59 protein-coding genes, 1 other RNA gene and 1 pseudogene (2 of these 61 cut by a window edge) are annotated in these 54045 nt (G+C 60.8%); 29 read left to right on the top strand and 32 right to left on the bottom strand.

The genetic code is table 11. The features are described 5' to 3' along the window. Together FHT71_RS16360 and FHT71_RS16355 are read left to right on the top strand one after the other, a co-directional pair. Positions 1–1618: the 3' portion of an aconitase X gene (locus FHT71_RS16360; protein ID WP_183720913.1), read on the top strand. 74 nt of this gene lie to the left of the window's left edge; only the last 1618 of its 1692 coding nucleotides appear in the window; the start codon falls outside the window, past its left edge; the stop codon is at positions 1616–1618. Positions 1619–1627: 9 nt separating this feature from the next. Further along, complete coding sequence (locus FHT71_RS16355; RefSeq protein ID WP_132589240.1) at positions 1628–2656, top strand: trans-3-hydroxy-L-proline dehydratase; 1029 nt, start codon at positions 1628–1630, stop codon at positions 2654–2656. Between the two features lie 51 nt (positions 2657–2707). Here the strand turns inward: FHT71_RS16355 and FHT71_RS16350 are convergent, their stop codons facing one another. The 11 genes from FHT71_RS16350 to FHT71_RS16300 form a co-directional block, all read right to left on the bottom strand. Further along, positions 2708–3691 carry an oligopeptide/dipeptide ABC transporter ATP-binding protein gene (locus FHT71_RS16350; RefSeq protein WP_132589241.1) on the bottom strand — a complete coding sequence of 328 codons (984 nt, stop codon included), beginning with the start codon at positions 3689–3691 and terminating at the stop codon, positions 2708–2710. Next, positions 3684–4691 carry an ABC transporter ATP-binding protein gene (locus FHT71_RS16345; RefSeq protein WP_007799081.1) on the bottom strand — a complete coding sequence of 336 codons (1008 nt, stop codon included), beginning with the start codon at positions 4689–4691 and terminating at the stop codon, positions 3684–3686. Before FHT71_RS16345 ends, FHT71_RS16350 begins: the two co-directional genes overlap by 8 nt. Before the next feature lies 1 nt (position 4692). Continuing rightward, positions 4693–5610, bottom strand: a complete 918-nt coding sequence (locus tag FHT71_RS16340) for an ABC transporter permease subunit (protein ID WP_007799080.1) — start codon at positions 5608–5610, stop codon at positions 4693–4695. After that, complete coding sequence (locus FHT71_RS16335; protein WP_007799079.1) at positions 5607–6530, bottom strand: ABC transporter permease subunit; 924 nt, start codon at positions 6528–6530, stop codon at positions 5607–5609. Before FHT71_RS16335 ends, FHT71_RS16340 begins: the two co-directional genes overlap by 4 nt. 48 nt (positions 6531–6578) lie before the next feature. Then, on the bottom strand, positions 6579–8159 hold the full coding sequence (locus FHT71_RS16330; RefSeq protein WP_132589242.1) for a peptide ABC transporter substrate-binding protein: 1581 nt from the start codon (positions 8157–8159) through the stop codon (positions 6579–6581). A gap of 611 nt (positions 8160–8770) precedes the next feature. After that, complete coding sequence (locus FHT71_RS16325; RefSeq protein ID WP_132589243.1) at positions 8771–10000, bottom strand: class I SAM-dependent methyltransferase; 1230 nt, start codon at positions 9998–10000, stop codon at positions 8771–8773. 4 nt (positions 10001–10004) lie between these two features. After that, on the bottom strand, positions 10005–11075 hold the full coding sequence (gene rfbG / locus FHT71_RS16320; RefSeq protein WP_132589244.1) for a CDP-glucose 4,6-dehydratase: 1071 nt from the start codon (positions 11073–11075) through the stop codon (positions 10005–10007). Beyond that, on the bottom strand, positions 11072–11839 hold the full coding sequence (gene rfbF / locus FHT71_RS16315; RefSeq protein WP_007799070.1) for a glucose-1-phosphate cytidylyltransferase: 768 nt from the start codon (positions 11837–11839) through the stop codon (positions 11072–11074). The genes rfbG and rfbF overlap by 4 nt, the downstream gene beginning before the upstream one ends. Before the next feature lie 11 nt (positions 11840–11850). Next, on the bottom strand, positions 11851–12630 hold the full coding sequence (locus FHT71_RS16310; RefSeq protein WP_132589245.1) for a cephalosporin hydroxylase family protein: 780 nt from the start codon (positions 12628–12630) through the stop codon (positions 11851–11853). Between the two features lie 38 nt (positions 12631–12668). Further along, complete coding sequence (locus FHT71_RS16305) at positions 12669–13478, bottom strand: SDR family oxidoreductase (RefSeq protein WP_183720910.1); 810 nt, start codon at positions 13476–13478, stop codon at positions 12669–12671. Continuing rightward, positions 13475–13927, bottom strand: a complete 453-nt coding sequence (locus FHT71_RS16300) for an acyltransferase (RefSeq protein ID WP_244423797.1) — start codon at positions 13925–13927, stop codon at positions 13475–13477. Before FHT71_RS16300 ends, FHT71_RS16305 begins: the two co-directional genes overlap by 4 nt. 192 nt (positions 13928–14119) lie before the next feature. On the opposite strand from FHT71_RS16300, the gene rfbC reads away from it, so the two are divergent. Both rfbC and FHT71_RS16290 read left to right on the top strand, forming a co-directional pair. Continuing rightward, positions 14120–14650, top strand: coding sequence for a dTDP-4-dehydrorhamnose 3,5-epimerase (gene rfbC / locus FHT71_RS16295; protein WP_132589248.1), 531 nt, complete (start codon positions 14120–14122; stop codon positions 14648–14650). A 97-nt stretch (positions 14651–14747) separates the two neighbouring features. Further along, on the top strand, positions 14748–15203 hold the full coding sequence (locus tag FHT71_RS16290; protein WP_132589249.1) for a GFA family protein: 456 nt from the start codon (positions 14748–14750) through the stop codon (positions 15201–15203). A gap of 63 nt (positions 15204–15266) precedes the next feature. On the opposite strand, the gene lepA is transcribed toward FHT71_RS16290, so the two are convergent. Next, on the bottom strand, positions 15267–17099 hold the full coding sequence (gene lepA / locus FHT71_RS16285) for a translation elongation factor 4 (protein ID WP_132589250.1): 1833 nt from the start codon (positions 17097–17099) through the stop codon (positions 15267–15269). A 141-nt stretch (positions 17100–17240) separates the two neighbouring features. Here lepA and FHT71_RS16280 point away from each other — a divergent pair, with 141 nt between their 5' ends. Both FHT71_RS16280 and FHT71_RS16275 read left to right on the top strand, forming a co-directional pair. Then, positions 17241–17807 (top strand): XRE family transcriptional regulator, encoded by a 567-nt coding sequence (locus FHT71_RS16280; protein WP_183720907.1) that lies wholly within the window; start codon positions 17241–17243, stop codon positions 17805–17807. A gap of 21 nt (positions 17808–17828) precedes the next feature. Next, positions 17829–18350, top strand: coding sequence for a GNAT family N-acetyltransferase (locus FHT71_RS16275; RefSeq protein WP_132589489.1), 522 nt, complete (start codon positions 17829–17831; stop codon positions 18348–18350). Positions 18351–18356: 6 nt separating this feature from the next. On the opposite strand, the gene FHT71_RS16270 is transcribed toward FHT71_RS16275, so the two are convergent. The 4 genes and pseudogenes from FHT71_RS16270 to FHT71_RS16260 form a co-directional block, all read right to left on the bottom strand. Next, complete coding sequence (locus FHT71_RS16270; RefSeq protein ID WP_183720904.1) at positions 18357–18824, bottom strand: truncated hemoglobin; 468 nt, start codon at positions 18822–18824, stop codon at positions 18357–18359. A gap of 93 nt (positions 18825–18917) precedes the next feature. Then, a complete protein-coding gene (locus FHT71_RS31700) occupies positions 18918–19103 on the bottom strand; it encodes a hypothetical protein (RefSeq protein WP_245505429.1) in 186 nt (61 codons plus the stop codon). Between the two features lie 128 nt (positions 19104–19231). Beyond that, positions 19232–19402: pseudogene (locus FHT71_RS31695) on the bottom strand (carbon-nitrogen hydrolase family protein); the annotation flags it as partial. Between the two features lie 412 nt (positions 19403–19814). After that, on the bottom strand, positions 19815–20528 hold the full coding sequence (locus FHT71_RS16260; RefSeq protein ID WP_007799045.1) for an LssY C-terminal domain-containing protein: 714 nt from the start codon (positions 20526–20528) through the stop codon (positions 19815–19817). A gap of 167 nt (positions 20529–20695) precedes the next feature. On the opposite strand from FHT71_RS16260, the gene recF reads away from it, so the two are divergent. Genes recF through FHT71_RS16245 form a run of 3 tightly spaced genes read left to right on the top strand, consistent with a single transcriptional unit; the run spans position 20696 to position 23111 of the window. Beyond that, entirely contained in the window at positions 20696–21820 is a 1125-nt protein-coding gene (gene recF, locus FHT71_RS16255; protein ID WP_183720901.1) for a DNA replication/repair protein RecF, read from the top strand. Beyond that, positions 21817–22641 carry a molybdopterin-synthase adenylyltransferase MoeB gene (locus FHT71_RS16250; protein ID WP_132589253.1) on the top strand — a complete coding sequence of 275 codons (825 nt, stop codon included), beginning with the start codon at positions 21817–21819 and terminating at the stop codon, positions 22639–22641. Before recF ends, FHT71_RS16250 begins: the two co-directional genes overlap by 4 nt. Then, positions 22638–23111 carry a GNAT family N-acetyltransferase gene (locus FHT71_RS16245; RefSeq protein WP_183720898.1) on the top strand — a complete coding sequence of 158 codons (474 nt, stop codon included), beginning with the start codon at positions 22638–22640 and terminating at the stop codon, positions 23109–23111. Before FHT71_RS16250 ends, FHT71_RS16245 begins: the two co-directional genes overlap by 4 nt. Before the next feature lie 96 nt (positions 23112–23207). Here the strand turns inward: FHT71_RS16245 and FHT71_RS16240 are convergent, their stop codons facing one another. Next, the gene (locus FHT71_RS16240; RefSeq protein ID WP_132589255.1) at positions 23208–24209 is read right to left on the bottom strand and encodes a D-glycerate dehydrogenase; all 1002 of its coding nucleotides are present in this window, start codon (positions 24207–24209) and stop codon (positions 23208–23210) included. A 181-nt stretch (positions 24210–24390) separates the two neighbouring features. Here FHT71_RS16240 and FHT71_RS16235 point away from each other — a divergent pair, with 181 nt between their 5' ends. Continuing rightward, the gene (locus FHT71_RS16235) at positions 24391–24930 is read left to right on the top strand and encodes an SH3 domain-containing protein (protein ID WP_007799031.1); all 540 of its coding nucleotides are present in this window, start codon (positions 24391–24393) and stop codon (positions 24928–24930) included. On the opposite strand, the gene FHT71_RS16230 is transcribed toward FHT71_RS16235, so the two are convergent. From FHT71_RS16230 to FHT71_RS16215, 4 genes are all read right to left on the bottom strand, one after another. Further along, a complete protein-coding gene (locus tag FHT71_RS16230; protein ID WP_007799030.1) occupies positions 24923–25915 on the bottom strand; it encodes an adenosine kinase in 993 nt (330 codons plus the stop codon). The genes FHT71_RS16235 and FHT71_RS16230 overlap by 8 nt on opposite strands. Before the next feature lie 166 nt (positions 25916–26081). Further along, positions 26082–26321, bottom strand: coding sequence for a hypothetical protein (locus tag FHT71_RS16225; RefSeq protein WP_007799029.1), 240 nt, complete (start codon positions 26319–26321; stop codon positions 26082–26084). Between the two features lie 353 nt (positions 26322–26674). Next, positions 26675–27214 (bottom strand): hypothetical protein, encoded by a 540-nt coding sequence (locus FHT71_RS16220; protein WP_132589257.1) that lies wholly within the window; start codon positions 27212–27214, stop codon positions 26675–26677. A 51-nt stretch (positions 27215–27265) separates the two neighbouring features. Further along, positions 27266–27475, bottom strand: a complete 210-nt coding sequence (locus FHT71_RS16215) for a cold-shock protein (RefSeq protein WP_037083657.1) — start codon at positions 27473–27475, stop codon at positions 27266–27268. A 474-nt stretch (positions 27476–27949) separates the two neighbouring features. Here FHT71_RS16215 and FHT71_RS16210 point away from each other — a divergent pair, with 474 nt between their 5' ends. Continuing rightward, a complete protein-coding gene (locus FHT71_RS16210) occupies positions 27950–28897 on the top strand; it encodes an AEC family transporter (protein WP_132589258.1) in 948 nt (315 codons plus the stop codon). Positions 28898–28958: 61 nt separating this feature from the next. Here FHT71_RS16210 and FHT71_RS16205 read toward each other — a convergent pair whose 3' ends face one another. Further along, positions 28959–29534: a cytochrome c family protein gene (locus FHT71_RS16205; protein ID WP_132589259.1), complete on the bottom strand. Its 576-nt coding sequence runs from the start codon at positions 29532–29534 to the stop codon at positions 28959–28961. 154 nt (positions 29535–29688) lie between these two features. On the opposite strand from FHT71_RS16205, the gene FHT71_RS16200 reads away from it, so the two are divergent. Next, on the top strand, positions 29689–30444 hold the full coding sequence (locus FHT71_RS16200) for a 3-deoxy-manno-octulosonate cytidylyltransferase (RefSeq protein WP_183720895.1): 756 nt from the start codon (positions 29689–29691) through the stop codon (positions 30442–30444). A gap of 10 nt (positions 30445–30454) precedes the next feature. After that, positions 30455–31315 (top strand): prephenate dehydratase, encoded by an 861-nt coding sequence (locus tag FHT71_RS16195; protein WP_007799024.1) that lies wholly within the window; start codon positions 30455–30457, stop codon positions 31313–31315. A 28-nt stretch (positions 31316–31343) separates the two neighbouring features. Here the strand turns inward: FHT71_RS16195 and FHT71_RS16190 are convergent, their stop codons facing one another. The 5 genes from FHT71_RS16190 to FHT71_RS16170 form a co-directional block, all read right to left on the bottom strand. Then, positions 31344–31712 (bottom strand): VOC family protein, encoded by a 369-nt coding sequence (locus tag FHT71_RS16190; protein ID WP_007799021.1) that lies wholly within the window; start codon positions 31710–31712, stop codon positions 31344–31346. Positions 31713–31815: 103 nt separating this feature from the next. Beyond that, positions 31816–32040 (bottom strand): hypothetical protein, encoded by a 225-nt coding sequence (locus FHT71_RS16185; RefSeq protein WP_246718014.1) that lies wholly within the window; start codon positions 32038–32040, stop codon positions 31816–31818. Positions 32041–32112: 72 nt separating this feature from the next. Next, positions 32113–32796 (bottom strand): YafY family protein, encoded by a 684-nt coding sequence (locus tag FHT71_RS16180; RefSeq protein WP_132589261.1) that lies wholly within the window; start codon positions 32794–32796, stop codon positions 32113–32115. Between the two features lie 25 nt (positions 32797–32821). After that, positions 32822–33784 (bottom strand): NAD(+) diphosphatase, encoded by a 963-nt coding sequence (gene nudC / locus FHT71_RS16175; RefSeq protein ID WP_132589262.1) that lies wholly within the window; start codon positions 33782–33784, stop codon positions 32822–32824. After that, on the bottom strand, positions 33781–34191 hold the full coding sequence (locus FHT71_RS16170; RefSeq protein ID WP_007799015.1) for an HIT family protein: 411 nt from the start codon (positions 34189–34191) through the stop codon (positions 33781–33783). The genes nudC and FHT71_RS16170 overlap by 4 nt, the downstream gene beginning before the upstream one ends. 88 nt (positions 34192–34279) lie before the next feature. On the opposite strand from FHT71_RS16170, the gene ffs reads away from it, so the two are divergent. The 4 genes from ffs to FHT71_RS16150 all read left to right on the top strand — a co-directional run bounded on the left by ffs (position 34280) and on the right by FHT71_RS16150 (position 37325). After that, positions 34280–34376, top strand: an RNA gene (gene ffs / locus FHT71_RS16165) — signal recognition particle sRNA small type. A gap of 47 nt (positions 34377–34423) precedes the next feature. After that, on the top strand, positions 34424–36292 hold the full coding sequence (locus FHT71_RS16160) for a DNA polymerase III subunit gamma/tau (protein WP_132589263.1): 1869 nt from the start codon (positions 34424–34426) through the stop codon (positions 36290–36292). A gap of 22 nt (positions 36293–36314) precedes the next feature. After that, on the top strand, positions 36315–36638 hold the full coding sequence (locus FHT71_RS16155) for a YbaB/EbfC family nucleoid-associated protein (RefSeq protein WP_132589264.1): 324 nt from the start codon (positions 36315–36317) through the stop codon (positions 36636–36638). Positions 36639–36713: 75 nt separating this feature from the next. Further along, complete coding sequence (locus FHT71_RS16150; protein ID WP_132589265.1) at positions 36714–37325, top strand: LysE family translocator; 612 nt, start codon at positions 36714–36716, stop codon at positions 37323–37325. A gap of 1 nt (position 37326) precedes the next feature. Here FHT71_RS16150 and FHT71_RS16145 read toward each other — a convergent pair whose 3' ends face one another. Beyond that, positions 37327–37854, bottom strand: coding sequence for a DUF992 domain-containing protein (locus FHT71_RS16145; RefSeq protein ID WP_132589266.1), 528 nt, complete (start codon positions 37852–37854; stop codon positions 37327–37329). A gap of 83 nt (positions 37855–37937) precedes the next feature. Then, the gene (locus tag FHT71_RS16140) at positions 37938–38420 is read right to left on the bottom strand and encodes an Lrp/AsnC family transcriptional regulator (RefSeq protein ID WP_132589267.1); all 483 of its coding nucleotides are present in this window, start codon (positions 38418–38420) and stop codon (positions 37938–37940) included. Positions 38421–38529: 109 nt separating this feature from the next. Here FHT71_RS16140 and FHT71_RS16135 point away from each other — a divergent pair, with 109 nt between their 5' ends. Further along, complete coding sequence (locus FHT71_RS16135) at positions 38530–39066, top strand: alpha/beta hydrolase (RefSeq protein WP_132589268.1); 537 nt, start codon at positions 38530–38532, stop codon at positions 39064–39066. Here FHT71_RS16135 and FHT71_RS16130 read toward each other — a convergent pair. Next, entirely contained in the window at positions 39063–39686 is a 624-nt protein-coding gene (locus FHT71_RS16130) for an MOSC domain-containing protein (protein ID WP_132589269.1), read from the bottom strand. The two genes, FHT71_RS16135 and FHT71_RS16130, sit on opposite strands and share 4 nt — an antisense overlap. 56 nt (positions 39687–39742) lie before the next feature. Between FHT71_RS16130 and recR the strand changes: the two genes are divergently transcribed. Next, positions 39743–40348, top strand: a complete 606-nt coding sequence (gene recR / locus FHT71_RS16125) for a recombination mediator RecR (RefSeq protein ID WP_132589270.1) — start codon at positions 39743–39745, stop codon at positions 40346–40348. Between the two features lie 8 nt (positions 40349–40356). Next, positions 40357–41610: a lytic murein transglycosylase gene (locus FHT71_RS16120; RefSeq protein ID WP_132589272.1), complete on the top strand. Its 1254-nt coding sequence runs from the start codon at positions 40357–40359 to the stop codon at positions 41608–41610. Between the two features lie 2 nt (positions 41611–41612). Here the strand turns inward: FHT71_RS16120 and FHT71_RS16115 are convergent, their stop codons facing one another. Both FHT71_RS16115 and FHT71_RS16110 read right to left on the bottom strand, forming a co-directional pair. Continuing rightward, positions 41613–42068, bottom strand: coding sequence for a GNAT family N-acetyltransferase (locus FHT71_RS16115; RefSeq protein ID WP_132589274.1), 456 nt, complete (start codon positions 42066–42068; stop codon positions 41613–41615). A gap of 8 nt (positions 42069–42076) precedes the next feature. Next, on the bottom strand, positions 42077–43708 hold the full coding sequence (locus FHT71_RS16110; RefSeq protein ID WP_132589276.1) for an MFS transporter: 1632 nt from the start codon (positions 43706–43708) through the stop codon (positions 42077–42079). Between the two features lie 226 nt (positions 43709–43934). On the opposite strand from FHT71_RS16110, the gene rimP reads away from it, so the two are divergent. From rimP to pnp, 9 genes are all read left to right on the top strand, one after another. Then, a complete protein-coding gene (rimP, locus tag FHT71_RS16105; protein WP_132589278.1) occupies positions 43935–44540 on the top strand; it encodes a ribosome maturation factor RimP in 606 nt (201 codons plus the stop codon). A gap of 61 nt (positions 44541–44601) precedes the next feature. After that, positions 44602–46206 carry a transcription termination factor NusA gene (gene nusA, locus FHT71_RS16100; protein WP_007798988.1) on the top strand — a complete coding sequence of 535 codons (1605 nt, stop codon included), beginning with the start codon at positions 44602–44604 and terminating at the stop codon, positions 46204–46206. Next, positions 46206–46895 carry an RNA-binding protein gene (locus FHT71_RS16095; protein ID WP_007798986.1) on the top strand — a complete coding sequence of 230 codons (690 nt, stop codon included), beginning with the start codon at positions 46206–46208 and terminating at the stop codon, positions 46893–46895. The genes nusA and FHT71_RS16095 overlap by 1 nt, the downstream gene beginning before the upstream one ends. Before the next feature lie 102 nt (positions 46896–46997). Further along, a complete protein-coding gene (gene infB, locus FHT71_RS16090; protein ID WP_183720889.1) occupies positions 46998–49733 on the top strand; it encodes a translation initiation factor IF-2 in 2736 nt (911 codons plus the stop codon). Between the two features lie 75 nt (positions 49734–49808). After that, positions 49809–50216 (top strand): 30S ribosome-binding factor RbfA, encoded by a 408-nt coding sequence (gene rbfA, locus FHT71_RS16085; protein ID WP_007798984.1) that lies wholly within the window; start codon positions 49809–49811, stop codon positions 50214–50216. 12 nt (positions 50217–50228) lie between these two features. Further along, a complete protein-coding gene (truB, locus tag FHT71_RS16080; RefSeq protein WP_007798982.1) occupies positions 50229–51161 on the top strand; it encodes a tRNA pseudouridine(55) synthase TruB in 933 nt (310 codons plus the stop codon). A 137-nt stretch (positions 51162–51298) separates the two neighbouring features. Further along, positions 51299–52150 (top strand): alpha/beta hydrolase, encoded by an 852-nt coding sequence (locus FHT71_RS16075; RefSeq protein ID WP_183720886.1) that lies wholly within the window; start codon positions 51299–51301, stop codon positions 52148–52150. A gap of 157 nt (positions 52151–52307) precedes the next feature. Beyond that, the gene (gene rpsO / locus FHT71_RS16070; protein WP_007528962.1) at positions 52308–52577 is read left to right on the top strand and encodes a 30S ribosomal protein S15; all 270 of its coding nucleotides are present in this window, start codon (positions 52308–52310) and stop codon (positions 52575–52577) included. A gap of 316 nt (positions 52578–52893) precedes the next feature. Beyond that, positions 52894–54045, top strand: the 5' portion of a protein-coding gene (gene pnp / locus FHT71_RS16065; protein WP_132589284.1) for a polyribonucleotide nucleotidyltransferase. The gene runs 990 nt beyond the window's last position; 1152 of the gene's 2142 nt are visible here — the first part of the coding sequence; the start codon lies at positions 52894–52896; its stop codon lies beyond the right edge, outside the window.

Below are 54045 nucleotides of genomic sequence, written 5' to 3'. Positions count from 1 at the left end.
CTTGAGCTTCTGGGGTGGGGTCGACCCGGCGACCGGCAGCGTGATTGACGTGCACCACCCGCTTCACGGGACCTGCCTGACCGGTGGCATCCTGATGATGCCGTCGAGCCGCGGGTCCTGTACGGGTTCCGGTGTTCTCCTCGATCTTGTACTGACAGGGCGTGCACCGGCGGCTTTGGTTTTCTCCGAGGCCGAAGATGTGCTGACGCTCGGCGCGCTAATCGCGTCGGAAATGTTCGGCAAGCCGCTGCCCGTCCTGCGGCTTGGGCCGGAAGCCTTCGCCGCGCTCGCCCGCGCGAAGACCGCTGTGCTCAGCGATACGGCCGTCGTCGCTGACGGGTTGGAGATTCCGATTGCTCCGCCGGCGACCGCTGCGCTCGACCTCACCGCTTCCGATCGCGCCATGCTTGAAGGACGGCAGGGAATCGCCGTGCAGCAGGCCATGCGCATCATCTGCGCGATGGCGGCGCAGCAAGGTGCGCACGGGCTCGTGGATGTTATGCAGGGCCACATCGACGGCTGCATCTACGCCAGCCCGGCAAATCTGACGTTTGCCGAGAAGATGGCCGATATGGGCGCGCGGGTTCGCATACCGACAACCATGAACGCCATCTCCGTGGATCGTGCCAATTGGCAGACGCAAGGCGTACCGTCGACCTTCGGCGCCCCGGCTGCGCGGCTCGCCGATGCCTATGTCCGGATGGGCTGTCGGCCGACTTTCACGTGCTCGCCCTACCTGCTCGACAGCGCGCCAAGGGCGGGCGAATCCATTGCATGGGCGGAATCCAACGCGGTGATCTTCGCCAACACGGTCCTCGGGGCGAGGACGGCAAAGCACCCCGACTTCCTCGATCTCTGCATCGCGCTGACGGCCCGCGCACCGCTCTCCGGCGTCTATCTTGACGAGCACCGGAAGGCTCGGCGGATCATCGATATCGAACTGCCTGAACAGGTCGATGACGCCTTCTGGCCGCTGATCGGCTATCTCGCGGGTCGCGGGGCGCCGGACCGCATTCCGCTTCTGCGCGGTCTTGGCCCCGCCCAGCCGACGCAGGACGATCTCAAGGCTCTGTGCGCCGCCTTCGGCACCACGTCTGCGGCGCCCATGCTGCATGTCGAAGGTGTTACGCCCGAAGCTGCTGGCGCTGCGCGGGACGATGCCGATCGTGCATCGATCTCCCGCACCGACATGGCTGCGGCCTGGACGGTTCTGAATGGCGGGCCTGAAGAGGTGGAACTCGTCGCTATCGGCAGCCCGCATGCCTCCTTGTCCGAGTGCCGCGCTTTGGCGGAGGTTCTGGCTGGCCGCCGCCGGCATGCCGACGTCGCGGTGATCGTCACAGCCGGTCGTCAGGTCATCAGTGATGCCCGCAACGAAGGCCTGCTCGGCAGGCTGGAGGAAGCGGGCGTGCAGGTTTTGCCTGATCTTTGCTGGTGCTCGATTTCCGAGCCGCTATTCCCGACGCACACGCGTGCCCTGATCACGAATTCGGGCAAATATGCTCATTACGGTCCCGGACTTTCGGGGCGGGCCGTTCGTTTTTCCAATCTTGCCGATTGCGTCACGGCGGCCCTGACGGGCCGCGTCGCCGCCCGGCTCCCCGAGTGGCTTTCCTGAGGAGGTATTATGCGCAGCACCAAGACCATCCATGTGATTTCCGCCCATGCGGAAGGCGAGGTGGGCGATGTCATCGTCGGCGGCGTCACGCCCCCTCCGGGGGAAACGATCTGGGAGCAGAGCCGCTGGATCGCCCGGGACGGGACGTTGCGCAATTTTGCGCTGAACGAACCGCGCGGCGGCGTCTTCCGTCACGTCAACCTGCTGGTGCCCCCAAAGCATCCCGATGCCGATGCCGCCTTCATCATCATGGAGCCGGAAGACACGCCGCCGATGTCCGGATCGAATTCGATCTGCGTGTCCACGGTGTTGCTGGACAGCGGCATCCTGCCAATGCAGGAGCCGGTCACTGAGATCACTCTGGAGGCCCCCGGTGGCCTTGTTCGCGTACGTGCCGAGTGCCACAACGGCAAGGCCGAGCGGATCTTCGTACAGAACCTACCGAGTTTCGCGGAGCGGCTGGATGCGAAGCTGGAGGTCGAGGGCCTGGGCACGTTGACCGTCGACACGGCCTATGGCGGCGATAGTTTCGTCATCGTTGATGCGGCCGCTATGGGCTTCAGCCTGTCGCCTGACGAGGCGCATGATATTGCCAAGCTCGGTGTGCGCATCACCAATGGCGCCAATGCCGCACTCGGATTTCATCACCCTGAGAATCCGGATTGGAAGCACTTTTCCTTCTGCCTTTTCGCCGGTCCCGTAGAGTGCACCGCCGAGGGCCTGCGTGCCGGCGCAGCGGTTGCGATCCAGCCCGGCAAGGTCGACCGCTCGCCGACCGGCACGGCGCTGTCGGCGCGCATGGCCGTGCTGCACGCGCGTGGTCAAATGAAGCTCGAAGATCGTCTGACGGCTGTCTCGTTGATCGGCTCCACCTTCTCCGGCCGCATTGTCGGCACCACGGAAGTGGGCGGCCGCCCGGCCATCCTGCCGGAAATTTCCGGCCGCGCCTGGATCACCGGCACGCATCAGCACATGCTCGACCCATCGGACCCCTGGCCGGAGGGCTACCGCCTCACCGACACCTGGGGCGCCCGCTGAACGTAAAGGAGGCCTGCCCGACGGCGGGCCTTCTTTCCAGAACTCGCTTGCTCAACGATCCATGTGATAGCAGGCAGCAGTCTGCCCTGGCCGAACCTGCTCCGTTGACGGCATTTCCTTGCGGCATATATCCGTCGCCTTCCAGCAGCGCGGAGAAAACACACAGCCCGGGGGCGGATTGAGCGGAGAGGGAGGATCGCCCTGAAGCCGGATGCGCTGACGGTTCCGCGCGAGCTTCGGGTCGGGCACCGGTGCGGCCGAGAAGAGGGCCTGTGTGTAGGGATGCGCTGGCCGGTCGAACACGGTGGCGCAATCACCGGCCTCGACCACCTTGCCGAGATAGAGCACCAGAACGTCGTCGGAGATCAGCCGGACAACCGAAAGATCGTGGCTGATGAAGATCAGCGTCAGCCCGAATTCCTTCCGGAGCTTGCGCAGGAGGGTGATCACCTGCCCCTGGATCGACACGTCGAGCGCCGAAACGGGCTCGTCGCAGATGATGAGCTTCGGTCGCGTCACGACAGCGCGGGCGATGCCAATACGCTGTGCCTGGCCACCCGAGAACTCGTGCGGATAGCGGTTGATCATCTCCGGCACTAGGCCGACGGCACTCATGATTTCCCGTACGCGTGCCAGCCGCTCCGCTTTCGTGAGCTTCGGTTCGAAGACGGTGAGCGGTTCGGCAATAATGTCGCCGACGGTCATACGCGGGTCGAGGGAGGCGATCGGATCCTGAAAGATGATCTGCATGTCGCGGCGAGCGGCACGCATTTCCTCGTTCGACAGGTCGAGTAGGTTGCGCCCCTGCCACAGGATGCGGCCCTTCTGCGACTTCAGGAGACGCAGGATCGAGCGGCCGAGCGTCGACTTGCCGCAACCGGACTCGCCGACGATGCCGAGCGTCCGGCCCTCTCTCAGGTCGAAGCTGACGTTGTTCACGGCGGTCAGCAGCGTCGGCGGTTTGAAAAAGCTCTTTGACGCAATCTCGAACTGGGTGGTGAGGTTCTCGACTCTCAAAAGCGATCGGTCAGCCATGGTTCAGAACCTCCTCACGGCGCGGGAAGGGATGAAAGCAGGCCGCGGAATGGCCTTGCGCCAGCATCTCGAGCTTCGGCGACGTGTCGATGCAATCGTTCTGCACCAGGGGACAGCGCGGCGAGAAGCTGCAACCCTTCGGCAGGTGTTGAAGATTGGGTGGGCGGCCGGGGATGACGGCGAGCTGATCGACGTCCTGGTCGGGCCGGGGGATCGAGGCGTGCAGCGCCGCTGTATACGGATGCGCTGGTACCTCGAAGAGCTCGTCGACCGGCGCTTCCTCGACGATCCGCCCGGCATACATGACGGCCACCCGGTCCGCGAGGCCCGCAACGACGCCCAGATCATGGGTAATCATGACAAGAGCCGTGTTCATTTCCGCCGTCAGATCGTTAAAGAGATCGAGGATCTGCGCCTGGATCGTTACATCAAGCGCCGTCGTCGGTTCGTCGGCGATGAGCAGCTTCGGTTTGGTCAGCAGCGCCATGGCAATTACGATGCGCTGGCGCATGCCACCTGACAGCTCATGTGGGTAGAGGTTGAAGCGCCGCGACGGGTCGGGAATGCCGACACGCTTGAGCATATCCAGCGCCTCGGCAGAGGCGGCCCGCGCCGTAAAGCCGCGGTGGACTTCCAGCTGTTCCGTCAATTGGCGGGAAATCCGCAGCGACGGATTGAGCGCCGTCATGGGGTCCTGGAACACCATGGCCATGTCTTTTCCGCGGAGATGGTCGAGCTCGCGCGGTTTCAGCGCCAACACGTCCTTTCCTTCGAGCAGCGCCTTGCCGCTGGTGCGGCCGTTCTTGGCGAGCAGCCCCATGACGCCGAGGAAGGTCTGGCTCTTGCCCGATCCGGATTCGCCCACGATCGCCACGCGCTCGCCGCGCCGGATCGAAAGGTTCATGTTCGACACGGCTTTCACCTCGCCATCCGGCGTCGCAAAGGTGATTGAATAGTCTCTCAGTTCGAGAAGCGTATCGTTTTTGGTTTCTTGTTGCATTCTATCGATCCTTCGGGTCGAACGCGTCGCGCAGGCCGTCGCCGATGAAAAGCAGGCTCATCAGCAGGGCGACGAGGAAACAGGCCGGGAAGATCAAGAGCCACGGCATGCTTTCCATGGCGTCGGTGCCCTCGGCGATCAGCGTGCCGAGCGAGGTCAGCGGTTCCTGAACGCCGAAGCCAAGATAGGACAGGAAGCTCTCTGTCGCGATGATTTCGGGGACAGTCAGCGCGGCAAAGATCACGACCGGCCCGACGAGGTTCGGAATGATGTGTTTGAGGATGATCTTGAACGGCTTCTGACCGGACGCGCGGGCGGCTTCGATGAACTCGCGCTGCTTGATCGAGAGTGTTTGTCCGCGCACGATTCGCGCCATGGTCAGCCATTCCAGCGCACCGATTGCTGCAAACAGCAGGTAGACGTTGCGGCCGAACACCACCATCAGCAGGATCACGAAGAGAATGTAGGGCAGCGCATACATGATATCGACGAAGCGCATCATGATCGCATCGAGCCTGCCGCCGATATAGCCGGAGACTGCTCCATACAGTACGCCGATCACCACCGAAACGATGGTGGCGGTCGCCGCAACCGCCAGCGAAACACGGGTGCCGTAAAGCACGCGCGCAAGTAGGTCTCGGCCATTCGGATCGGTTCCGAAATAGTGGCCACTCTCCATATCCGGCGGCATCCGGAAAGCCGCCCAATCCGGTTCCTCATAGTCGAACGGAATGAGGTACGGGCCCAGAAACGCGGCCAGGATCAGGAGGACGAGAACAATAATGGCAACGACGGCTGCCTTGTTGCGGGAAAGACGACGCAAGGCATCGCCGGTCAGCGAGCGGCTCTTGTGGGAGAGCCCTTCGGCCTCGAGAAGTTCGGCCGCGAGCAGCTCTCTCTTTGCGGGATTGAGGATCATCGATTTCTCACTTTCGGATCGAGCCACGCATAAGCGATGTCGACGAGAAGGTTCAGAAAGACGATCAGGACCATGTAGAAGATGACCGTGCCAAGAACCATGCCGTAGTCGCGGTTCAACGCTGCGTTGACAAAATAGCGGCCGATGCCGGGCAATCCGAAGATGCTCTCGACAACGAGTGAACCAGTGAGGAGGTAACTCGCGGCCGGACCGAGATAGGAAACAACCGGCATCATGGCAGGCTTCAGCGCGTGACGCATCACGGTCAACCGCGGACCGATGCCCTTGGCCTTGGCGGTGCGGATGTAGTTCTGGTTCATCACTTCGATCATCGAGCCGCGGGTCATGCGCGAGATGCGACCCGCATGCGGCAATGCCAGCACGACGATCGGGATGACGAGGTACTTGAACGAGCCGTCACCCCATCCGCCGACAGGCAGCCAGCCGAGACGGATGCCGAAAATCAGCTGCAGGATGGGCGCGATCAGAAAGTTCGGAAGAACCAGGCCGACGAGAATGACCAGGCCGAGGAGATAGTCAGGCGCCTTATTCTGATAAAGCGCCCCAAGACAGCCGACGGTCACGCCGATGAGGATGGCAAGGATGAAGGCGAGGCCACCAATCGTGAACGTGTAGGGCAGGCCGATCATGATCTGCTGGGCAACGGTAAAGTCTTCGTTGGCAAACGATGGCCCAAGGTCGCCCTTCAACACGTCGAATAGGTAGATCAGGTATTGGTCGATCAGCGGCTTGTCGAGATTGTAGTGAGCCGCGAGGTTCTTCAGGATCACCGGCGGCAATGGCCGTTCGCCATCGAATGGGCCGCCGGGAGCAAGGCGCAAGACAAAAAAGCTGAGTGTAACGGCGATCCACATGACGGGGATCGTCGACAGCAGACGACGGAGTGCGTATTTGATCATGGTTTTGGATCGGCCCTTCCCACAGCAGGCGGGAAGGGCCGGCGTTCCTTATTCTTTGATCGACAGCCAGCGCGTGCGATGGATGTCCTGAATATTGTCTTCGAAGCCCTGAACCTTCGGCGAGACGACATTCTTCGAGACGTAGTAGTACAGCGGAATGGCGGCGGTGTCGTCGAGCGCAAGCCGCTCAGCCTTCTTAAAGATCTCGGCGCGCGTTTTCAGGTCGGTCTGAGCGTTGGCCTCCTTGATCAGCTTGTCATATTCCGGATTGCTCCAGCGGCCGTAGTTCATCGAGACGCCGGAAACGAGCAGGCCGAGGAAGTTGTCCGGATCGTTATAGTCCGCGATCCAGCCGGCGCGGCCGATCTCCACCTGACCATGCTGCATTTCGTCGTAATGCACCTTGGTTTCGGTGTTGTAGAGCTCGATCTGAACGCCGAGCGGCTTCCACATCGAGGCGATGGCGACCGCCACGCGCTTGTGGTTGTCGTTGGTGTTGTAGCGAAGCTGTGCCTTCAGCGGGTGGTCAGGTCCGAAACCTGCTTCCTTAAGCAGCTTCTTCGCCTCTTCAACCTTCTCCTTGTATGGCATGTCCTTCCAGCTGATATAGGCTGGATCGCCGTAGTTGGCCGTTCCCGGCGGCACCCAGGAGTAAGCCGGCAGTTCGCCGGTGCCGAGAATCTTCGGGCCGATCACTTCGCGGTTGACGGCCATCGAGAGGGCCTGACGGACGCGCTTGTCGTCGAATGGCGGCTTCGTGGCATTGAGGACGTAGTAGTAGCTCGCGAGGAATGGCGTGACGTGCGCCTGACCCGGCAGGTTCTTCTTCATCCACTCGTATTGATCGGTCGGGAAGTCGGTCATGATGTCGAACTCGCCGGCGCGATAGCGCTTCAGAGCCGCTTCCTGGTCTTCCAGGGTGAAGAACTTGACGCCGTCGATCTTCAGGTCCTTCTCGCCGTAGTACTGGTCGTTCTTGACGGTCGTGACGGACGCGCCCGGGATCCATTCGGTCGGCTTATACGGACCGTTGGTGACGATGTTGCCGATCTTGACCCAGTCATTGCCCTTCGCCTCGACCACGTGCTTCGGCAACGGATAGGCGGTGTAGTGCATCAGCGAGTTGACGAAGTAGGGCGTCGGGTTCTCGAGCGTGATCTCGAGCGTCTTGTCGTCGATCGCCTTGACGCCGAGTTGGCTGAAATCGGTGATCTCGCCCTTGTTGATCTTCTCCGCGTTCTTGATCGTGAACTGCAGATAGGCGTATTCCGCGGCATTCTTCGGATCGAGAAGGCGCTGGAAGGCGAAAACGAAATCCCCAGCGGTCACCGGCTGGCCGTCCGACCACTTGATACCGTCGCGCAGCTTAAAGGTATAGACCTTGCCGTCCGGCGAGACAGTCCAGCTTTCGGCCTGGCCCGGGATTGGATCGTCCTTCGGGTCTTCCGTTACGAGGCCCTCGAAGATGTCGCCTGCAATGCGGTTCTCATAGTCGCTCGACAGCTTCTGGGGGTCGAGCGACTGCGGGTCGCCACCATTGTGGATATTGAGCGTCGCTGCATGCGCCGACACGGCCAGCAGTGAGCCAAACACTGCTGAAGCCAGGAATTTTTTCGTAAGGAAGTTCATTTGGGGGCCACCTTTCTAGGCTTTGCGCCTTTTATTAGTCGTTTGTTCCCGTGACCAGTTACGTTCAGGTCAATGCGCAACCTATCGTAAAGGTCTGGCGTTGCAAGCCCCCAAATGAATGAGCGAACGACGCTTCCTGAGGCTGTGATTTTTGGCCTCCATCCCATCACCAGGCCCCAGAATGGGCGATTTTTCGCAGCAGCGAGGCATTTCGATCGAATAGGCGTGTTGCGCGAGTAGCAATTGGTGGTTGAATAAACTGACTCTAGCCGGCTTAGCTTTTGACGCCTTTGCGGTGAATTGCATTGATAAATCAATGGCGAATGCGTCCATTTGGCGGCTGTTTGCGACATGTGGTCGCCATCGATTTTTGAAATGTTGCGTTGTCCCCGGAGGTCCCATGAGAGACCAGGCCAAAATCATCCAAAGGGACTCAGAGAATCATGATCCGAACAAGGCCCCGCCTGTCTATGAACCAGGCGCCGCCCGAACGATACCCGCACCTGAGCTCCACGTCGTTGACGGCAGGTTTAAAAAAGCCCTTCTGTAGGACAGGGCGTGTGAGCCTGGAAAAGTAGAGCGATGCTGGTCAGCATCGCTCTACGCCAATCTCAAAGAATCTGCAGCGTCGGGATCGCCACCACGAAACGTCCGTCCCATGCTCGGATGTAGTCGTTCGATCTGACGATCTCTTCTGTAAGATTCCAGGGCAGGATAACGAGATAGTCCGGCTTTGCGACTTCGATATGGCTCGGCGCATAGACAGGAATATGGCTTCCCGGCAACAACTTGCCCTGCTTGATGTCGCTGCGATCGACGACAAAGGCGATGTCGTCGGCGCTGACGCCGCAGACGTTCAGGAACGTGTTGCCCTTGGCTGCGGCGCCATAGGCGGCGACCGTTTTGCCTTCGGCCTTCGCACGACGAAGGAAGTCTTTGAACGCCTCGCACACACCCTCGATCCGGGTACCAAACCGTTCGTAGGTCGCCATCTCCTTGAGGCCGAAAGCCTCTTCCTTTGCACGGAGCGCAAGCAGCCTGTCCGTCACAGCGCGGGTGCCTTCCGCCTTTTGAGCGAAGATGCGCAGCGAACCGCCATGCGTCGGAATTTCCTCGACATCGAAGACCTTCAGCCCGCAGGCGCCGAAAATGCGCTCGACCGCGAGCAGCGACATGTATGAGTAATGTTCGTGATAGATCGTGTCGAATTGGATGCCATCGATCATCGTCAGAAGATGCGGGAATTCGAATGTCGAGACGCCGTCCGGCTTCAATAGGATCGCAAAACCACTGACGAAATCGGCGATATCAGGCACGTGCGCGAGGACATTATTGGCGGCCGTCGCGTCGGCGCGTACGCCGCCCTCGACCAGCGCCTTAGCGGTTTCCCTGCCGAAGAAGGCCACCTTGGTCGCCACGCCGCGGGCTTCCGCGATCTTCGCAGCGTTGGCGGCCGGCTCCACGCCGAGCACCGAGATGCCTTTGGCTGCGAAATATTGCAGGAGATAGCCGTCATTCGACGCGACTTCGACAACTGTCGAATCCGCCGAAAGTCCGAAGCGTTCCGTCATCATCTCGGCATAGCGCTTGGCATGCTCGAGCCAGCTGGTCGAGAACGAAGAGAGGTAAGCGTAGTCGGCGTTGAAGATTTCGTCCGCCGGCACGTTCTCGGTCGTCTGGACCAGAAAGCACTCCGAGCAGACCATGACCTTCAACGGGAACGCGCGCTCTTTGGCGATCGCTGCCGCGTCCGGCAGAAAGGAGTTGGACCACGGTGTCGATCCAAGATCCGCGACAACGGTCGTCAGCGGCGCTGAGCAGAAACGGCATTGGTGAGACATGTGGTTAGGAGCCTTTCGTGAAAGCATCAATCTGGCCCGCGACGAGCGAGAACACGTCTTCGCCCCGGCGCCATTGATCGTACCAGCGTGCAGCCCAGTCTATCGCCTCGGCTTGGCTCAGCCTTGCCCGCCACGCCAGGCAGCGATAGGCTTCGGCAGGATCGAGACCAAGCGCATGCATCTCTCGCGGCTTGTCTGACGCCGAGGTGTCCTGCCAGTTCTGTCCGAGCCCCATGGCTGCTTGGACCGATGAGGCGACAACGCCGACGGGGATTTGAGCTTCGCCGGGCGATGGGCCGAAATTAAGCGCGTCTGCCGATGCCGTGCCGGCATACAGGGCCTCGCAGAACAGGAAATAGCCGTTTAGGCAATCGAGCACATGCTGCCATGGGCGCGTTGCAAGTGGGCTGCGGATATCAAGAATCTGTCCGGCAATGGCGGCACGGACGATGTCGGGAACCAGGCGGTTCTCCGAGAAGTCGCCGCCGCCGAGCACGTTTCCGCCGCGTGCCGTGCCGACATGCACTCCCTTCTGGTGGAAAAAGGAATCCCGATAGGTCGCGGTAGCGATCTCGGCTGCGGCCTTCGAGCCGGAGTAGGGGTCATGCCCGCCAAGTCGATCCGTTTCGACGAAATGCCGTCCGCTTTCGTCGTTGCTGTAGACCTTGTCGGTCGTCACGACGAGGATGGCCCTAAGCGCCTCTAGCGGACGCGCTGCCTCGAGCAGGCGTATCGTTCCCATGACGTTGACATCGAACGTATCAACCGGCTCGAGATAACTGCGTCGCACCAGCGGCTGCGCGGCCATATGCAGGATGATATCGGGATTGCACTCGCTGAGCGCCTCCGTGAGCCTCGTTCCGTTGCGAATATCGCCGATCGTTTCGGCAGCCAGTCCGGCGGGGCCTGCCAGTGCATGCAGCGATGGTGTCGCCGCCGGCGCGAGCGCATAGCCTGTTACCTCAGCGCCAAGCCGTGCAAGCCATATCCGCGCCCACGTCCCCTTGAAGCCGGTATGGCCTGTCAGGAAGACGCGCTTGCCTGACCAGAAACGCTGATCCGGCAGCCGGCTCATGACCAGACTTTCCACGGCGCATGGCCGCTCTGCCAGAGCTCCTCGAGCTGGTTCTTGTCCCGCAGCGTATCCATTGGGCGCCAGAAGCCGTCATGCGGGAAGGCCATCAACTGGCCGTCGCTGGCAAGTCCTTCAAGCGGCGCACCCTCAAACGGAATGAGATCTCCCTCGATGCGATCCAGCACCGTGCGGTTGAGCACGAAGAAACCGCCATTGATGCGTCCGTTGTCGCCTGCTGGCTTCTCGGTGAAGCTCTTGACCTGCCCGCCCTCGGTCAGCAGCGCGCCATAGCGTCCGGGGGGCACGACGCTGGTCACCGTTGCCTCGCGTCCGTGGCTTCGGTGGAATTCGGTCAACGCCTTGATGTCGACATCGGCAACGCCGTCGCCATAAGTCAGACAAAACGTATCATCGAGATAGTTGGCGACACGTTTCAGGCGTCCGCCGGTCATCGAACCCTCGCCTGTTTCCACAAGCGTCACGCGCCAAGGCTCGGCCTTGGTGGCGTGATAGGTGGTCTCGCCGCGCTCCATGTCGAAGGTCACGTCCGCCGAATGCAGGATGTAGTTGGCGAAGTATTCCTTGATCATGTAGCCGCGATAGCCAAGGCAGATCACGAAATCGTTGAAGCCGAAATGGCTGTAGATCTTCATGATGTGCCAAAGAATCGGTCGCCCCCCGATCTCGATCATCGGCTTCGGTCGCAGGTGGCTCTCTTCGGAAATGCGGGTACCGTATCCACCCGCGAGAATGACGATCTTCATAGCAGTGTTACCTAGGCTCGACGCCGAAGAAAACCATCCGGCGCGACAGTTACCATCAGTTTGCTTTCAAAGTCGCGATCGATCTCGAATTCCGAATGCGACTTGAGATAGGTGTGTACAGCCGTTTTCGGATTATCGCCGACATTCCAAGGACGATCGGCAAAAAAGCCTGGCGGCAGATCTTCGACGAAGGTATCGAAAACGACACAGTAGCAGTCGGGGGTAACGAGCGGCGCGTAGGCTTCGAGTTCCGCCAGAACATGCTCATGAGTGTGCATCGAATCGAGGCAGACCATTACGCGTTCGTAGCCGCGTGCCATCGCCTTGACCTGATCGACGACGTCACGGGCAATCGACGAGCCCTGCAGCATCGAAATTCTGCTGGACATCGGATGAGCTTCGATCGCCGCCCTGTTATGGGCACGGATGTCGATATCGATGCCGATGACCTTCCGCTTTGATACCTTCGGGTCGATCGTAGCTCCCGTGGCGATCGCGTCACACATGTCAAGCATTGCGAGGAGCGAAGCACTCAGAACCAGCGAGCCGCCATGCGCAATGCCGGTTTCGATGATGAGGTCTGGCCGCGTGCGCCAGACCAACTCCTGCACTGCCTGGATATCCTGCGGGTACTGGATGATCGGGCGGCCCAACCAATCGAAGTTATAGACATAACGCTTATCCATAGACAGTTCGCGCCAATGGCGGGATGCCTTCTGGAAGTCGACGTCTGCGTTGTAGGTGGCAGCTGTTGCTGCTCGCTCGTCCATGAATTGCTTGATGGGATCCATATGAAATCCTCTGTTGCCGCCGTGTTCGTGCGCGGATCCTAAAATGTTGCGGACGAATGTTCCAGAATCGTCGAAATCCGCTGCAACACGGGTTGTGGGTGAAAGTCAAACTCCTCGCGTATGCGACTCGTAGCAATTGGCGGGAAGCTGCTCATGGGAGCGTTGTCGTCTACCGAAAAAGAGCAACCGGTCTGTGTCGAGATTGCTGAGATCCATTGGGCGTGACTGATCTGCATGCCACTTGCGACATTGTAGATCTTGTGCCGCCCTGCCAGGCTGATGCGGAGCAATAGAGCCGCAACATCGTCTATCCAGATGTAGTCTTTGGAGGAGTTGAGGTCGGTCTTGAGCTGGATATGGCCACTTGCTCCTTCGCGGCACAGAGCGCCTGCGAAGCTCTCTGTCGCTGCAGTTTGCGGCCCCACCACATTGGATAGCCGTGCGATCCGAACGTTGGTTCGTCCGCTGGCCAAGCATACCGCCTCACCGGCCAGCTTCGAAATGTTGTAAAGGTCGGATGGATCCTCGGGCAAAACTGAAAGCGACCTATCCTCCGATGTATCCGAACTGCGGACGTAAACGCGCGTGGAGGAAAGATAAAGGAATGACTTGAAGTCCGCCTGCCTGAGGAGGTCCGCTGCGACGCTGACATGCGCTTCAATTGTGTCAAACGGCCGCTCTCGAAAATCCGCCGTTAGGCCGATGGCGTAGATAACGTGCGCCCCATTGCAGGCATCCACCAGGGACTGGGAGCGATCGGGCACGAGAGCAGTATGCCCCAATCCTGTGAGGTAGCGCGCCACGTGGCTGCCGACAAAGCCAGTTCCTCCCAGAATGGAAAAGTTCAATTTCGCTGCCCCACGACCTTCAGCGGATTGCCCGCGCAAACGGTAAACGGCGCCACTTCGCCGCGAACCAATGATCCGGCTGCGATCACACAGCCTTGACGCAAGATCGCTCCATCCAGGATAACGCAGTTTGCGCCAATCCAGACATCATCCTCGACAATGATACCTCCCCGGCTCGGCAGAAATCCCTGCTCCCGAATCAGTTTCCCGCTATCCTTATAGGCATGGTTGACGGGCGCAAACGTGCAGTTAGCGGCAATAAGAACATTGTCTGAAATCGAGATGCCGTTACCGGTGTAGAACACGCAACCGCTGTTGACGTAGGAGAAACGTCCGATCTGGAGATCTCCCGTTCCACCGGCCGGCTTGATCTTGACGAAGCTGTCGATCATGGATCCTTCACCGATGGAAATCGAAGTTCCTCGTGTTGAATCCTCGATATCGGCCAAGGCACTTATCCGTGCCGTGGGATGGATAATGATCACAGCGTTTCTCGTTCTCGATTCGCGCAGGGGACTGCTCGCTTATACAGATGTGCGTAGCCAACTCAATGGTCTGAGGCGAACTTGGTGTACGTCTTGAATTGCCGGCGCTATGGAGTATGACGCTAGATAGCGTGCTTGCTTCTCGGTCGCGAACAGATGTCCCGTTTCACCCGCATCCCCACTGCCCTCAGCAACCTCGTCGTCATCGAGCGTCAGCGCCTCGGCGATGAGCGCGGCTTCTTCTCGCGTTTCTTCTGCACTAAGGAGCTTTCCGATTTCGGCGTCGGCTGCATCGCGCAGATCAATCACACGATGACACAGGCAAAGGGGGCCATTCGCGGGATGCATTTCCAGCAGGCCCCGCACGACGAGGCGAAATTCGTCTCCTGCCTCGCCGGAGCCGTGTTCGATGTGGCTGTCGATCTGAGGCCGGGTTCGCCGACCTATCGCCAATGGCATGGTGAGGTTCTCTCCGGCGAGAACGCTCGTTCGATGATGATCCCGCCTGGTTTTGCCCATGGCTTCCAGACGCTGACCGAAAACTGCGAGCTGATCTATCTGCACGACAAGCCTTACGCGCCGGGGGCCGAAGGCGGGGTCAACGCGCTCGACCCCAGGATCGCGATAGCCTGGCCGTTGCCCGTCGCGCAGATGTCCGAGCGGGATCGCAACTTCCCGATGCTCTAGGAAGCGCTGCGGCTGTCGGTACGTTTGCCGTTCGCGGCTGTTAGGTTTGACGCCGGACTGCCTGCCGCTAGATTGAGCATGACGAATGGAGGACGTGATGAGCGAAGTCATTCTGCCTTGGGAGGGCGGCTGCCGATGCGGCCGCGTGCGACTGAAGATCAGCGCCAAGCCGCTGCTGACCATGGCCTGCCATTGCACGGGTTGCCAGAAGATGTCGTCGAGCGCCTATTCGCTGAGCGCCGCGATTCCGGCGGAAGGTTTTGCGATCACGGAAGGGGAGCCCGTGATCGGCGGTCTGCACGGTGCCGAGGCGCATCACTATTTCTGTGGCCACTGCATGACGTGGATGTTCACACGGTCGGAGGGAATGGATTGGTTCGTGAACCTTCGTCCGACGATGCTGGACGATCCGCGCTGGTTCAAACCGTTTATCGAAACCTGGACGCGCGAAAAGTTGCCCTTTGCCGAAACCGGCGCCGTCCGCAGCTATGAGGCGCTGCCCGAGATGGACGCCTATGAAGGATTGGTGAAGGAGTACATGGCCTGCAACTGAGGCAAGGCGGGATCATGTAGCAGCCCGGCCATGCGTCGCGCCGGCCGGGCTGAAAATGGTTCCTTACTCGTCGCCCATCTTGAGCGCAGCGATAAAGGCTTCCTGCGGGATCTCAACCTTGCCGAACTGGCGCATGCGCTTCTTACCTTCCTTCTGTTTTTCCAGAAGCTTGCGCTTGCGGGTGGCGTCGCCGCCGTAGCACTTCGCCGTCACGTCCTTGCGCAGCGCCGAGATGGTCTCGCGGGCAATGACGTTGCCGCCGATCGCTGCCTGGATCGGAATCTTGAACATGTGCTTTGGGATCAGCTCCTTCAGCCGCTCGCACATGTCGCGGCCACGCTTTTCGGCGGCGGCGCGGTGTACCAGCATCGAGAGAGCGTCGACCGGCTCGCCGTTGACGAGGATCGACATCTTTACGAGGTTGCCGGCGCGATAGCCTTCGAGGTGATAGTCGAAGGACGCGTAGCCCTTCGAAATCGACTTCAGACGGTCGTAGAAGTCGAAGACGACTTCGTTGAGCGGCAGTTCGTAGGTCACCATCGCGCGGGTGCCGACATAAGTGAGTTCGGTCTGGATGCCGCGGCGGTCCTGGCAGAGCTTGAGGATGCCGCCGAGATAGTCGTCGGGCGTCATGATCGTCGCCTTGATCCAGGGTTCGCGAATCTCGTCAATCTTGACGACATCGGGCATGTCGGCAGGGTTGTGCAGCTCGCGCTCGCTGCCGTCCGTCATCGTCAGCTGGTAAACGACCGAAGGCGCGGTGGCAATCAGGTCGAGATTGAATTCACGTTCAAGGCGTTCCTGGATGATTTCGAGGTGCAGCAGGCCGAGGAAGCCGCAGCGGAAACCGAAGCCGAGGGCAGCCGACGATTCCATCTCGAAAGAGAAGGACGCATCGTTGAGGCGAAGCTTGCCCATGGCCGCGCGCAGGTCTTCGAAATCGGCCGCATCGACCGGGAAGAGGCCGCAGAAAACCACAGGCTGGGCCGGCTTGAAGCCGGGCAGGGCTTCGGCGGTCGGGCGCTTGTCCTCGGTGATTGTATCGCCGACGCGGGTATCGGCGACTTCCTTGATCGAGGCGGTGATGAAGCCGATCTCGCCGGGGCCGAGGCTGTCGGCATTGACCATCTTCGGCGTCAGTACGCCGACGCGCTCCACCTGGTACTTGGCATCCGTGCCCATCATGCGGATCGTCTGACCCTTGGTCAGCACGCCGTCGATGACACGGACAAGAACCATGACGCCGAGATAGGTGTCGTACCAACTGTCGACGAGCAGTGCCTTCAGCGGCGCCTTTTCGCCGCCGGGGCTCGTTGGCGCCGGCAGCTTCTGCACGATCGCTTCCAAAACGTCGGGGATGCCGAGGCCGGTCTTTGCCGAAATAAGCACTGCTTCGGAGGCATCGATGCCGATCACTTCCTCGATCTGTTCCTTGATGCGGTCAGGCTCGGCCGCCGGCAGGTCGATCTTGTTGAGGACAGTGACCAGCTCGTGGTTGTTGTCGATTGCCTGATAAACGTTTGCAAGCGTCTGCGCCTCGACCCCTTGGCTGGCATCGACGACGAGCAGCGAGCCTTCGCAGGCAGAGAGTGAACGGGAGACTTCGTAGGCGAAGTCGACGTGGCCGGGCGTGTCGATCAGGTTCAGGATATAGGTTTCGCCATCCTTGGCCTTGTAGTGCAGGCGCACCGTCTGGGCCTTGATGGTGATGCCGCGCTCGCGCTCGATATCCATGTTGTCAAGCACCTGCTCGGACATCTCGCGCTCGGCCAGGCCGCCGGTCGATTGGATCAGGCGGTCGGCAAGCGTGGATTTGCCGTGGTCGATGTGGGCCACGATCGAGAAGTTGCGGATATGGGAAAGCGGAGTCGTCGGATTGGTGCTCATGCGCGCCATATAGCAGCGCCGCCCCTTGCCGCAAAGCGGAAAAGCAGGAGTTCGTTTACGATAAATGACTGTTTCTCGGACGGAAACGCAGCGCTTGATTCCATCATCAGACTATGCATTTCTATTATAGTGGAGAAAGTGGATTCGGTGATGGATCAGGGATTGGAAATCGCGATCGGCGTTCGCATCCGCAAGCTGCGAGTGCAGAAGAAGCTGACGCTGGATGATCTCGCCAACGAGTCGGGCGTCAGCCGCGCAATGATCTCGCGTATCGAGCGCGGCGAGGCGAGCCCGACCGCGTCGCTGCTGGCGCGGGTCTGCGCAGCACTCGGTCTATCGCTTTCCGCCTTCTTTGCAGAGGAGGGCGAGGTTTCGCCGCTGTCGCGCCGGCAGGAACAGCAGGTCTGGCGGGATCCGGAGACGGGTTATGTCAGACGCTCCGTCTCGCCGCCGGGAACCGCCTCGGACGTCGATATCGTCGACGTCGAATTCCCAGCCGGTGCCCGCGTCAGTTTCCCGCCGCATGCGGCCAGTAGCGGCATGATGCAGCATATCTGGCTGTTTGATGGCGAAATGGAGATGACGACAGGCGAAACGGTCTACCGTCTCCTGCCTGGCGACTGCCTGTTCATGCCGGTCAGCGAAGGCCATGTTTTTCACAACCCCGGCAACACTCCCGCCCGCTATTGCGTCGTGCTCGACAGGCGCGGGCGCTAATTCATTTCATTGGAGAAAATGATGACAGCAATAATTCGCCTGCTTGATGCGGCAGAAGCCCGAACGGCGATTCCTGACCTTTGCGAGGTGCTGACCGATTGCGTGAATGGCGGCGCCTCGGTCGGCTTCATGCAACCCTACACCAACGCCGATGCCGAACCTTATTGGCAGGGCGTCGCCGATGCCGTTGCGTCAGGCGCGACGCTGCTCCTCGTGGCCGAGATCGACGGCAGGGCCGTCGGCACGGTGCAGGTCGGGGCGGCGCAGATGCCGAACCAGCCGCATCGTGGCGATCTGAAGAAGCTGCTGGTGCATCGCTCCGCTCGCGGCAAGGGACTGGCGCGCCTGCTGATGGATGCCGCGGAACGCGAAGCCGCCGGGCGCGGCAAGACGCTGCTCGTGCTCGACACGGCAACCGGCAGTAACGCCGAGGCGATCTATCTGCGGCTTGGCTGGCAGCGGGTCGGTGTCATCCCGGATTATGCTCTGTGGCCGGAAGGCGGCCTCTGCGCTACGACGCTTTTCTACAAACGTGTTGCTTGAAATCGCCTAGGCGGGCTTGCGCTGCGGGTCGTCGAGCGCGGGATTGTAGAACAGCGATAGCGTCAGGCTCCTAGCGATCCGTTCGGCGGTCGCCATGAACCAGGCTTTGGCATCCAGGCTCGGGGCGATATCGCTAAGCGTCTCGGAAAACAGCGCCAGCCATTGCGGGAAGAGATCGGGTGACATGTTCGCAACACCGGTATGCGCCTGAACCGGCTTGCCGCCATAGGCGCCACTGCGGAACGCGACAGACGACCAGAAGCTCTTCATCTTCTGCATATGCTCGGGCCAACGGCCGGAAAGCCGGGCGTCGAACACCGGTCCAAGCGTCGGATGCTGCAGCACGCGGCCATAGAACGTCTCGACCAGCCGATCAATGAACGCTTCGTCGATGCCCATCGCTTTCATTTCGGCTTCGGCGCGCTCGCGAATGGCGGCCACATGCGCTGCACGGCCCTGTATTTCGGTACCCATCATGAACTCCGGCACGTCGCAACCGCGACCTCGCTCATATAGGCGGCTGACGCATGAAGATGAAGGCACTGCGACGCAAGGCAGCATTGCGCGTCAATAGCCGCTTCTGTTTTCGCTTCTGGGATCGTCGACCATCTTCTCGCGATAGATGTCGCCCTGCCGCGCCCTCAGCCGCCATGGCTGGGCCCCCTGAAGCGGAATGTCGTAGAGAGGGTCATCGCAATTGAGCACGGCGATGGCCAAGCTTGGTTCGGGAGCGGCGGACACTGCGTCACCCATTTTCCACCCGGGCCGATGACGCCGGCCGGCCCTTTGGCAGCCTTCTGCGCCGGCGTCGCACCGCCTGTCCAGATGCAGTTCAGCCCCGCATGTGCGCGGAGCGCAATCCGGAAATACTCGGCAATGCCCTACGAGGAGAAGAGCACGGCATCGACACCGAGATTCGCATATTCCTGGAACACCTCAGGAAACGTAGATTCGATGCAGATAGCGCAACCGAATCGATAGCCGTCAACATCGAAGGTGATCGGTGCGGTGCCAGGAGAATACCACCCGCCAAGTTCGCTGTTCGACAAGAACCTCTTGTCGTAGCGGGTGAGAAGTGTCCCGGTGTCGGAGAAGAGATAAAGGCTATTGTGCGGCGGGTGGCTTCGGCCAACCGATGTGCGTCACCGACGACCGCAAAGATGCGAAGATCGCTGCACAGATCCGCGACCGCTCTCAGTTCCGCCTCTTGCTTGTGCCAATCGAAGCTCCTCCAGTCGTCGGGATCCAGCATCTGGAACTTCGAATATCCCGCAAGCGAGCCTTCACAGAAGTTGATGACACGCACGCCGCTGGCGGGCGCGGCTGCTATCATGCTTCGGACTGCGCTGCCATTCGCCGTGATGTCGGGAGAAACCGAGGTCTGTGCTGCGGCGATCTTCAACGGCGCACCTCTCGTGATTCGCTCCGCATCTTTCGCCGATTTCACGCTGCGTGGAAGCGAGGTTAGGGTGTGGCAACGCCGCGTAGCACGCCGACCAGCGCTTTCCCATCGGTGAAATAGGGATCGCCGCCACCGTTGCGGCCGGTCTTCGTGGCGCCTATGCCCGCGATCTCGTAGGTCGACGACAATTGCCCGGCTGTCTGAAGATCACCGATGGTCAGATCCCGTTCGGCGTCGACATCGGGTGCAATGTGATGGGTGATCTGGCCGGTGTCGTGGCTGAAACCGACCCCGCGGTCAAAGCTCGCCGAGCCGAGCCACAGTGGGCGCCCACCTTCACCGGTACTCTTCGTTTCCCAGAAACGGACGTGGTTGCGCTCGTCGGCGCTCTTGCCCACGGCCTTTTCAAACGCCAGATCCTGCTTGCGGCCCTCGAACAGCAATGGGCTCACGGGAGCGTCGAGGTCGGGTCGATCGAGCACGACGCTCAAGCCGATTTCGGCCGATGTTCGCAGCGTGATCTTGTCGGCTGGATCCCATCCTGCCGCTGCGAATGCTCGAAGCACTTCCTCCCTCGAGCCGACAAGCCCCACATTGATTGGGTCGCCGGGAATGTCCTGTTCGGTGGTTGTCACCATTGGACCGAATTCCGCGACGCGGCCGGCATCGCGATGGATCCATATTTCAGGAATGAAGAAATAGGCAACAACCAGATACGCAACCAACAGGGCCGCTACACCGCCAATCGCTGTCCGCGTTCTCGTCAAACGTCTCATCACACCCCCACCCGGTCTCGACATTATCATACGATCCTCCGGAGATGCACCATCTATCGCGTCCGCATGTGCGCTCATGCGCACATCGGCATCGCTACTGCGTCCCGCACCCTTGCCATCCGCCCCCGTTGCGCTTAGCTCTCGGGCATCACGAATCCGGATGTCGAATGCCGCGCAAGGTCTCCCTGTCCCGTCTCAAGCTGACCGACTTTCGCAACTACGCGTCGGTCTCGCTGTCGCTCGACGGTCGGCATGTGGTGTTGACAGGAGACAATGGCGCCGGCAAAACCAATCTGATGGAAGCCGTTTCCCTCCTGTCGCCGGGCCGCGGTTTGCGCCGTGCTACCTATGGCGACATTACCCGCGTCGGCGCGAATGGCGGCTTTTCGATTTTCGCTGAACTCGACGGCATGGAAGGCGAGGTGGAGATCGGTACCGGCGTCGACACCACCGACGATAGCGCCTCCCGGCGGTTGCGTATCAATGCCACGCCGGCAAAGTCGGCCGACGAACTGACCGACCATTTGCGTCTCCTGTGGCTGACGCCCTCGATGGATGGCCTCTTCACCGGCGGCTCGTCCGAGCGCCGCCGTTTTCTCGATCGCTTGGTGCTCTCGCTTGATCCTGCTCACGGCCGTCGCGCCAGGGATTTCGAGCGCGCCATGCGCAGCCGCAACAAGCTGCTCGACGAGCGCCGCTTCGATCCCGCTTGGCTTTCCGGCATCGAACAGCAAATGGCGAGCCTTGGTATTGCCATGGCGATGGCGCGCCAGGAGATGCTCGGCCTTCTCGCCCGCCTCATAGAGGAAACGCACGATACCTCCCCATTTCCGGCTGCGGCGCTCGAACTCGCTGGCTTTATGGACGGCCAGTTCTCGCGGCCCGCTGTCGATCTCGAGGACGAGTACGCCGCCATGCTTGCCGAAAGCCGTTATCGCGATAGCGGCGCCGGCCGCACGCTCGACGGCCCGCATCGCGGCGATCTCATCGTCCGCCACCGGCAAAAGCAGATGGAAGCGGCGCGCTGTTCGACCGGCGAGCAAAAGGCGCTATTGGTGGGGTTGATTCTCGCCCATGCCCGGCTGGTTGCCAATCTCACCGGCCACGCGCCGATCTTGCTGCTCGACGAGATCGCCGCGCATCTTGACGAAGGCAGGCGTGCTGCCCTTTTCGACCTCATCGACGCACTGGGCGGTCAGGCCTTCATGACGGGTACAGACCGCGCGATGTTTTCCGCCCTCGGTGAGCGTGCGCAATTCTTCACCGTTGCCGACGGAAAGGTTTTCGAATGACCGATGTCGCTTCCCCCTCAGCCAAAGGCCGTGTTAGCATCGCGCTTATGGAACCCCTCAGCCCGGAAGAAATCGCGCGATATCAGCGTCATATCCTGCTTCCCGAGATCGGTGGCGCAGGCCAGCAGAAACTGAAAGCCGCCCGTGTGCTGGTCGTCGGCGCCGGTGGGCTGGGAGCGCCGGTCCTGCAATATCTCGCCGCCGCCGGTATCGGCACGCTCGGCATTGCCGATGACGATCGGGTTTCGCTTTCCAACCTGCAACGGCAGGTGATCCACGATTCCGGCACGATCGGTGAGCTGAAGACGGAAAGTGCGGCCTTCGCGATCGCCCGATTGAACCCGCACGTCAATGTGATCCGCTTCGAGGAGCGCTTTTCACCGGACTCTGCCCGCCGCCATCTCTCGGGTTTCGACCTCCTGATCGATGGCTCGGACAATTTCGATACCCGCTATACTGCAGCCGACGCCGCCGAGACGGCACAAATCCCGTTGGTGACGGGTGCCGTCGGACGCTTCGACGGCTCCGTTACAGTGCTCAAACCCTATGAGACGGCGGAGGATGGCACGCCGAACCCGACCTATCGCGATCTCTTTCCGGAGAAGCCACCGGCTGGTCTGATCCCGGCCTGTGCGGAAACCGGCATCATCGGCGCGCTGACCGGCGTGATTGGCACGCTGATGGCGATGGAGGCAATCAAATTGATTACCGGCACCGGTGAACCGCTAATCGGCCGGCTACTGCTCTACGACGCGCTTGCTGCGCGCTTCGACACGATCCGCTATAAGCGGCGGCGCCCGAGGCAGAGCCAAGCGTCATGAAGATCGTCCGCATCGACGAAGGCTTTCAGCGATGGGACGAGCTGCTGGCACTGATCCTGTCGTCGTTCGCCTATATGAACGATCGCATCGATCCGCCATCCTCTGCCTTGAAGCTCACGCCGGCGACGCTTGCCGACAAGGCGTGCGCCGAAATCGCCTATGCGGCGATGCAAGGCGACACCTTGAGCGGTTGTATCTTCCTGCGGCCGGAGGAGGATTGCCTTTACATCGGTAAGCTGGCGATCGCGCCGGAGTCGCAAGGCCGGGGCGTCGGCCGTCGGCTGCTGGCGGTGGCAGAACAGGCGGCGCAGGACCGCGGTCTCGCGTCGCTGCGGCTCGAGACACGCATCGAGCTCGTCGAAAATCACGACGTCTTCTCGCGCTGGGGATTTGAGAAAGTCGCCGAAAACGCACATCCCGGCTTCACCAGGACCACCTCGATCGAGATGCGCAAGCGGGTCTCGGCCTAAAGCAATTCCAGGAAAAGTGCGGTGCGGTTTCTGTCCGGAATTGCGTAAAAACAATAGGATAAGCAGATCAGGGATTCCGCGAAGCACTGAACTGCTTTAGCGGCCTGGCAGCACGCGGTTCGGCGGACGATGGCCGTCGATGAAAGTGCGGATATTGATGATCACCTTGTCGCCCATGTCGATGCGGCCTTCGATCGTCGCCGAACTCATGTGCGGCAGAAGTACGACCTTGCCTTCATTGGCCAGCTTGATCAGCTTCGGATTGACCGCCGGCTCGTTCTCGAACACGTCGAGACCAGCGCCTGCCAGCTTGCCCTCCCGCAGGCTCTTGATCAGCGCCGCCTCATCGATCACGTCGCCACGGGCGGTGTTGACAAGATAGGCCGTCGGCTGCAGCAGCGCCAGACGACGCGCCGACAGCAGATGAAAGGTCGCCGGTGTCGACGGGCAGTTGACCGAGACGATGTCGACACGTGCCAGCATCTGGTCGAGGCTCTCCCAATAGGTTGCCTCCAACTCGTCTTCCGTTGCCGGGTTGACCCGCTTGCGGTTGTGGTAGTGGATTGAGAGTCCGAAAGCCTTGGCGCGGCGGGCGACGGCGGTGCCGATCCGGCCCATGCCGACGATGCCAATGCGTTTGCCGTGGATGCGCCGCCCGAGCATCCATGTCGGTGACCATCCAGCCCATTCACCCGGCCGATCGGTCAGCACGCGCGCACCTTCCCCCAGCCGGCGCGGCACGGCGAGGATGAGCGCCATGGTCATGTCGGCCGTGTCCTCGGTCAGCACGTTCGGCGTGTTGGTAACCGTGATACCCTTGCGAGCTGCCGCCTCCACGTCGATGTGGTCGGTGCCGTTCGAGAAGCTGGCAATCAGCTTCAGCTGTGGTCCGGCCTCCTCGATCAGGGCCGCGTCGATCCGGTCTGTGACCGTCGGAACCAGTACATCGGCGCTTCTGACGGCGGCAATCAGCTCGGCTTTGGAGCGCGGCGCATCGTCGATATTGAGTTCCGCGTCGAAGAGTTCGCGCATACGCGTTTCGACCGCATCGGGCAGCTTCCGCGTGATGTAGACCTTCGGTTTTTTCTTCGTCGTCATGTGCGCTGGCGCTAACTTGTTCAGAGGTCCTTAACCAAGACGCGGGATAATTTTCCCGTTCCGGGCAATTTCTACCAGACCCGCGCGCGAAGACAAACAAAACTCGTCCAGCGTGCGTAGGAATGTCGAATTCCCGGAATCAGGCAGCAGTCCTGCCCTCCTCTGAGCAAACGGAAGCCCCATGCATAGCAAAGTCCTGAAATCTTGCCTCGCCCTTGCGATCGGTTTCGTACTTTCGGCGGGAACTGCTGAAATGGCCACCGCACAGGCGGCAAAGGGACCGAGCGGCCTGCCGCTGCCGCGTTTCGTCACGCTCAAGTCCAAGCGCGTCAACCTGCGCATTGGCCCCGGCACGGACTATGCCGCCTCGTGGATGTATCTGAAGGCCGGCCTGCCCGTCGAGATTATCCAGGAATACGATAACTGGCGTCAGATCCGCGATGCGGACGGCACCGAGGGTTGGGTCAACCAATCGTTGCTGTCGGGTTCGCGTGCGGCGATCGCTGCCCCGTGGATGAAAGGTAAGGGCAAGTCCGTTTACGTCAACATGCGCCGCGACGCCCTGCCGTCGGCAAGCGTCGTTGCCAAGCTGGAGCCCGGCGTCATGATGAACATCGGTGAATGCAATGGCGACTGGTGCTTCGCCAAAACCGACGGCGCCGAAGGCTGGGTGGCGCAGTCGGAAATCTGGGGCGCTTATCCGGGCGAAGCCTTTAAATAAGGTTCGCCTGCTTGCCGGCCTCGGCTAGCGACTTCATCGGACGCGGGCCGATCTGCTGGATCACGATGCCGGCCGCAAGGCAGCCGAGCTTGCCGCACTCTTCCAGCGTCCGGCCCTGCGTGTAGCCATAGAGGAAGCCGGCGGCGAACAAATCGCCCGCGCCGGTCGTATCCACCAATTCCTTGATCTTGATCGCATCCACATAGAAGCGATCGTTGCCCTTCAGGATCACCGCGCCGTTCTCGCTCATCGTCACGGCTGCGATCTTGCAGTCCTTGGCGATGCTGTTCAGCGCTTCTTCGAAGTCGTCGGTTTCGTAGAGCGCCAGCGCTTCCTGGCGATTGGCGAAGACGATATCGATGGTGCCGGAGCGCATCAGGTCGAGGAATTCGCCGCGATAGCGATCAACGCAGAAGCTGTCGGAGAGCGTCATCGACATCTCGCGGCCGTTCTCATGAGCGATGCGAGCGCATTCACGGATCGCTTCCTTGGCGCGCGGCGGATCCCAGAGGTATCCTTCGAAATAGGTGACCTTGGACTGGGCAACCACCTCGGCCTCGACGTCCTCAGGCCCGAGTTCGACGCAGGCGCCGAGGTAGGTGTTCATCGAGCGCTCGCCGTCGTCGGTGACGAAGATCATCGAGCGCGCGGTCGGCGGGAACGTCCCCTTCGGCTGCGTCTGATAGTGAACGCCCTGTGCGCGGATATCGTGGGCGAAGATCTCGCCGAGCTGGTCTTCCGCGACCTTGCCGAAATAGGCCGCTTTGCCACCGAAGCTCGCGACGCCTGCTGCCGTGTTGCCAGCGCTGCCGCCGGAGGCTTCCACTGCCGGTCCCATGCGCGCATAGAGAAGTTCGGCGCGCTCGGCGTCGATGAGATTCATTGCCGCCTTGGTGATCTCGTTGTTAATGAGGAACTGGTCGTCGCAACGCGCGATGATATCGACGATGGCGTTGCCGACAGTCAGAACATCGAATTTGGTCATGAAAGGGAAGGTCCCGGTTTTGGTGATAGCCGGTGACCGGTCTTAGCGAATTTTTGCCGCATGGGAAGCGGAAATGCCGCTTCGAGCGTCCATCCTGTCACAAAAATCCGCTCCTGCCGATGCAACGAGCCCTCCGTGGCATTGTAGTGGTCCGGCGAGAGGCTATTCAGGCGACCGCTGCATAGATGAGGTCGGGGACCACAAGCCACTCGTTCTTGCGCAAGGCGGACACATCGAGCCTGCCACGTCGATCGCGGCGGACAACGCCGACGAAGCGATAGCGGCTGCCTCGAATGTCGATCACGCGAGCGGGGATCGGCTTGCCGTCGATATGGCCGATAACCGGTCCGTCGGACCGCAAGCCGTTGAGGAAAAAATACTCATGAGGGAGGCTCCTGCTTACCATCCTAATTGCCTTTCGTCGTTTGGTCGCGCGCCCGGTGCAAACTCGTTGGGGGACGCGCTTCACATCGTCGAGGTTGGCCTTCTCCAAAGGAACGTCGCTTTTTGATGGCGGCCTGGGAAAAAGCCGGCGTGTTTTCTTGATCTCCACGACAAATGGCTTCCTTTGGCGACGCATGTACGGTTCCTGCCGGTTGGCAAACGGCGATGTGAAGATGCCGTCGACCGTTGACCGACGTTCGCCACGTCTCGTCATAAGGATGGGGACAAAGCCATAGTCATGCCATTCGGACGCCGGGCACCCGGAATTAAAATCTCATATAACCTGAAACGGCCGCATGGCCTGTGGCGGGCGATCTAGTGCTCGATCTGCTGCTCTGCCACAGCGCTGGCGATAATCTGATCGGAGCCCTTTGCATAGAGCGGAAGTGTCAAGGTGATCGCTTCGCTGCGCCCATTGATGGTGGCGGTATAACGCTTATAGACGCGATCCTGTCCTTGCTCTTGACCTGCCGAGATAGCGTTCGCCTTCTCGACCAAGGCCGTCTCGAAGACGGCTGCGTCGACGTCGCCCAATGCGACCGTGCAGCCTTCGACGATCTTGCCGCCGACCTCCGCCCGTGAGATCACGAGCGCTCGAAAGCTCTCAGCTTCGCCACCACTGACGATCCATCCTTCCAGCGTCTTCGGGTTTTCCATCGGTGTGAAAGTCAGCGCCAGGTCCTGTGCCATTGAAGGCCATTCCTCTGCCTTCGCGCGCTCGGACGTGCGCTCGAAATCTGGACCGGAGGAAACGCAGCTGTCGTAGAAAAACGCAAGTTTGGAGCTCGCATCATCGGCAAATGACGGTCCGGTAGCCGCAAGCATGAAGAGGCCGACAGTAAAGCTACGCTTCATATTGTCTCCGCACGTCAAAGCCAGTGCGGCCTTTCGGCCGCACTGATCATTTCAAAGCTGCCGGATATTATCGGCAGAGGTTCTGCCGGTCCGACGATCCTGCGCCACTTCGAACGCTATGTTCATGCCTTCCTTCACGGCGTCGATTCCGCCTCTTTGAGCGGCCGTGATGTGCAAGAAAATATCGGTGCCTCCGTCATCCGGCGTGATGAACCCAAAGCCCTTGTCCTGGTTGAACCACTTGACTTTACCTGTTGGCAAAACTTACCCCCATGTTGGTCTCCCCAGCCGATATGGGACATCGCACGATTTTGCCGGCCGGCACAAGAGCGTTGACAACAGGGATGTTGTGGCCGGCCGCGCCGGCGACATTTCATGCGTCGATCAGCGTTGTGCCTTTGGTGGGAAGCAGTCGCTTTGCGCCGCCGACTTCTTCGCAAAAAAATGCCGTCCTGATGTCATCCCCGCGTCATTTTCCGTCCCTATAAAATCCTCAACGAGATTGGCATGAGCGGCTTGCGGGCCGCAGCCAATGAAGAAGGGATGATGCCCTTCGACGAGACCGGAGCGACGCTGACCACGGATGGACTGGCAGTATCGCGAACCGGCTGTCCGGCAAGGCCGGATGCGAAAAGCGGGCGAGGCCCGCTTTTTTTGTTTTTGTGACCAGCGTGTTTGTCATCCCGTCCGATTTGCTGCTACGCATAATCATCTCTCGCAAGGCAGCCGCATTGAATGACAGCCATCATCTTCGACGTCCTTCCCATCTTCATCATGATCCTTATCGGTTGGTTGACCGTGAAATTGCGGCTGATGAAAGCGGAGATCGGCGATGCGCTGAGCGAATTCGTCTTCAAGATCGCCGTGCCGCTATTGTTGTTCCGCACGATCGCCGAGGCCGATTTTCACGGTGCTTCGCCGTTCCGCCTCTGGATCGCCTACTTCGCCGGTGTTGCAGTGACATGGGTCGCGGCCCATATCGCCGCGACGCGTTTCTTCGGGCGCGATGACCGCATTGGCGTGCTCGCCGGCGTGTCGTCAGCCTTCGCCAACACAATCTTCATCGGCCTACCGCTTGTCCAGCGAACGGTAGGCGACAAGGGCCTCGTGCCGCTCTCCATCTTGATCGCGGTCCATCTGCCTGTGATGATGATCATCGGGACCATCATGATGGAGCGCGCCGAACACAAGATCGCCGGCAAACAGGAGCGCAGCATCGCCAAAGTGGTGCGCCAGATCGCTCAGAATCTCCTCAGAAACCCGCTGGTGATCGGCCTAGCCGGGGGTGCTGCGATGCATCTTGTAGGCCTCACCATGCCGGGGCCCGTGGAATCCATCGTTGATCAGATTGCCGGCGTCGCCGGGCCGGTTGCGCTGATCTCACTCGGCATGGCGCTCGAAAAATACGGACTATCCGGCAACGCGGGCATCGCCAGCGTCACCTCTGCCTTCAAGCTGCTGCTGTTGCCCGCCTGCGTCTGGACGACCAGCCATCTGGTCGGGCTCGCCAGCGACTGGACGGCCGCCCTTGTACTGATCTCGTCCGTTCCGACGGGCGTCAACGCATGGCTGATCGCCAATCGTTTCGGCGTCGGCCACAGCCTAGCGGCATCGACGATCACGCTGACGACGGCGCTTGGTGCCATCTCCGTATCGTTCTGGGCGCTCTTGCTCGGCGCCTAGCGCAAAGAAAAAGCCCGGCTTGGGGCCGGGCTGCAATGTTCCTTCTGGAACCGAGTAGCACTTACTGCGTCGCGCTATCCGGTGCGTTTGCATCGGGAAGCGGAACCGGCGAATCGGCCAGAGTGTGAAGGTAGAGGATGACGTTGGCGCGATCCGTGTCCTTCGGAAGCCCCGCAAAGCCCATTGCCGTGCCGGCAACATACTTCTTCGGCGCTGTGAGGAAGTGGTTCAGACGGTCGAAAGTCCACTTCTCGCTGCCGCCCTTGGAGAAGTCCTTCATAGCTGACGAATAGGCAAAGCCCTCGTGTGTGCCGATTGGACGATCGACGAGACCATAGAGGCCCGGGCCAACTTTGTTTGGCCCCCCCTTGGTCGCGTCATGACAGGCCTGACACTTCTTGAATACAGTCTCACCGGCCTTGGCGTCCGCCTTTGCAAGCAGCTGCGCGATCGGAACGGCTGCAGCCGGTGCGGCCTCGCCGCCACCAGAGGCGGGGACCTCTTCGGCGACGATCGCGAAACCTTCCTTCTCGGGCGTCTCCGAATGAAAGATCCCCTCCGACGCGATGGAGATAGACATCAGGACGAAAACCGTCCCGAGCAGTGCCCCCACCGCCGTATTCACGTATGAATTCATCTGCAATGCTCCCCTTGCAGCCGGCAGACATAAAACCGGACCATCTTGAAATCGCGCGGAACCTATGTCTTTTGGCTATTCGTTGCAACAGTCTAAATGGGCTGCTGCGTGAGACTTTTTGACACCTTTCCGCCCGGATTAGAAGGCCTGAACAATGACCAGTCCAAATTTAGATGACGTGCTCGTGCTGATCCCGGCCCGCATGGCGTCGACCCGTCTTCCGGGCAAACCGCTTGCCGATATTTGCGGCCTGCCGATGATTGTTCAGGTGGCCCTGCGTGCCAGGGAGTCTGCGATCGGTCGTGTTGTCGTCGCGGTTGATGATCAGCAGGTCTACAATGTCGTCGCCGAGGCGGGCTTCGAAGTCATCATGACAAGCAAGGATCATCAGTCCGGTTCGGATCGTATCTATGAGGCTCTCATAAAGGTGGATCCGGAAGGGAAGGCCAAGTTCGTCGTCAACGTGCAGGGCGACTTGCCGACTATCGAACCGGAAACCGTTCGTGCCGCACTGCGCCCGCTGGAGGACCCGAGCGTCGACATCGCAACACTCACGATCGCGATCGATAACGAGGCGGACAAGACCGCGCCGCATATCGTCAAGGTCGTCGGTTCACCGCTCTCCGAAAGCCGTCTGAAGGCTCTCTACTTCACGCGCGCGACAGCACCCTACGGCGACGGACCACTCTATCACCATATCGGCCTCTATGCTTACCGCCGGTCGGCCCTGGAGCGTTTCGTCACGCTTGGACCATCGGCGCTGGAAAAGCGCGAGTCGCTCGAACAGCTGCGTGCTCTGGAGGCTGGAATGCGCATCGATGTCGAGATCGTTGACACGGTTCCGCTCGGTGTCGATACTCCCGCCGACCTTGAAAAGGCGCGGCGCATTCTCTCCGCAAGATCGAAGTGACGGATTTTCCATGAATATCAAGACCAACAGGATCGCCTTTCAGGGTGAATTCGGCGCGAACTCGGACATGGCGTGCCGCGACATGTTTCCGACCATGGAACCGCTGCCATGCCAGACGTTCGAGGATGCATTCGTGGCGGTTGAGAATGGCGATGCCGATATCGGGATGATCCCGATCGAGAACACGATCGCTGGTCGCGTTGCCGACATCCATCACCTTCTGCCGGAGTCCCGCCTGCACATCATCGGCGAGTATTTCATGCCGATCCGCTTCCAGCTGATGGTGCTTCCCGGCGTCACCAAGGATGAGATCCGCACGGTTCACAGTCATATCCATGCGCTCGGCCAGTGCCGCAAGATCGTTCGCTCGCACGGCTGGAAGCCAGTGATCGCCGGCGACACCGCGGGCGCCGCAAAGCTCGTCCAGGAGACCGGAGACCGCTCGATGGCGGCGCTTGCGCCGCGTCTTGCTGCGGATCTCTATGGCCTCGACATCGTGGCCGAGAACGTCGAGGACACCGAAAACAATGTCACCCGCTTCGTCGTCCTCTCGCGCGACGAGGAATGGGCGCATCGCAACTCGGACGAAGAGAAGCTTGTCACCACGTTCGTCTTCAACGTCCGCAACATCCCGGCCGCGCTCTACAAGGCGCTCGGCGGCTTTGCGACGAACAACATCAACATGACCAAACTGGAGAGCTATCAGCTCGGTGGCAAGTTTGTCGCGACGCAGTTCTATGCCGACATCGAAGGACATCCGAACGATCCAAACGTCCGGCGCGCACTGGAGGAACTGCGCTTTTTCTCCGAGAAGGTCCGCATCCTGGGCGTCTACAGGGGCCATCCGATGCGGGGCCAGCTACAAAAATGAAAGGGCGCCTCCGGGCGCCCTTTTTTGTTTACTTATCTGGCTCACACACACGCAAGCGATGGCCGTCCGGGTCGAGAACGACGAAGGTCGGACCGAAATCCATGTCTGTTAGATCCTGCGCGATGGGCAGCTGGCGTTTGCGCCAGTCCTCGTAAAGCGTTGACACGCCGTTCTCTCCGGGAACCATGAAGGCGATCTCGGCGCGGCTGCCGGTGGCGGACGGCTGCGGCGTAACCTTGCTCAGGCGCCAGAGGCCGAGCGTAAAGCCGCCGTCGAGTGCGAAAGCGACGAAGTTCGGGGCTTCGGCCACCGGCTCGCGGTTGAGCAGGGACTTGTAGAAACTAGCGCTTTCGGCGGGGTCCTTGACGTAGAGAATGATAAGGTTCGGGCTATTCATCGGGTGATCCTCGTCGTGAGATGATGGCAGGCGAAGAAATGCCGCTGCACTCATCGGCAGCGGCGGCGGTCGGTTATGCGTCTTGGGAGTTCGTTCTTGCAGTCTATCCTTCGTGGCAGGGGCGACCCCAGTCCACAAAGCCGAGATCGCGTTTCATCGTCTCGGACAACGCTTCCGGATCGAGCCGTGGATACTTGCTCCGTGCCATCTGGCGCGACGCGTTCAGCATCATGCGAAGGAGCGTGGATTGCGGGTATCCTGTATGGTCGGGGCTGTCCTCGACCGGATCAATTCCACGCGTCGATCGGGAGAGTTTCAAGCTCGTCATCATCGGTCCTCCTGTTGGATTGGTACCGATAGTAGCGCTGACCACTGTCAGTTTATGGCAGTAGCATCGAGATCAGTGCGCAATTTCCTGCTGGTCCCGCCATTCCTTCAGAAGCACCGCGCGTCGGCGCGGATAACGCCCGTCCTGCGGGATCATCTCGACGATTCGGTCGGTGCGGAAGTGACGGTAATCCTGACGCAATTCGCACCAGGCGACAACAACGCGCACCTGTTCGAAATAGCTCAGCGCGAAAGGCCAGATATTGCGGACGGAGACGGTGCCGCTCTCGTCGGAATAAGTCAGCGTGAGGATGCGTTCACTGCGGATTGCCTTGCGAATGGCGCCGAGGTCGGCCTTGTCGGCGACGGGCGGCTTTAGGTGGACGAGCAGCGTCGATGTTTCGATTTCGTCGCGCATCTCTTGCGGTAGCACATCCCCGATCTTGGCCAGCGCGTCTGCACCGGCAGCGGCAAGCCGCGGATCTGCGGCACGCGCGACCCATCGCGAACCGAGAACGAGCGCCTCGATCTCGTCCTGTGAAAACATCATCGGCGGCAGCATGAAGCCCGGCTTAAGTACATAGCCGAGGCCCGGCTCTCCTTCGATCAAAGCGCCCTGCGCCTGCAGGCTCGAAATGTCCCGGTAAAGTGTGCGGATGCTGACGCCGGTCTCCGTTGCGAGCACGGCACCACTGACCGGGCGGCGATAGCGTCGCAGGGTTTGCAGCAGCGTCAAAAGGCGTTCGGAGCGCGCCATGTCATTGGCCTTATTCTATCTGGCCTTATTGCCTTTTCCACTCTACCCAATCACGCATCAGCCGATGGGCGATTGCCCCCTTGGGAGGCGGTGCCTTGCCGGTTGCGCTGGGGCGCTCGAGCATCTCCAGCGTTTCCTCGCACGTGAACCAACGGCAGTCTTCCAGCTCCTGGCTGTCGAACTTGACGTCCTTGGACTTGGCTTCGGCGTAGCAGCCGATCATCAGTGTATGCGGCATCGGCCAAGGCTGCGAGGCGTGATAGCGGATTCTTCCCGTATGAATTCCGGATTCTTCCAGTGTCTCGCGTCGCACGGCGTTCTCGATCGTCTCTCCCGGCTCCACGAAACCGGCGAGACAGGAATACATGCCCGGCGCAAAATGAGGGCTGCGGCCAAGAAGGCAGAGATCGCGCTCCTCGTCGATGACAAGCATGATCACGACGGGATCGGTGCGCGGGAAGATTTCGTGTCCGCAGGCAGCGCACACGCGCTTGTAGCCGCCGATATGGATCTCCATGGTCGAGCCGCAGCGCCCGCAGAACTTGTTGTCCCGATTCCAGCGGATGAGGCTTGCTCCCTGGGCGAACTCCCCGAGCAGGACTTCGTCGATCAGCATTTCGCGGAACAGCGAACGCCCATCTGAGGGCTTGTAATGGCTGGCGAGTTCCTCTTCCGGCACACCCACCGGCACGGCGAGACGCGGCTCCCCGGTCTTGCGATAGCCGAGCAGCACTGTTTCGTCCCAGTTCGGCTGCAGGTCCTTCAGTTCATAGCGTGCAAACAGCGGATCGAGCACCTGCCCGTCATGTTTGAGGACCAGCTTGTCGCCGGCGAAGGCGAAGATATGCGTCCCTTCCTTGGCCAGGGCCTTGTCGACTGACGTCTCGTCGCGATGTTCGGAATCGCGGATCAGGTCGTTGGCAGCAAAGGCAGTCAGGCTGCTGGGTTCCGGATGTGGAACATCCGAATCGAAAAGCGAACGGCTCATGATGAAAGGGCTTCCCGCAACTTCTCTATAAGGTCATCTCTCTTATCCGCCGCATAAGGTTCCGCCTTGCCAAAGCCCCAAACCGGATTTGGCCAATTGGCATCGCCTTCGAAGCGGGCAATGACATGAACATGAAGCTGGCGGACGATGTTGCCAAGAGCCCCGATATTGATTTTTGTGGCGCCGGTCGTCTTCTTCAGCGCGGCGGCGACCATCTCGGTCTCGAACGTCAGCAACACCTGATCGAGTGGGGTCAACTCGAACACTTCGGTGACCTCGGACCTCCGCGGCACGAGGATCAGCCACGGCCAGCGGGCATCCTTCGACAGCCGGAGATCGCACAGCCCCGTCTGCATGACGCTGTCGCTGTCGCTTTCCAACCGACGGTCGAGCTTGAAATCATCCAACAGGCATTCCTCCATGTTTTCTTGAGGCTAGCAGTTTTTTTTGAGCTTGGCTTGCTTTTGATGGCGATATTGCCGATATGTGCATCCGGGAGGTTGGTGGTGGACGAGCCACTCGCCAACCGGGTCAGGTCCGGAAGGAAGCAGCCCTAACGAGCCCGGCACGGGTCATCGTGCCAGCCTCCCACCCTTCTCTCCATCCTTTGCCCGATTAGTCCGGGCGCTAAGCAGGGCGATGAGCGACACCGAGCGACAGTCAAAAGATGCCGCCTCGACGGGCACCGGATACCGGGTGCTGGCACGCAAATACCGCCCCAAGGATTTCACGGATCTGATGGTCGGCCAGGAGCCGATGGTCCAGACCCTGACCAACGCCTTCGAGACCGGCCGTATCGCGCAGGCCTACATGCTGACCGGCGTTCGCGGGGTCGGTAAGACGACGACTGCCCGCATCCTTGCTCGCGCCCTGAACTACAAGACGGGCGAGATCGACAAGCCGACGATCGATCTGCGCATCCCCGGCGAGCATTGCCAGGCGATCATGGAAGGCCGGCATGTCGACGTCATCGAGATGGACGCCGCCTCTCATACCGGTATCGATGACATCCGCGAGATCATTGAGCAGGTGCGTTACCGCCCGGTTTCGGCGCGCTACAAGGTCTACATCATCGACGAAGTGCATATGCTCTCGACGCAGGCCTTTAACGGCCTGCTGAAGACGCTCGAAGAGCCGCCGGAACATGTGAAGTTCATCTTCGCCACCACCGAGATCCGCAAGGTTCCGATCACGGTCCTGTCGCGCTGTCAGCGCTTCGACCTGCGCCGCATCAGCGCCTCTGATCTCGTCGGCCTTTTCACCACGATCGCATTGAAGGAAGGCATCGAGGCTGAGCCCGATGCGCTGGCGATGATTGCCCGTGCCGCCGAGGGCTCGGCGCGTGATGGCCTATCGCTGCTCGATCAGGCAATCGCCCATGGTAGTGGCGCGGTGTTGGCTGAAACGGTGCGTGGCATGCTCGGCCTTGCCGACCGCGCCCGCATCGTCGATCTCTTTCATCACATCGTCAAAGGCGATGTCGCAGCAGCGCTCAGCGAATTCGAGAGCCAGTACGAAGCCGGCGCCAACCCGGTTGCGGTGCTGACCGACCTTGCCGATTTCACGCATCTGGTCACCCGGCTGAAATATGTGCCGGATGCGGCGAACGATCCTTCGCTGAGTGAAATCGAACGCACCAAGGCTGCGGAATTCGCACAGGGCGTGGCAGTGACCGCGTTGTCGCGCATCTGGCAGATGCTGCTGAAAGGCATTCCGGAGGCCGAAGGCTCCTCGCGCCCGGCCGGAGCCGCTGAGATGGTACTGATCCGACTGGCGCACGCCGCGCATCTGCCGGCGCCTGAGGATGCTGCTCGTCGTCTCGCCGAGTTTTCCGAGACGAACGGTGACCGGCGTCCGTCCGCCCCATCGGGCAATGGCGGTGGCGGCGCAACGGTGAACTATCAGGGCAATCTGGCGGCACGATCGACGGAGTCGATCCCGCGTCCGCAGCCCGCCGGCCCGACCGCCATGCTGCGTGCGGTGCCCAATCCGGATCCCCAGAGCATGCCGGTCGGTCGCGTTGAGACAAAGCCCACCGAGGCGCCGAAGCCATCGGTGCCGGTCAATTCCATCTCTGATATCGCCAATCTGGCCGGCGAAAAGCGCGACGCCAAGATCAAGGCACTGGTGCGCAACTTCGTTCGCCCTGTTCGCATTGAGCCCGGCCGCCTCGACGTCAATTTGACGGAAGGCGCCCCTGGTACGCTGTTGAATGAACTGGCGGTCAAGCTCAAGGAGTGGACTGGCATCCATTGGATTGTCAGCCTCAGCCGCGAGGCGGGGCAGCCGACGATTGTCGAGGCCGAAGCCAGCGCCAAGGCGCAGCAGGTCAGCGACGCCCGCCAGGATCCGGATGTGGCGGCGATCCTCGCACAGTTTCCGGGCGCCAAGATCATCGACGTTCGCGTGCGGGCGCCGGAGCCCGATGAGGAAGAGGAGGTTAAAGCGCCCGCCGCTGCCGAATCCGACGAGGGCGATATCCTACCAGGCGACGACATAATTTTCTAAAGTATCGAGAAGGAGCGAGACGATGCGCGACATCATGGGAATGATGGGCAAAGTCAAGGAAATGCAGGCCAAGATGGAGAAGATGCAGGCGGAGATCGCCGCACTCCATGCGGAAGGCAAATCGGGTGGCGGTCTCGTCACCGTGATTCTCAACGGCAAGGGCGAGATGCAGAGCCTGAAGATCGACCCGTCGCTGTTCAAGGAAGACGATGTCGAGATTCTCGAAGACCTGATTGTTGCCGCGCACAAGGATGCCAAGGACAAGGCGGAAGCTGCTGCTGCTGAAAAGACCAAGGCGCTGACCGCCGGCCTGCCGATTCCTCCCGGCTTCAAGATGCCGTTCTGACCCCGCCAGTGGATCAAAAAGGGCGGCGTCGGTTGCGCTGGCATCGCTTCCATCACGCAATAAGGAGGATTGCAGATGACGTTGACCAGTCTGTTTGTCTTTGCCTGCGCGTTGTTCGTGGCGGCCGGCTCTCCGGGCCCGAGCGTCGCTGCGCTCGTTGCCCGTGTCATCTCCAAGGGCGCGCGCGACGTTCTTCCCTTCTTGGCGGCCATGTGGCTTGGCGAGGCGATCTGGTTGACCTGCGCCGTCGCCGGTCTCGCCGCAATTGCCGAAACCTTCCATTATGCTTTTGTGGCCATCAAGTGGCTCGGCGTCTGCTATCTGCTTTATCTCGCCTGGAAGATGTGGTTCGCCTCGCCGGATAGTGACGGTGAAACGCTGCCTGATGCGCAATCACCCTTGAAGCTTTTCCTTGCCGGCATGACGGTGACGCTCGGCAACCCGAAGATCATGATGTTCTACATGGCGCTGCTGCCGTCGATCATCGATATCCGCGCTGTGACCATTGTCGGCTGGGCCGAACTCGTGGTGACGATGTTTCTGGTGCTGATCGTCATCGATATCAGCTGGGCACTGCTTGCAGCCAAGGCGAGGGGGTTCCTGAAGAGCCGCCGCGCCGTGCGTATGGCCAATCGCGCCAGCGCCGGCACGATGGCCGGCGCTGCAATGGCAATCGCGATGCGCTAGGCTATCTCTGTGAGATGTGCCGCTTGGGGGCCGGTGGCGGTGGTGCCGGCGGTACCCAGGTCAGGATCATATTGGCAACGCCGGCCGCAATATTGAGCCCGGATGTACCCTCCGCCGAGACCGGTTGCAGAGCGATCGAGCCTTCGAAGCCGCCGATAAGGACATTGGCTCCGACACCGAGGCCGACCGTCGCGTTGGCCGCAACGCCGGAGTAACTGCCCTGCAGAGCCCCGTCGATCCGGTTGGTCGGTGCATAGACGAGCCAAATCATTCCTCCGCCGGCGAGAGTGCCAATATCGATGCCGAGTTTGGTGATGGTACCAGTATAGCGTTCGCTCGGCCGTCCCGGTGAAGATGGAGTGAAGATGCAGTTGAGCGTCCGTTTCGAACCGATGATGACGCCGAATCCAGGAGAAATGTCACAGCCCAGCGAGCCGACCTTGACGCGGGCTGCCGCCGGCGTTGCTGATAGGAAGGTCGTGGCTGTTGCGGCGATAACTGCAGCCGCGATAAATCGTGCGATGGACATGCGAGCCTCCTTCGATTTACACCCCGTGCGTGAAAATCTAGGACCCTCGGCCTCGTCAACAAGTGGCAGTGGTCGAAATCACGTTAGAGGTAGTGTCGCGCCAGTTTCACCAGTTCGCGGCCGATCGGCTTCATCGGTTCGCCGCGCAATACGAGGGAGGTCGTGACCGCGCCATAACGCGCGATGCTGTCGACGATGATTTCAAGCTCGGATGGTGAAGGGACCAGAGCCTTGAGCACGAAGCAATCCTCGCCTGTCAGTCTGAGAACCTCGACAATCTGTGGCATTTCCGAGAATTGCTTAAGACAGGCGCGGATATGTTCGTGGGTGGTACGCAGCCGAATGACTGCCATCATGCCCAGCCCGAGTGCCGCAGCATTGACGCGGGCGCCATAACCCTCGATGATTCCCCGTTCTTCCAGACGCTTCAGCCGCTCGGACGCGGCCGGCTGCGAAAGACCGACCTTGCGCCCCAGTTCGGAAACGGAAATGCGCCCGTCTGCCTGCATGATCTCGATGATCAGCATGTCAGTCGGGTCGAGTTGTCGGTTCACGAAATCGGCCATCTTTATTCGCCTTTAATTCATCGGTTGAACGATGGTTTCTCCGATGATTTCCTATGTCGTTTGCCGACTATCTCACGCAGCTTATGCGCGGAGCAACAGGAAGGAAGCGATGAAAGATATCATCATGGTGCCTGGCATTGGCGGATCTGGCGAAACACATTGGCAGTCGCGATGGGAGGCGACCGACCCGCGCATGCGTCGTTTTTCGCCCTCGAGTTGGGATCTGCCGGATCTTGACGATTGGATTGCTGCGCTGGACCGGGCTGTCGGCCGATCGAAGGCCGAACCGCTTCTCGTCGCCCATAGTCTTTCCTGCCTGCTGGTTGCGCACTGGGCACAGCGTACCACGCATGGCGCCGGCGGTGCCTTCCTGGTTGCGCCGCCGGACCCGCGCTCGGCGGCTTTCCCCCCGGAGGCTGCCGGCTTTGCCGATCCACCTGTCGCGGCCCTTCCATTCCCGTCGCTTGTCATCGCCAGCAGCAACGATCCTTTCGGCTCGATCGACTACGCGCGAGCAAAGGCTGATGATTGGGGCAGCCAATTCGTCGATATCGGCGCCCGCGGTCACATCAACGGGGCGAGTGGGCTGGGCGATTGGCCCGAGGGGAGGGCAGCTTTGGCGGAGTTTGAGACACACTTGCGCTAGGCGCCAGACTGTGCCTCCAGAATATTGCGCAGCTTGTAGTGAATCGGAGCCGAAAGATAGCGGCTGCGATCTTGCGCTGTGAGCATCCTACCAAAGGTGGCGATCATCTCCGGCATCGTGACCTTCTCGCCGTTATAGGGCAGATAATCGACCGTCATTCCGGCCGCGACCGGGCCACCGTGAAGAACGCGGCAATAGACGCCTGGCCGCGCTGCCTGCGTATAGCGCTTGATGAACCGGGGGTCGCCCATGCGAGCGGCAAATGTAGAGCAAGGAATGCGCGCGCTGGTGACCTCCAGAACAAGATCGCCGGCTATGAATCGATCGCCGACAGACACGATGCGGTTATCGAGACCGTCGATCACCATGTTCTCGCCGAAAGTGCCCGGCTCGATCGGTCGCCCAAGCTCCTTCGTCCACCAGTCAAGGGTCAGCGATCCCTCGAGATAGACGGCCTGGTCGACACCGCCATGGTGCTTCCGATTACAGATGGCGTCGCCCACAAGCCCCTCGGCGTCGACAAGCACTCTGCCGCCGACCCGATGCTTGCAGATGCCCGTCTTGTAGCTCTTGCCGGGCAGCCGCTCGGCATTGCCGATGCAGACGGCGAGGATTTTCATCGAGCGGCGCTCCCAACATGTTTCCGTTTTTGTAGCATATGGGCTAATAACCGCTCATGGCAAAGCGAGTCACCGGCCCCGAAATCGAAAAACTGATCCAGCTTCTGGCAAAGGTGCCCGGCCTCGGGCCGCGCTCCGCGCGCAGGGCTGCGCTTCACCTCATCAAGAAGAAGGACCAACTCCTCGGCCCTTTGTCGAATGCGATGGGTGAGGCCTATGACAAGGTCAAGATCTGCTCCCATTGTGGCAATGTAGATACGGTTGATCCCTGCACGGTCTGCACGGACGACCGGCGCGACCAGTCCGTCATCATCGTCGTTGAAGATGTCTCCGATCTCTGGGCGCTGGAGCGCGCGGGCGCCTTGAACGCGGCCTATCATGTCCTCGGCGGCACCCTGTCGCCATTGGATGGCGTTGGGCCCGACGACCTCAACATCCGCGGCCTGATCGAGCGCGTCAGCGCCGGCGGCATCCGAGAGCTGATCATTGCCGTCAATGCGACCGTCGAGGGACAGACAACAGCACACTATATAACCGACCAGGTGAGCGGCCTGGACGTGAAGATCACGCGCCTCGCCCACGGCGTCCCGGTCGGCGGCGAACTCGACTATCTCGATGAAGGGACGCTCCAGGCGGCGCTCAGGGCACGCACGGCAATCTAGGGGGAAGCATGAACAAGCGCATTTTCGGGCGCCTTTTGATCGCAACGGCGGCGCTGCTGCCGCTGCTGTGCTCGCCGGCGCTCTCTGCATCCAAAGCCGATGTCGAGGCGCAGTTTGAAAGATGGGTGCAGACCGATCTTTGGCCGGAGGCGCAGAAGAATGGAATTTCCGAGAAGGCGTTTCGCGCAGCCTTTGCGGGCGTCGAACTGAATTGGGGCCTCACCGATCTCGCTCCTCCTGGCTTCCCGCCGCCGAAGCAGCAGAAGCAGACGCAGGCCGAATTTTCTTCCCCGGCACCGTATTTCAACGAGGATCGGCTGAAGCGGCTGGCCGCTACCGGTCGTAGTTTTGCTTCGCAATATGCCTCGACGCTGAAGAAGATCGAAAGAACCTACGGAGTTCCCGGTTCGATCGTGTTGGCCGTCTGGGGGCGTGAAACAGGCTTCGGGGCCGCCAAGATCCCGAACTCTGCGATTGAGGTGCTGGCGACGAAGGCCTTCATGTCGACGCGCAAGGAAATGTTCCGCACCGAACTGCTCGCCGCCCTGCACATCATCGATCGCGGTGATGCGACGCCAGCTGAATTCAAAGGATCATCGGCCGGCGCGCTCGGCCAACCGCAGTTCATGCCGACCAGCTATCTGAAGTATGCCGTCGATTTCGACGGCGACGGCCATCCCAATATCTGGACCTCGGTGCCCGACACGCTTGCCTCGATCGCCAATTTCCTCGTCCAGAAGGGGTGGCATCGCGGCCGTGGCTGGGGCTATGAAGTAACGATTCCCGCTCAGGTTTCCTGCGCGCAGGAGGGGCCGGATCTCGCCAAGCCCGTCTCGCACTGGGCCTTGCTCGGTATCGAGCGCATATCAGGCAATGCCTTCCCTTCCGACGAAGGCAAGGCGTCCGGCATGATGCTCGTTCCGGCCGGCCGCGACGGGCCGGAATTCGTCGTTACGCCGAACTTCTACGTGATCAAGGAATACAACAACTCCGACCTCTACGCGCTCTATATAGGCAACCTCGCGGATCGGATTGCGTACGGTTCCGGCGCCTTTCAGGGGCCGTGGGGTGATGTCGGCAGGATGCTGCGCTCCGACGTCGCAGCCATGCAGAAGGCGTTGGAGAAAAAGGGGTACGATGTCGGCGGCTCTGACGGGCTGCCCGGCTACAAGACGCGTCGGTCCATCGGCCAGTGGCAGGAAAAGAACGGCATGAAGCCGACCTGCTATCCGGAGGCGTCGATGATCGGCAAGTTGAAGTAAGTCTATAGGTTGCGCTTCAGGCCTTCGTGGCTCGCGACAAACCCCAGCTTCTCATAGAACCGGATCGAATCCGTCCGTGATTTGTCGGAGGTCAATTGTACTAGACCGCAGCCGCGCTCGGCGCAGCGCGCCATAGCCCATTCGATGAAATCGGAGCCGAGGCCTAAGCCGCGTGCATCTCTGGCAATGCGCACGCTTTCGATCTGCCCGCGCCACATACCTGTCCGCGACAGGCCGGGAATGAACGTCAACTGCAAGCAGCCGATCACGCGATCATGCTGATCCGCCGCGACGGCGAGCAGTTGGTTGGCATCGGATTCGATTGCCTTGAGTGCGGCAGCATACCTGGCATCTGGTGGATCCGAGACAATTTCGCGCGTGGCTCCGAGATCGTCATCTGAAAGCAGGCCGATGATATCAGTCAGATCGGAATGACGGGCAGGGCGGAAGGAATACATGTCTTGCCTCAATGGTGCAGATCGATCGGCGCCTTGTAGAAGACGTCATCATTGGGTGGAATGGCTTGGCGCTCGATCAGCCGGTGCACCTGCGGCAGTTGCTCGCCGCGGTGGAGCGCCCGCAGCCCTTCGATGTTTTCCGCATCAGCCTGCGTGCGGCGCTGATTGTGCCTGATGTATTCGACCCAGGTCGGCGTGTGATAGGTCTCCGTCCATCGGCCCGGCTTTTCGAGATCGCGCATCAGCGCCCAGTTGCGGGCGCCATCGCGAATGCGTATGCGCCGCCGCTCGCCCATTAGCGCCAGAAATTCGCGAACATCCGCATCCGCGATTTCATAATCGATCTGGACGACGATCGGGCCGCTGCGCGGCGTAATATCAAGGCCGAGCGCCGGCTCCGTGAAGCGGTTCAGCGGATCGAGATTGAGCGAGGCGAAGGCCGGCATGGCAAAGCGCAGCCCGACTACGATGCCGAAGAGCATGACAACGGCGGAGGCCAGCAAGGCGTCGGAGACACCATAGCGGTCGGCGGCCACGCCCCAGAGCCAGCTGCCGCCGGCAATGCCGCCAAAGGTCACCGTCTGATAAAGCGACAAGGCGCGACCGACGACCCAGCGCGGCGTCGACAGCTGCACAATCGTATTGAACAGCGACAGCGCCAATACCCAGCACGCGCCCGATATCATCAGTCCGGCACAGGTCAGGACGGCAATCGCACTGAAGGCGGCGATCGCGGCGCTCAGCGCAAAGCCTGCGAAGGAAATCCGCACGATCGTCTCGCTCGAAAAGCGTTCGCGCAGCCGATCATTCAGCATCGCGCCGCCGATTGCGCCGATGCCGAAAGAGCCGAGCATGAGACCGTAGGTCAGCGGCCCGCCGACAACGAGGTTGATCGCCACGATCGGCAGCAGGGCGAGAATCGAGCTGGCGCTGATCCCGAAGATCAGGCCACGCAGGAGCACCTTTTGCAGGTTGGGTGACATCGCCACATAGCGAAGGCCCGCAAACACCGCGCTGCCCAGCGTCTCCCTCGGGAGGGTGGAGGCCGGCAGGCTCGGCTTCCAGCCCATCAGCGCGTAAATCAGCGCGAAGTAGCTCAGGGTGTTGACGGCAAAAGCCGCTGCCGCGCCGGCTGCGGCGACGATGACGCCGCCGATCGCGGGGCCGACGCTGCGAGTGATGTTGAAGCCGACGCTGTTCAACGTGACTGCGCCCGGCAGGTCGGCGCGCGGCACCATGTCGCCGACGGACGCTTGCCACGACGGATTGTTCAGCGCCGTACCGCATCCGATCAGAAACGTGAAGAAAAGGAGCAGCCACGGCGAAAGCCAGCCGAGATAGGCTAAGACGGTGAGTAGCGCAGAAACCGCGAGCATGAAGTATTGCGCCGTCAGCATGACGCGGCGCCGGTCGAAGCTGTCGGCAAGGGCACCCGACACGAGAGAGAAGAGCATGATCGGCAGCGCTGTCGACGTCTGAACCAGCGCGACCATATTCTCGGATGCCGTGATGGTCGTCATCATCCAGGCGGCGCCGACCGCCTGTATCAATCCCCCGAAATTCGAGGCAAGGCTTGCAAACCAGATCGTCCGGTAGGTTTCGTGCCGCAACGGCGCCAGTGTTGACGAAGTGTAAGGCACGATCCCTCCCGATGCCGGTCCCTCAAAGCCAATATATGGCGAAAGATGCCTCTGGCTAGCGCCGGGGCGCATCCGGAAGGTTGGCGACGGAGCTTGCAATTCTAGAAAAATCGGCCTATATGGCTCTCAAATCTTGATCGTTTTGATGAAGAGTGGGCCGCAAGGACCCGCTCTTTTTTATTACTGCGATCATCCACAATGCATGAAATTGCGAGGAGCGCATCGCTTGTCGGATCCGACGAAAGCAGACAATGAATTTGAGCCGCGGTTGATCACCGAGACCGGTCTCGACCAGCGTCTTGCCGACATTATAGAGCCCGTATTGGTGGATATCGGGTTTCGCCTGACCCGCGTGCGGATGCTCAACCAGAACGGCGCCACGCTACAGATCATGGCCGAGCGCAACGACGGAACGATGACTGTGGAGGACTGCGAGGCGGTCTCGATGGCCATTTCTCCGGTGCTGGATGTGGAAGATCCGATCGATCGGGAGTATCATCTCGAGGTGTCTTCGCCGGGTATCGATCGTCCGCTGGTGCGGAAATCGGATTTCACCCGCTGGCAGGGACACCTTTTGAAGTGCGAAACGTCGATCATGATCGCCAACCGCAAGCGCTTCCGCGGCAAGATCGTGGAGAGCGATGCGGATAGTTTCACGCTCGAGCGTGACCAGGTTGCCTATGGCGAAGAGCAGAAGGTTGTTATCCCCTTCACCGCGCTCAGCGATGCGAAGCTCATTCTGACCGACGATCTGATCCGTGATTCACTGCGCGCCGACAAGCTGGCGAAGGCAGAGGCCGCGAACCAGAACGAAGCGGAAGACGAAGAATAAACCGATCAACTTGTGGCTCCAGGGACGGGAACCCGGGACGCCTAGACGGAGAGAAAAGACAATGGCAGTCAGTGCGAACCGGCTCGAACTCCTGCAGATCGCAGATGCAGTGGCGCGCGAAAAGGTCATCGACCGCGAGATCGTGCTTGCCGCAATGGCAGACGCGATCCAGAAGGCAGCGCGCTCCCGCTATGGCACCGAGTCCAACATCCGCGCCGACATCAACCCGAAGACCGGTGAAATCCGCCTTCAGCGTCTGCTGGAAGTTGTCGACAAGGCCGAGGACTATTCGACCCAGATCCCGCTCGAGCTGGCCCGCGACCGCAACCCGGATGCTGCCCTTGGCGATTTCATTGCCGATCCGCTGCCGCCGATGGATTTCGGCCGGATCGCTGCCCAGTCCGCCAAGCAGGTGATCGTCCAGAAGGTTCGCGAAGCCGAGCGTGATCGCCAGTTCGACGAATTCAAGGATCGCGTCGGCGAGATCGTCAACGGCACGGTCAAGCGCGTCGAGTACGGCAACGTCATTGTCGACCTCGGCCGTGGCGAAGGCATCATCCGCCGCGACGAAATGATCCCGCGCGAAAACGTCCGCTATGGCGATCGCGTCCGTGCGTACGTATATGATGTTCGCAGAGAGCAGCGCGGCCCGCAGATCTTCCTGTCGCGCACGCATCCGCAGTTCATGGTCAAGCTCTTCACCATGGAAGTGCCGGAAATCTACGATGGCATCATCCAGGTGAAATCAGTCGCCCGCGATCCGGGTTCGCGCGCCAAGATCGCTGTGATCTCCAACGACTCGTCGATCGATCCGGTTGGCGCCTGCGTCGGTATGCGCGGCTCGCGCGTTCAGGCCGTCGTTGGCGAGCTTCAGGGCGAAAAGATCGACATTATTCCGTGGTCGCAGGATCCGGCAACCTTCGTCGTCAATGCCCTGCAGCCGGCCGAAGTCGCCAAGGTCGTTCTCGACGAAGATGCAGAGCGCATCGAAGTCGTGGTTCCGGACGAACAGCTGTCGCTGGCCATCGGCCGCCGCGGCCAGAACGTTCGCCTGGCCTCGCAGTTGACCGGCTGGGACATCGACATCATGACGGAAGCCGAAGAGTCCGAGCGCCGTCAGAAGGAATTCAACGAGCGCACCAACCTGTTCATGGATTCGCTCGACGTTGACGAAATGGTCGGCCAGGTTCTGGCGTCGGAAGGCTTTGCGGCCGTCGAAGAGCTTGCCTACGTCGACCTTGACGAAATTGCTTCGATCGACGGTTTCGACGAAGACACGGCACAGGAAATCCAGACGCGCGCCCGCGAATACCTTGAGCGCCTGGAAGCCGAAATGGACGAAAAGCGCAAGGCGCTCGGCGTTTCCGACGAGCTGCGCCAGATCGACGGCATGACCGCCCAGATGATGGTCGCGCTGGGCGAAGACGGCATCAAGACGATCGAGGACTTTGCCGGCTGCGCCGCTGATGATCTCGTCGGCTGGAGCGAACGCAAAAACGGTGAGACCAAGAAGTTCGAAGGCCTGTTCTCCAAATTCGATGTTTCGCGCGTCGAGGCCGAACAGATGGTCGTTCAGGCTCGCCTTGCGGCAGGCTGGATCACCGAAGAAGACCTCGCCAAGGACGCGGAAGCTGAAGAAGCTCCCGAGGCCGAGCAGGAAGTATAATGTCCGCGCGTGAGCCGACCGTTTCTCCTGAGGACGACGATCTTGCAGGATATGACGTGAATGGTCGCATGTGCATCGTGACGCGCGAAAGCGGATCGCCGGATGAGCTGATCCGCTTCGTCGCAGCTCCCGATGGGACTGTCGTCGCCGACCTGAAGCGCCAGCTTCCGGGACGCGGCTGTTGGGTCAAAGTCGACCGTTCGCTGGTCGACAAGGCGGTGGCGAAGAAGCTCTTCGCCCGCGCTTTAAAGGCGGATGTGAAGGCGGCAGCCGATCTCGGCGAAACCGTCGAGACGCTGCTCGGGCAGCAATTGATGCAGATGATGAACATGGCTCGCAAGGCGGGCCAGTTCGTCACAGGCTCCGCGAAAGTGGATGCCGCAGTCAGGAGTGGAGCCGCGATCGCCGTGTTCCACGCAACGAATGCCGCCGAGGATGGCGTGAGAAAAATAGACCAGGCTCGCAAGGCTTGGCATCTCGGAATGGAAACCGAGGAAGAAATACCTTCCTTCCGTCTCTTCTCGGAGGACGAAATGGAAGGGGTGATGGGCCAGAACACTTTTATCCATGCTGCAGTGCTTGCAGGGCAGGCGGGTGAGGGTGTAGTGAAGCGCGCAAAGATGCTCGAACAGTACCGTAGTGGCGGTCAGTCCCGGGCACCGGGCGGCGCTGGCCGGCAAAAACAATGATACGGTCACCGGCATCGGCCGGCTGCTACATCATTGATCGACAGTATTTGAACGACAGGGTCTGATGACGTCATCGCTCCCTGTCCGAAGGAACGGGAACGAATGACCGATAGCAATGACGACAAGACACTGAACGGACCGGGCAAGAAAACTCTGACCCTGAAGCCGTCGGGAATGAGCCAGGGCACCGTGCGCCAGGACATGGGCCGCGGTCGCACCAAGGCGGTCGTTGTCGAGACCCGCAAGCGGCGTCCGATGCGTCCGGAAGACGAACGCCCGATCACGCCCGTAGGCTCCGCCCCGGCTCGCACCGAAGCTGCTCCGAGCACGCACCAGCCGCGCGCACCGCAGGCGCCGCAGCCGCGTATTCATCCGCCGGGTGGCCAGCAGTCACGTCCGCAGCCGCCGTCTTCGCAGCCGCCGCGCCAGCAGGATCGTCCGCGTCCGGTGGTATTGAATCATCTTTCGCCGGAAGAAATGGATGCACGCCGTCGCGCACTTGCCATGGCGCAGGTTCGCGATGCCGAGGATGCGGTCCGCCGCGCCGAGGAAGAAAAACGTCGCGCCGCCGAAGATGCTGCACGCCAGGCCGCGGAAGCGGAAGAGGCCAAGCGCCGCGCTGCCGAAGAGGCTCTGCGCGCTGCCGAAGCGGCTATTGCTCCTGCTCCTGCTCCTGCTCCGGCTGCGGCTGCGGTCGAAGCACGTACGGAAACGCCGCGCGTTCAGCCATCGGTCCCGGTCGCGCGCCGGCCTGATGCTGCGCCAGCCGCGGCTCCGGCAAGGCCTTCTCCGGCCGGCGCCCCTGCACCGGCCGCCGCTCGTGGTCGTCGCGAAAGCGAAGATGATGACCGCGGTGCACCACGTGGTGCACCGGCTCGTGGCCGCGTCGTTCGTCCCGAACCGGCCAAGCCCGTAACGACCCGTCCGAAGACCGACGAGGAGCGTCGTCGCGGCAAGCTGACGATCAGCACCGCGGGTGTTGACGATGACGGCAGCGCACGCGGCCGTTCGCTCTCGGCCATGCGCCGCCGCCAGGAAAAATTCCGCCGCAGCCAGATGCAGGAAACCCGCGAAAAGGTTGTTCGCGAAGTCATCCTGCCGGAGACCATCACCATTCAGGAACTGTCGCAGCGCATGTCCGAACGTGCCGTCGACGTCATCAAGTACCTGATGAAGGAAGGCCAGATGATGAAGCCGGGCGACGTCATCGACGCCGACCTTGCTGAACTCATTGCCGGCGAATTCGGCCACACCGTCAAGCGCGTCTCCGAATCCGACGTCGAACTCGGCATCTTCAATGTTGCCGACCAGGAAGGCGATCGCGTTTCGCGTCCGCCGGTCGTCACCATCATGGGCCACGTCGACCACGGCAAGACCTCGCTGCTCGACGCTATCCGTCATGCCAACGTGGTTGCCGGCGAAGCCGGTGGTATCACGCAGCATATCGGCGCCTATCAGGTCGAACAGAACGGTCAGAAGATTACCTTCATCGACACCCCCGGCCACGCCGCCTTCACGGCAATGCGTGCCCGCGGTGCGCAGGCGACCGACATTGCGATCCTGGTCGTTGCAGCTGACGACAGTGTCATGCCGCAGACGATTGAATCGATCAACCACGCCAAGGCGGCCGGTGTTCCGATCATCGTGGCGATCAACAAGGTCGACAAGCCGAGCGCCGATCCGCAGAAGGTGCGTACGCAGCTCCTACAGCACGAAGTCTTCGTGGAATCGATGGGCGGTGAAGTTCTCGATGTCGAAGTTTCGGCCAAGACGGGCTTGAACCTCGACAAGCTGCTGGAAGCCATCCTGCTGCAGTCCGAAATCCTCGATCTCAAGGCCAATCCGAACCGCACGGCGGAAGGTACGGTCATCGAAGCCCAGCTCGACCGCGGCCGCGGTTCGGTCGCCACGGTTCTTGTCCAGAACGGTACGTTGAGGCCCGGCCAGATCATCGTCGCTGGCGATGTCTGGGGCCGTGTTCGCGCGCTCGTCACCGACAAGGGCGAACACGTCAAGGAAGCCCCGCCGGCCATGCCGGTCGAGGTGCTCGGCCTTTCCGGTACGCCGCAGGCCGGTGACAAGTTCGCCGTCGTCGAAAACGAAGGCCGCGCCCGCGAGATCTCGGAATACCGCCAACGTCTCGCCCGCGACAAGGCCGCGGCCCGCCATTCGGGCCAGCGTGGCTCGCTGGAACAGATGATGACGCAGCTGCAGTCCGCCGGCGTCAAGGAGTTCCCGCTGGTCATCAAGGGCGACGTGCAGGGTTCGATCGAGGCGATCGCCGGTGCTCTCGAAAAGCTGGGCACGGACGAAGTTCGCGCCCGCATCGTTCACTCCGCCGTCGGCGGGGTCACGGAATCGGATATTTCGCTTGCCGAGGCATCAGGCGCCGCGATCATCGGCTTCAACGTCCGCGCAAACGTGCAGGCTCGCACGCTGGCAGAGCGCCAGGGCATCGAAATCCGCTACTACAACATCATCTACGACCTCGTTGATGACGTGAAGGCGGCGATGTCGGGTCTGCTTTCGCCGGAGCGCCGCGAAACCTTCCTCGGCAATGCCGAGATCCTCGAGGTGTTCAACATCACGAAGGTCGGCAAGGTCGCGGGTTGCCGCGTTACCGAAGGCAAGGTCGAGCGTGGCGTCGGCGTCCGCCTCATCCGCGACAACGTCGTCATCCACGAAGGCAAGCTCAAGACGCTCAAGCGCTTCAAGGACGAAGTCTCGGAAGTGCATTCCGGCCAGGAATGCGGTATGGCTTTCGAGAACTACGAAGACATCCGCGCCGGTGACACGATCGAGTGCTTCCGCGTCGAGCACATCACTCGTACGCTCTGATCGTGTGATATCGGAAATTTGGACGGGCGCCGGATCATGTGAGGCCGGCGCCCGAACCTTTTGAGGCAAAGAAAAATGGCAACAAGACCAACAACCTCCGCACCTTCGCAGCGCATGCTGCGCGTCGGCGAGCAGGTTCGCGCCGCTATCACGCAGGTTCTGCAGCGCGGCGAAGTGCGCGATGACGTGATCGAGAAGACCGTCATTTCAATCTCGGAAGTCCGCATGTCGCCCGACCTGAAGATCGCGACGGCCTATGTGACGCCGCTCGGCGTGACGGATCATGATGCGGTAATTGGCGCGCTGAACCGCAATGCGAAGTTCATCCGCGGCCGGCTCGGCCCGCAGCTGCGGCAGATGAAATACATGCCGGAAGTTCGCTTCCGTGACGATACGAGCTTCGACAATTACAAGAAGATCGACGAGTTGTTGCGCTCGCCAGAGGTGAGCCGCGACCTCGATCACGATACTGAAGACGAATAGTAGAAGAGACTGATGTCCAAACCACGTAAACCGAAAGGCCGCCCGGTCTCGGGTTGGCTGATCCTTGATAAGCCGGTCGATTTCGGCTCAACTGAAGCCGTTTCCAAGATCAAGTGGCTGTTCAAGGCGCAGAAGTGCGGTCACGCCGGTACGCTCGATCCGCTGGCCTCGGGCATGCTGCCGATCGCCCTTGGCGATGCGACGAAGACTGTTCCCTACGTGATGGACGGTCGCAAGATCTATGAGTTCACCGTGACCTGGGGCGAGGAGCGCGCAACCGACGATCTCGAGGGCGATGTGACGGAGAGTTCCGACAAGCGCCCGAGCGAACAGCAGATCCGCGACCTCCTGCCCAAGTATACCGGCGTCATCAGCCAGGTTCCGCCGCAGTTTTCTGCCATCAAGATTGCCGGCGAGCGTGCCTACGATCTGGCGCGCGATGGTGAAGCCGTGGAGATCCCCTCGCGCGAGGTCGAGGTTTTCCGTCTGACGCTGTTGTCCTGCCAGGATGCCAATACCGCGCATTTCGAAGTCGAATGCGGCAAGGGTACCTATGTACGCGCGCTGGCGCGCGATTTTGGTCGTGAACTCGGCTGTTATGGTCATATATCAGGTCTGCGCCGCAGCTTCGTTGCGCCCTTTGCCGAAGAGACCATGGTACCGCTCGCCGATCTCGTCGCGCTTGAGGCGATCGAAGACACGGATGAGCGGCTTGCTGCCCTGGATGCTCTGCTGATCGATACCAGCGAAGCGCTTTCCTCGCTGCCGCATCTCGTTGTCAATGACGACCAAGCGCATCGGTTGAAGATGGGTAATCCGATCCTCGTGCGTGGTCGCGACGCGCCGGTTGCCGAAAGCGAAGCCTACGCCACGTCCCGTGGCAAGCTGATCGCGATCGGCGAGATCGGCCAGGGCGAGTTCCGTCCGAAGCGCGTCTTCGGCTGAGGTTTGATAAACCTCCGGTTTCGGCCCGCTGCAGGCCGACCAATCGGCGAGAACGCCGGTCAAAAACCAACCGAACCCAAGGAAAAGCCGCCAGTTCGAGGCGCCTTGCCCCTTGTGTTCTTTCATTGGAGACAGTCATGCGCAGACTTGCAGCCGGCATCCTGATGTTCTTCGCAGCGGTTTTGATGGCCGCCAACGCTTACGCTGTGGAGCGCTGGGCGACGTTGCCAGCCTTTCCGGCAATGCCCACTGCAAAGACTAGTGGCATGGCCCCCGTCAACGACATCAAGATGTATTATGCCGAATACGGCGAGGGTGATCCGATCCTGTTCATTCACGGCGGGCTCGGTAGCGCCGATGTCTGGGGCTATCAGGTGGCTGAGTTTGCGAAGGATCATCGCGTGATCGTGGCCGACAGTCGCGGACACGGTCGTTCGACGCGCAACGGGCAGCCGTTCGACTATGATCTGATGACCTCAGATTATGTCGCTTTGCTCGAATACCTGAAGCTCGACAAGGTGACACTGGTCGGATGGTCGGATGGCGGCATCATCGGCATCGATATGGCGATGAAGAATCCGGAGAAGTTGACGCGCGTGATTGCGCAGGCTGCGAACGTGACGACCGATGGCGTGAAGCCCGACGTTATGACCAATAAGACCTTCAGCGACTACATCAATACGGCCGGCGAGGCTTACAAGAAGCTCTCGCCGACGCCGAACGATTACGATGCTTTCGTCACCCAGATCTCGGCGATGTGGGCGAGCCAGCCGTCGTGGACTGCCGATGACCTCGGCAAGATCAAAGTACCCGTCACTCTGGCGATTGGGGATCATGACGAGGCTGTCAAGCTTGACCACACCGAGATGATGGCCAAACAGATTCCAGGGTCGAATCTGGTCATCCTCAAAGACGCGAGCCACTTCGCCATGCTGCAGGATCCCGAGGGGTACAACGCAATGATACGCGAGGCGATGGCCGGCCGGTGACGAATCGGCCATCTGCGGCATGCCTCTTTCCATTGCAGCGCATTTGGTTTATACGCAGCGCCAGCAATCGGGCTCTGCCCGGATGCATTCGCGGCCGAAGCTGGACGACATCCCGGCTTTTGGCGACCTAATCTCCTCTCATAGAAAGGAACATCCGATGTCGATTACTGCTGAGCGCAAGACGGCTCTCATCAAGGAATACGCAACGTTCGAAGGCGACACCGGTTCTCCGGAAGTTCAGGTTGCCATCCTGACCGAGCGTATCAACAACCTCACGGAACACTTCAAGGGTCACAAGAAGGATAACCATTCCCGCCGTGGCCTGCTGACGATGGTTTCGAGCCGCCGCTCGCTTCTTGACTATCTCAAGAAGAAGGACGAAGGCCGCTATACCAAGCTGATCGGCAGCCTGGGTATCCGCCGCTAAGGCTTCCCGGCGGGCGCTCCTCTTTCGGACGCCCGCCGGATTTTTTCGGGGAGACTTCCCCATCCCGCCACGCGTGGCGGACTGCCCGGCAGACCCGGATGGGCCGGTTCTGCCAAACCAACCGTTGACCTGTCATGGGGCAGGATTGCCGGATGCTTTTGGCCAGAGCTTCACAAGCTTTGGCCCGGTCTCTTCGGAGATCGATGATGCAAAGCCTCCCGTTGTCTTGCCCATGATGCGTCACACCGATTGCAGTTGACCGTGCGCCGTGCCTTGGAAGGCGACGTGCATGTTCCTGCATTGAAGGACAAGACATATGTTCGATACTCATAGTGTGGAAATCGAGTGGGCAGGCCGCCCGCTGAAGCTCGAAACCGGCAAGATCGCCCGCCAGGCTGATGGCGCCGTTCTCGCGACCTACGGCGAAACCGTGGTTCTCGCCACCGTTGTCTCCGCCAAGGCGCCGAAGCCGGGCCAGGACTTCTTCCCGCTGACCGTCAACTACCAGGAAAAGACCTACGCAGCCGGCAAGATCCCCGGCGGCTATTTCAAGCGCGAAGGCCGTCCGAGCGAAAACGAAACCCTCGTTTCCCGCCTCATCGACCGCCCGATCCGCCCGCTCTTCCCGGAAGGCTACAAGAACGACACGCAGGTCGTCGTCACCGTCATCCAGCATGACCTGGAAAACAACCCGGACATCCTGTCGATGGTTGCTGCCTCGGCAGCTTTGACCCTCTCCGGAGTCCCCTTCATGGGCCCGGTCGGCGGCGCTCGCGTCGGCTACATCAACGGTGAATACGTCCTCAACCCGCATCTCGACGAGATGGACGAGTCGATCCTCGACCTCGTCGTTGCTGGCACGCACGATGCTGTTCTGATGGTTGAATCCGAAGCCAAGGAACTCAACGAAGAAGTCATGCTCGGCGCCGTCATGTTCGGCCACCGCGGCTTCCAGCCGGTTCTCGACGCGATCATCAAGCTCGCCGAAGTGGCCGCCAAGGAGCCGCGCGACTTCCAGCCGGAAGACTATTCCGAACTCGAAGGCGAAATGCTGAAGCATTTCGAAGCCGAGCTTCGCATCGCCTACAAGAACACGCAGAAGGCTGAGCGCTACGCTGCCGTCGACGCGGTCAAGGCGAAGGTCAAGGCGCACTTCCTGCCGGAAGAAGGCGAAGCCAAGTACACGGCCGAAGAAGTCGGCGCGATCTTCAAGCACCTGCAGGCAAAGATCGTTCGTTGGAACATCCTCGACACCAAGAGCCGCATCGACGGTCGCGATCTCGAAACCGTTCGCCCGATCGTCTCCGAAGTCGGCCTCCTGCCGCGCACCCACGGCTCGGCGCTCTTCACGCGCGGTGAAACACAGGCGATCGTCGTTGCGACGCTTGGCACCGGCGAAGACGAGCAGTATGTCGACTCGCTCACGGGCATGTACAAGGAGCGCTTCCTGCTCCATTACAACTTCCCT

Origin of the sequence: Rhizobium sp. BK060, from assembly GCF_014193145.1 — a bacterium.
GTDB lineage: Bacteria > Pseudomonadota > Alphaproteobacteria > Rhizobiales > Rhizobiaceae > Rhizobium.
The sequence above is the reverse complement of the archived record's forward strand: the minus strand, read 5'-3'. Positions and strand labels throughout refer to the sequence as shown.

What these genes read in the sequence shown, in the direction of transcription:
- FHT71_RS16210 (WP_132589258.1), top strand. Translation starts at nt 27,950, where the DNA reads ATGACAGCCATCATCTTCGACGTCCTTCCCATCTTCATCATGATCCTT.
- truB (WP_007798982.1), top strand. Translation starts at nt 50,229, where the DNA reads ATGTCCAAACCACGTAAACCGAAAGGCCGCCCGGTCTCGGGTTGGCTG.
- FHT71_RS16230 (WP_007799030.1), bottom strand. Translation starts at nt 25,915, where the DNA reads ATGACCAAATTCGATGTTCTGACTGTCGGCAACGCCATCGTCGATATC.
- FHT71_RS16200 (WP_183720895.1), top strand. Translation starts at nt 29,689, where the DNA reads ATGACCAGTCCAAATTTAGATGACGTGCTCGTGCTGATCCCGGCCCGC.
- FHT71_RS16225 (WP_007799029.1), bottom strand. Translation starts at nt 26,321, where the DNA reads ATGGTAAGCAGGAGCCTCCCTCATGAGTATTTTTTCCTCAACGGCTTG.
- FHT71_RS16220 (WP_132589257.1), bottom strand. Translation starts at nt 27,214, where the DNA reads ATGAAGCGTAGCTTTACTGTCGGCCTCTTCATGCTTGCGGCTACCGGA.
- FHT71_RS16190 (WP_007799021.1), bottom strand. Translation starts at nt 31,712, where the DNA reads ATGAATAGCCCGAACCTTATCATTCTCTACGTCAAGGACCCCGCCGAA.
- FHT71_RS16325 (WP_132589243.1), bottom strand. Translation starts at nt 10,000, where the DNA reads ATGTCTCACCAATGCCGTTTCTGCTCAGCGCCGCTGACGACCGTTGTC.
- infB (WP_183720889.1), top strand. Translation starts at nt 46,998, where the DNA reads ATGACCGATAGCAATGACGACAAGACACTGAACGGACCGGGCAAGAAA.
- FHT71_RS16205 (WP_132589259.1), bottom strand. Translation starts at nt 29,534, where the DNA reads ATGAATTCATACGTGAATACGGCGGTGGGGGCACTGCTCGGGACGGTT.
- rbfA (WP_007798984.1), top strand. Translation starts at nt 49,809, where the DNA reads ATGGCAACAAGACCAACAACCTCCGCACCTTCGCAGCGCATGCTGCGC.
- FHT71_RS16095 (WP_007798986.1), top strand. Translation starts at nt 46,206, where the DNA reads ATGTCCGCGCGTGAGCCGACCGTTTCTCCTGAGGACGACGATCTTGCA.
- FHT71_RS16130 (WP_132589269.1), bottom strand. Translation starts at nt 39,686, where the DNA reads ATGAAAATCCTCGCCGTCTGCATCGGCAATGCCGAGCGGCTGCCCGGC.
- FHT71_RS16160 (WP_132589263.1), top strand. Translation starts at nt 34,424, where the DNA reads ATGAGCGACACCGAGCGACAGTCAAAAGATGCCGCCTCGACGGGCACC.
- FHT71_RS16075 (WP_183720886.1), top strand. Translation starts at nt 51,299, where the DNA reads ATGCGCAGACTTGCAGCCGGCATCCTGATGTTCTTCGCAGCGGTTTTG.
- FHT71_RS16145 (WP_132589266.1), bottom strand. Translation starts at nt 37,854, where the DNA reads ATGTCCATCGCACGATTTATCGCGGCTGCAGTTATCGCCGCAACAGCC.
- nusA (WP_007798988.1), top strand. Translation starts at nt 44,602, where the DNA reads ATGGCAGTCAGTGCGAACCGGCTCGAACTCCTGCAGATCGCAGATGCA.
- FHT71_RS16270 (WP_183720904.1), bottom strand. Translation starts at nt 18,824, where the DNA reads ATGGGTACCGAAATACAGGGCCGTGCAGCGCATGTGGCCGCCATTCGC.
- FHT71_RS16120 (WP_132589272.1), top strand. Translation starts at nt 40,357, where the DNA reads ATGAACAAGCGCATTTTCGGGCGCCTTTTGATCGCAACGGCGGCGCTG.
- FHT71_RS16335 (WP_007799079.1), bottom strand. Translation starts at nt 6,530, where the DNA reads ATGATCAAATACGCACTCCGTCGTCTGCTGTCGACGATCCCCGTCATG.
- nudC (WP_132589262.1), bottom strand. Translation starts at nt 33,784, where the DNA reads ATGAGCCGTTCGCTTTTCGATTCGGATGTTCCACATCCGGAACCCAGC.
- FHT71_RS31700 (WP_245505429.1), bottom strand. Translation starts at nt 19,103, where the DNA reads ATGGGTGACGCAGTGTCCGCCGCTCCCGAACCAAGCTTGGCCATCGCC.
- FHT71_RS16115 (WP_132589274.1), bottom strand. Translation starts at nt 42,068, where the DNA reads ATGTATTCCTTCCGCCCTGCCCGTCATTCCGATCTGACTGATATCATC.
- FHT71_RS16135 (WP_132589268.1), top strand. Translation starts at nt 38,530, where the DNA reads ATGAAAGATATCATCATGGTGCCTGGCATTGGCGGATCTGGCGAAACA.
- rfbF (WP_007799070.1), bottom strand. Translation starts at nt 11,839, where the DNA reads ATGAAGATCGTCATTCTCGCGGGTGGATACGGTACCCGCATTTCCGAA.
- FHT71_RS16330 (WP_132589242.1), bottom strand. Translation starts at nt 8,159, where the DNA reads ATGAACTTCCTTACGAAAAAATTCCTGGCTTCAGCAGTGTTTGGCTCA.
- FHT71_RS16345 (WP_007799081.1), bottom strand. Translation starts at nt 4,691, where the DNA reads ATGCAACAAGAAACCAAAAACGATACGCTTCTCGAACTGAGAGACTAT.
- FHT71_RS16340 (WP_007799080.1), bottom strand. Translation starts at nt 5,610, where the DNA reads ATGATCCTCAATCCCGCAAAGAGAGAGCTGCTCGCGGCCGAACTTCTC.
- FHT71_RS16275 (WP_132589489.1), top strand. Translation starts at nt 17,829, where the DNA reads ATGACAGCAATAATTCGCCTGCTTGATGCGGCAGAAGCCCGAACGGCG.
- FHT71_RS16235 (WP_007799031.1), top strand. Translation starts at nt 24,391, where the DNA reads ATGCATAGCAAAGTCCTGAAATCTTGCCTCGCCCTTGCGATCGGTTTC.
- rfbC (WP_132589248.1), top strand. Translation starts at nt 14,120, where the DNA reads ATGTCCCGTTTCACCCGCATCCCCACTGCCCTCAGCAACCTCGTCGTC.
- FHT71_RS16260 (WP_007799045.1), bottom strand. Translation starts at nt 20,528, where the DNA reads ATGAGACGTTTGACGAGAACGCGGACAGCGATTGGCGGTGTAGCGGCC.
- FHT71_RS16310 (WP_132589245.1), bottom strand. Translation starts at nt 12,630, where the DNA reads ATGGATCCCATCAAGCAATTCATGGACGAGCGAGCAGCAACAGCTGCC.
- rfbG (WP_132589244.1), bottom strand. Translation starts at nt 11,075, where the DNA reads ATGAGCCGGCTGCCGGATCAGCGTTTCTGGTCAGGCAAGCGCGTCTTC.
- FHT71_RS16250 (WP_132589253.1), top strand. Translation starts at nt 21,817, where the DNA reads ATGACCGATGTCGCTTCCCCCTCAGCCAAAGGCCGTGTTAGCATCGCG.
- FHT71_RS16140 (WP_132589267.1), bottom strand. Translation starts at nt 38,420, where the DNA reads ATGGCCGATTTCGTGAACCGACAACTCGACCCGACTGACATGCTGATC.
- FHT71_RS16195 (WP_007799024.1), top strand. Translation starts at nt 30,455, where the DNA reads ATGAATATCAAGACCAACAGGATCGCCTTTCAGGGTGAATTCGGCGCG.
- FHT71_RS16150 (WP_132589265.1), top strand. Translation starts at nt 36,714, where the DNA reads ATGACGTTGACCAGTCTGTTTGTCTTTGCCTGCGCGTTGTTCGTGGCG.
- FHT71_RS16240 (WP_132589255.1), bottom strand. Translation starts at nt 24,209, where the DNA reads ATGACGACGAAGAAAAAACCGAAGGTCTACATCACGCGGAAGCTGCCC.
- recF (WP_183720901.1), top strand. Translation starts at nt 20,696, where the DNA reads ATGCCGCGCAAGGTCTCCCTGTCCCGTCTCAAGCTGACCGACTTTCGC.
- FHT71_RS16155 (WP_132589264.1), top strand. Translation starts at nt 36,315, where the DNA reads ATGCGCGACATCATGGGAATGATGGGCAAAGTCAAGGAAATGCAGGCC.
- FHT71_RS16355 (WP_132589240.1), top strand. Translation starts at nt 1,628, where the DNA reads ATGCGCAGCACCAAGACCATCCATGTGATTTCCGCCCATGCGGAAGGC.
- recR (WP_132589270.1), top strand. Translation starts at nt 39,743, where the DNA reads ATGGCAAAGCGAGTCACCGGCCCCGAAATCGAAAAACTGATCCAGCTT.
- FHT71_RS16185 (WP_246718014.1), bottom strand. Translation starts at nt 32,040, where the DNA reads ATGACGAGCTTGAAACTCTCCCGATCGACGCGTGGAATTGATCCGGTC.
- FHT71_RS16350 (WP_132589241.1), bottom strand. Translation starts at nt 3,691, where the DNA reads ATGGCTGACCGATCGCTTTTGAGAGTCGAGAACCTCACCACCCAGTTC.
- FHT71_RS16245 (WP_183720898.1), top strand. Translation starts at nt 22,638, where the DNA reads ATGAAGATCGTCCGCATCGACGAAGGCTTTCAGCGATGGGACGAGCTG.
- FHT71_RS16290 (WP_132589249.1), top strand. Translation starts at nt 14,748, where the DNA reads ATGAGCGAAGTCATTCTGCCTTGGGAGGGCGGCTGCCGATGCGGCCGC.
- lepA (WP_132589250.1), bottom strand. Translation starts at nt 17,099, where the DNA reads ATGGCGCGCATGAGCACCAATCCGACGACTCCGCTTTCCCATATCCGC.
- FHT71_RS16280 (WP_183720907.1), top strand. Translation starts at nt 17,241, where the DNA reads ATGGATCAGGGATTGGAAATCGCGATCGGCGTTCGCATCCGCAAGCTG.
- rpsO (WP_007528962.1), top strand. Translation starts at nt 52,308, where the DNA reads ATGTCGATTACTGCTGAGCGCAAGACGGCTCTCATCAAGGAATACGCA.
- FHT71_RS16180 (WP_132589261.1), bottom strand. Translation starts at nt 32,796, where the DNA reads ATGGCGCGCTCCGAACGCCTTTTGACGCTGCTGCAAACCCTGCGACGC.